The organism is Sphingomonas sp. 2SG (assembly GCF_005503285.1).
In the GTDB taxonomy this organism is placed as follows: domain Bacteria; phylum Pseudomonadota; class Alphaproteobacteria; order Sphingomonadales; family Sphingomonadaceae; genus Sphingomonas; species Sphingomonas taxi.
Genome location: NZ_SCMZ01000021.1, coordinates 1 through 56262, shown reverse-complemented (window position 1 = coordinate 56262; position 56262 = coordinate 1). Strand labels below are relative to the sequence as shown.

The following is a 56262-nucleotide window of genomic DNA, read 5'->3' as shown; positions in this document are numbered from 1 at the left end:
AGGTTCGCCGAGAAATAGGCGCCGTCGACGAGGAAGAAGACCGCGAGCAGCGGCGCGGCGGCATAGATCGGCCAGTTCCACAGCCGGGTCAGCGCGACGCCGAGCAGGCAGGTGTCGATGAACATCGCCCCCGTCACCGCGATGCCATAGGCCGAGGTGAGGTTGGACGAGGTGCGGAAGAACAGCACCAGCAGGATCACCATCACCATCAGCATCCAGTTGACGATCGGGATGTAGATCTGGCCGGCGGTCGCCGCGCTGGTATGTTCGATGCGCAGCCGCGGCATGAAGCCGAGCTGGATCGCCTGTTGCGTGACCGAGAAGGCGCCCGAGATCACCGCCTGGCTGGCGATGATCGCCGCCATCGTCGCGAGCAGCACCAGCGGCAGCTGCAGGCTGTCCGGCGCCAGCATGTAGAAGGGGCTCTTCAACGCCTCCTGCCCGTCGCGGAACAGCAGCGCGCCCTGCCCCAGATAATTGCACATCAGCGCGGGCAGCACGAACACCAGCCACGACAGGCCGATTGGCTTGCGCCCGAAATGCCCCATATCGGCATAGAGCGCCTCGGCGCCGGTCACCGCCAGCACCACCGAGCCGAGCGCGAGAAAGGCGCGCACCGGATCGGCGATGAAGAAATGCACCGCATGATGCGGCGAGAAGGCCCAGAGCACCTCGGGCGTCTGGACGACGCTGATGATGCCGAGCACCGCGATCACCGCGAAATAGACGAGCATGATCGGTCCGAAGACGAGGCCGATCCGCGCGGTGCCGCTCTTCTGCACCCAGAACAACGCGATCAGGATGGCGATGACGATCGGCAGCACGAGCCCGGCGAAGGCCGGCGCGGCGATCGCCAGACCTTCCACCGCGCCGAGCACGGTCACCGCCGGGGTGATCATCGAATCGCCGTAGAACAGCGACGTCGCGAAGACGCCGAGCAGGATGATCCCCGCCGACCAGCGCCGGCTCTTGGTCCGTCCCGAGACGAGCGCGAGCAATGCGAGACTGCCCCCCTCGCCCTTGTTGTCGGCGCGCATGATGATCGCGACATATTTGATCGTCACCACGATCATCATCGACCAGAACATCAGGCTGAGCACGCCCATGATGTGCAGCGGATCGAGCGTCAGTTGATGATGCCCGGCGAAGGTCTCGCGAAAGGCGTAGAGCGGGCTGGTGCCGATATCGCCGAAGACGATGCCGATCGCCCCGACCGCCAGCTTGAGCAGGCCGTCGTGATGGCCATGATCGCCCGAATCGTCCCGCGCACTCGGGACGGCGGCCGGTACGGGGCCACTCACGAGCGGTACGACCGATCCGACGCGCTGCGGAGACCGGCGCTGTTCCCAACCTGTTCCATAGACGCGCGCCTTAGCATGGGCTGAACGATGCGGGCAACGGCGTCGCGGCGGCGCCGTATCGATCAGGGACGTCTAAACACCTCGCGAATCACGAAATGCGACGCGAGCCGGGTGACGCCGGGCAACCGCGCCAGCGTCTCGCGATGGATGCGCTCGAACGTGTCGTCGCGCCGCACCTCGACGTGGAGCATATAGTCGGCCTCGCCGCTCATCAGGAAACAGTCGCGGATTTCGGGAACGTCGCCGATCTCGCGCTCAAACGCCGCCATCGTCTCCTCGCGCTGGTCGCGCAGCGTGACGTTGACGAGGACAACGCTGGGGTTGCCACGCGCCGCCTTGCTGAGCACCGCGCGAAAGCCGGCGATATAGCCGCGCTCCTTGAGCGAACCGACGCGGCGATGCGCCGCGCTCGGCGACAGGCCGACCGCCTCGCCGAGTTCGGCGCTGGTCAGGTCGGAATTGGCGAGCAGATGGGACAGGATTTTGCGGTCGAGGGCGTCGATCATGGATCTCCCGCTACACCGCCATTTTGCGCAAGAAAATCCCGCCAGCCGTGTCGCTGTCGCAAAACATTGCGACCTTCTCCCGCCCGGTCGCGGCTATGGGTAGATCAGAAGAGGAGAACACAGATGCGCATCGGCGTCCCAAAGGAAATCAAGAATCACGAATATCGCGTCGGCCTGACCCCGCCGTCGGTCGCCGAGCTGGTCGCCGCGGGCCATGAGGTCGTCGTCGAGACCAAGGCCGGCACCGGCATCGATTTCGAGGATCAGGATTATATCGACGCGGGCGCGACCATCCTGCCCGATCCCGCCGCGGTGTTCGCCGCCGCCGACATGATCGTGAAGGTCAAGGAGCCGCAGGCGAGCGAGATCGCGCTGCTCGAACCGCGCCACCTGCTCTTCACCTATCTCCACCTCGCCGCCGACAAGCCGCAGGCCGAGGGGCTGATCAGGTCGGGCGCGACCTGCATCGCCTATGAGACGGTGACCGCGGCGCGCGGCGGCCTGCCGCTGCTCAAGCCGATGTCGGAAGTCGCGGGCCGCATGTCGGTGCAGGTCGGCGCGCATTATCTCGAGAAGGAACAGGGCGGCCGCGGTGTGCTGCTCGGCGGCGTGCCGGGCGTCGCGCCGGCGAAGGTCGCGATCCTCGGCGGCGGCGTCTCGGGCGTCAATGCCGCGCAGATGGCGGTCGGCATGCGCGCCGACGTGACGATCTACGACATCTCGAACGATCGCCTCGCCGAGCTCGACATGTTCTTCTCCAGCCAGATCAAGACCGCGTACGCCAGCAAGGCGGCGATCGCCGCGGCGGTGAAGAGCGCGCATCTCGTCATCGGCGCGGTGCTGGTGCCGGGCGCGGCCGCACCCAAGCTGGTGACGCGCGAGATGGTCAAGACGATGAAGCGCGGCGCGGTGATGGTCGATATCGCGATTGATCAGGGCGGCTGTTTCGAAACCAGCCATGCGACGACGCACGAGGACCCGGTGTTCGAGGTCGACGGCGTCACCCATTATTGCGTCGCCAACATGCCGGGCGCGGTCGCGCGCACCTCGGCCTTCGCGCTCAACAATGCGACGCTGCCGTTCGCGCTCAAGCTCGCCAACCTCGGTGCCGAGGCGGCGATGGCGGCCGATCCGCATCTCGCCAACGGCCTCAACGTCTCGGGCGGCAAGATCCGCCATCAGGCGGTCGCCGACGCGCTCGACCTGCCGTTCGAGGCGTGGAACGGCTAAGCGGAACGAACGTGGAACAGGGTGGTTGAAGCCTCCGATACCAAGAGAGGCTTCAACCATGTCCGAGATCGAGAACCCCAAGACCCACCCGACCTCGAACGCCGAAAAGGATCCAAGCGACTGGACCACCGGCGACGAGACGATGACCGGCGCGCAGGCGAGCTACCTCAAGACGCTGTCCGAGGAAGCCGGCGAGGAATTCGACGATTCGCTGACCAAGGCGGATGCATCGAAGCGCATCGACGAATTGCAGGGCAAGACCGGCCGCGGCAAATAATCACGCCGCTGGCGGAAGACGGGCTTCGGCGCTCAGGCACGAACGGACGTTCGCCTGACGCCGGGGCCCGTTTCGCATGAGCCTGCCCGGCGCCGCAGACGGGACGCGCACCCGGTAGGATCGCATGTGTCTCAAGCGACTGCATCCGCAGCGCGAATACGCCGCGCTGTCCTACGCCACACGCAAGATGCTAGGGATCGCCGTCATTTGGCGTTCTTTCTCATTGTGGTCGATCAGTGCACAACTGGAAACGATGAGGCCGGATCGTTTCCGTTCAGGTGTCCATCTTGTCCATGTTGCCACGATTTCGCCGCAATTACTGCGGGCCTTGCGTCGCCAGCAAACGGTCGAGCAAGTCGAGCCGGACCGCGATGTCGCGGCGATAGGATGCCCCCTCGGGACACAAGGCCAGCGCCTTTGCCCATGCCTGCCGCGCCGCCGGATAGTCGTTGGCGCGGACATAGGCGAGGCCCAGAAAGAACAGCGGCGCCGGATGCTCGGGTGCGATCCGGATCGCCTGACGGAAGGCGAACAGCGCCGGCGGCGACAGCATATTGCCGTCATGCGTCGCCAGCGCGGTGCCGAGCCCGGTCCACAGCATCAGGCTGCGCGGATAGCGGTTGAGCCCGCCGAGGATCGCCCGCACCGCCGACCGTCGGTCCCCCGACCGCGCCATCGCATCCGACGCGATCAGATAGGCCGCGTCGGCGGTGAACCGCCCGAGCATCCGCTCGCGCAGGTCGACCAGCGACGGATCGTCGGCAACGCGCAAGGCCTCGGGCCGTGCCGGATTGGCCGGCAGCGTCGGCGAGCCCTGCCACGCATAGCCGGCCGCGCCGAGCATCAGTGCCGCGCCGATCATCGACCACAACAGCCTGTCGACCCGCAGCAGCACGAGCGCGGCCATTGCCGCCGCCGCGATCAGAATGAGCATCAGCCAGCCCATCAGCGCCTCCGCCGCCGAAAACTCGACCGCGCGATCACGGCACCGAGCACCAGCAAGGCGATCGGCGCGAGCCACAAGGGCCAAGTCGCGGCGCTGAGCGGCGGATCGTAGCTGACGTAATCGCCGTAGCGTTCGATCAGCCACGCGCGGACCGAATCGGGCGTCTCGCCCGCGGCGATGCGGCCGCGCACGAGCGCGCGCATGTCGCCGGCCATGCTCGCGTCGCTGTCGGCGATCGACTGGCCCTGGCAGACGAGGCAGCGCAGCGTCGCCATCAGGTCGCGCGCCTTCGCCTCCTGTGCGGGGTCGCGCAATTGCGTGTTGGCGAGCGCTGCGGGCGGCGTCGACGGATCGGCCGCGACCGGCGCCGCGACCGGCGCCGCGATCAGCGCCAGCAGGAGCAGGGCATGCTTCATCGCGCGCTCCGGACCGCGGCGGCGATGGCGTCAACGTCCTCGGCGCGGATATCGCCGATATGCTGGAGGACGATCCGCCCCTTGCCGTCGATCACGAAGCTCTCCGGCACGCCCGACGATCCCAGCGCGAGTTGCACCGCGCTCTGCGCGTCGGCGCCGATCCGCTCATAGGGGTCGCCATAGCGCGCGAGGAAGTCGCGCAGCGCCGGCGCGGTATCGCGGATCGCGATCGCGTCGACCGGGACCCCCATCGCCTCCAGCCGCAGCAGCTGCGGCGATTCGGCGGCGCAGGGGATGCACCAGCTCGCGAAGACGTTGAGCAAACGGGGCTTGCCCCGTCGGAAGTCGGCGGTGGACAGGCCGGGCTTGCCCGCGACGATCGGCGGCAGCGCGAAGTCCGGGAGCGGCTTGCCGATCAGCGCGGACCGCACGGCGCGATCGGCGGGAGCGAACAGGCCGCTCGCCACCACCACGACGATCGCGGCGAACACCGCAAAGGGTAACCAGAGCAGCCACCGCCTCATGCATAGGCCTCGCGCGCCGCCGCCCGGCGCTCGCGGCGCCAGCGACCGACCAGCGACAGCGCGCCGCCCAGCGCGATCAGCGCACCGCCGAACCAGATCAAAGTGACGAACGGCTTCCACCACAAGCGCAATTGCCAGCGCCCCTGCCCGTCCGGCTGACCGAGCACGGTGTAGAGCTGGCCGTCCCATTCGGTGGCGATCGCACTCTCGCTGGTGATCGTCACCGGATCGGAGAAGAAGCGCGATTGCGGGCGCAGCAGGATCCGTTCGCCGTCGCGGGTGGCGCTGAGCCGCGCTTCGAGCGCCGACCAGTTTTCGCCCACCACCGGTTTGATGCCGTCGAGCCGGACCACATAGGGCCCGACGCGCACCGGCTGGCCGACGCGCGCGGCGATGAGCGTCTCGGCGGTATAGGCGCTGTCGCACGCCATGCCGGCGAGGCTGACCGCGATGCCGAGATGCGCGACGACCATCCCCCAGGTAAACAGGGGCGTGCGCCACGGATTGCGGCCGATCAGCGGCAGCACGCTCGCCACCGCCAGCCCGGCGGCGAGCGACAGACCGAGCAACGGCATCACCCCGGGCGGCGCCAGCGCGACCAGCCCCGCGCCGGTGAAGCCCGCGGCGGCGATCGGCCAGATCAGTCGGTCGAGCAGCGCAGCAGCGTCGTCACGGCGCCAGCGCAGCAGCGGGCCGACCGCCATCGCCACGACCAGCGCGAGCGCGATCGGGCCCGCCGCGGCGTTGAAGAAGGGTGGGCCGACCGAGAGCTGGACGCCGAAGCTCGCAGCGACGAGCGGATAGAGCGTGCCGATCAGCACGACGCCGAGGATCACCGACAGCAGCAGGTTGTTGATGACCAGCCCGCCCTCGCGGCTGACGAATTCGAAGGTCGTGCCGGCGCGCACGGTGCCGATCCGCGCCGCGAACAGCGCCAGCGCGCCGCCGATATAGAGCGCGAGCAGCACGAGGATGAAGGCGCCGCGCTCGGGATCGACCGCGAAGGCGTGGACGCTGGTCAGGATACCCGAGCGGACGAGGAAGGTGCCGATCATCGACATCGAGAAGGCGACCACCGCGAGCATCACCGTCCAGGCGCGCAGGCCGTCGCGGGTGGCGAGGACGGTCACCGAATGGAGCAGCGCGGTCGCCGCGAGCCACGGCATCAGCGAGGCATTCTCAACCGGATCCCAGAACCACCAGCCGCCCCAGCCGAGCTCGTAATAGGCCCAATAGCTGCCCGCGGTGATACCGAGCGTCAGGAAGATCCACGCGCCGAGCACCCAGGGGCGCATCGCCTTGGCGAAGACCGGGCCGACGTCGCGGGTGACGAGCGCGCCGACCGCAAAGGAGAAGGCGACCGAGATGCCGACGTAGCCGATGTAGAGCGTCGGCGGGTGGAAGGCCAAACCCGGGTCCTGCAACAGGGGGTTGAGGCCGAGGCCGTCACGCGCCGCCGGGCTGATCCGCGCGAAGGGGTTGGAGGCGAAGAGCAGGAAGGCGTAGAAGCCGAGTGCGATTCCCGCCTGCGCTGCCAGCGTCGCGATCAGCGTGCGTTCGGGCAGGCGCCGTTCGAGGATCGCCACCGCGCCGCCGGCAAGACCGAGGATCGTCACCCAGAGCAGCATCGACCCTTCGTGATTGCCCCAGGCGCCGGCGAATTTGTAGAGCCACGGCTTTGCGGAATGGCTGTTCTCGACGACCAGCTTCACCGACATGTCCGAGCCGAGGAACAGCGCGATCAGCGCCGCCATGGCGATCGCAGCGAGCCCACCCTGGACGATCGCGATCGGCCGTACCGCGGCGACCAATGCCGGTTGGCCGCGCGTCAACCCGAGCGCCGCCATTGCCAGTTGCAGCGCGGCGAGCGCGGCGGCGAGCCACAAAGCGGCGAGACCGGTCTCGGCGATCACGGCTTGAGCGTCCGCGTCTCGTGCATCTTGCCGGCGAGTTCGGGGGGCATGTATTTTTCGTCGTGCTTTGCGAGCAAATTGGTGGCGGTGAAACTGCCATCGGCGTTGAACTGCCCCTCGGCGACGACGCCCGAGCGTTCGCGGAACAGATCGGGGGTGATGCCGGCGAAGGTGACGGGCGTGGTGGCGATGCCGTCGCCGACGACGAAATGGACGGTGACGCCGTCCGGTGCGCGCTTGATCGAGCCTGCCTGTACCATCCCGCCGAGCCGTACCGCCCGGCCGAGCGGCAAGCCCTGCCGCGCGACGTCTGAGGGCGCGTAGAAGAAGGACGCTTGATCCTTGAGCGCAGACATCGCCAAAAGCGCCGCGGCGACCACCGCCGCGAGCGCCAGCAGCGCCAGCGTCAGCCGTTGATGCTTTGCCTTCACTTCTCGAGGCGCTTCATCGCCAGCCAGCTCGCCAGCGTGAGGGCGGCGGCGGCGCCGAGCGCAACCGCATAGGCCGCGAAGACGAACGGCCAGGCGTTCACGGCCGGGCCATCCGCCGCAGCCGCGCTTCAGCCTTGAGCCGCGCGAGCGTGGCGCGCATCCGCATCAGCACGATCGCCGCGAACAACAAGGTGAAGCCCGCCATGGTGAAGCCCAAAGGCCAGAGGATGCTGCCGGCGATGCTCGACCGGGTGAGGCCGATCGACGGGCCCTGATGGAGCGTGTTCCACCACACCACCGAATAGCGGATGATGGGCAGCAGGACGGTGCCGGCGATACCGTAGAGCGCCGGGATACGGCCGTCGCCGCCGCGCTCGGCATCGGCGCGGGCGAGCGCCATATAGCCACAATAGACGAAGAATAGCAGCAACATCGAGGTCAGCCGCCCGTCCCATTGCCACCACGTCCCCCAGGTCGGCCGGCCCCAGATCGAGCCGGTGACGAGGCAGACCGCGGCGAATACCGCGCCGGGCATGGCCATCGCACGCGCCGCGACATCGGCGAGCGGATGACGCCAGACGAGGAAGGCGATGCTGCTGATCGCCAGCCCGCTCCAGCCGCCCATGCCGAGCCAGGCGGCGGGGACATGGATGTAGAGGATGCGAACGCTTTCGCCCTGGAGATAATCGGGTGGCGTCTGCGTCAGCCCGGCCCAGCAGCCGATCGCCAGCAGCACGATCCCAGCCCACAGCAGCACCGGCGTCGCCGGACGCGCGAGGGCGACGAAACGCGCAGGATTGGCAAGGGCATGGAGGGTCGGCACGGCTGTGCGAGCCATAGGAAACTTTGCGGGCGGCGTCACCATTTGTCGTCGGGTGTTGGACGACATGGACAACTTGGACAACTTAACGGAAACGATGGAGCCTGATCGTTTCCGAAATCGCACCGATCGTCACGATGAGAAAGAGCGTGATGTCGGTGATAGCGATATGGCGGGGTGTAGGACAGAGGCGGGGCGTTGGCGGCGTGACATATCGCGGCATCAGCGCGTGCGGAAACGCCCCCTCCACCACTCGCCTACGGCGACCGGTCCCCCTCCCCCGCTAAAGCGAGGGAGGACTTGATCTCATTCCTCCCCCGCCGTGGCAGGGCAATCGCATATGGACGCTCGTAGGCGTCTGTCGTCTTCCAAGACCACCCCGTCACCCCGGACTTGTTCCGGGGTCCACCCTGCGGCGAGGGGAGAGGCTCGATTCGACACCGCTTCCTTGCGGCCCGGTGGACCCCGGAACGAGTCCGGGGTGACGAACCTCATGAGGAAAGCAATCGATCCTCATCCCTGCAGCCATATGCAATTGCCCTCCACGCCAGGGGGAAGTGGCGCGGCGAAGCCGTGACGGAAGGGGGATACGCACCAACGCGCCTTTGCCCCCCGCGGTTTACCCCCGCCCGATCAGCCGTTGGGCAATCGTGTCCGCCACTTCCGCGGCGGGACGACCCATGCGCTCGCTTTCGTCCCAGACCTCGTCGAGGCGGGCGGGGATCTTGGCGATGCGTGCCATCACCTCGGCCTCGTCGCCCTGACCGAGATATTCGAGGCCGACGTTGATGATGCCGCCGGCGTTGATGACGTAATCGGGCGCGTAGAGGATGCCGCGATCGTGGAGGCGATCGTAATCCTCGCGCGTCGCAAGCTGGTTGTTGGCGCCGCCGGCGACGACCTTGGCGACCAGCGTCGGGATCGTCGCTTCGGTGAGGATCGCACCCAGTGCATTGGGGCTGAAGATGTCCGCCTCGACGCCGAGGATCGCGCCGGCCGCCACCGTTTCGGCACCCAGTTCGGCGGCGAGCGCCTTGGCGCGCTTGGCATCGACATCGGCGAGCGTCAGGCGCGCGCCGTCCTTCGCGAGCAATTTGGCAAGTCCGCCGCCGACCGAGCCGACGCCCTGGATCGCGACGTGGACGCCCTTCATGTTGTCGGTGCCGAGGCCGCGCTTCGCCGCCGCCTTGACGCCGAGATAGACGCCGTGTGCGGTGTACGGGCCGGGGTCGCCGCCCGCTGCGCCGCTCGCCACCGGCAGGCCGCTGACGAACTTCGTCTCGCCGGCGATGACCTTCATCCGCGCCTCGGACATGCCGACGTCTTCGGCGGTCACGTACTTGCCGCCGAGCGATTCGACCGCGCGGCCGAACGCCTTGAGCCGGTCTTCACTGATGACCGCACCGGGTGCATCGGCGAGGATGACGCCCTTGCCGCCGCCGAGCGCGAGGCCGGCCATGGCGTTCTTGAAGCTCATGCCGCGCGACAGGCGCAGCGCGTCGGTCACCGCCTGGTCGCCCGAGGCATAATGCCAGAAGCGCGCGCCGCCCGCCGCCGGCCCGAGATGGGTGGAGTGGACCGCGATAATGGCGCGAAGACCGGACTCCCGATCGGTGAAGGCGTGGACGCCTTCATGCGAATCGAAATCGGGAAAGTCCCACACCGAGGTCATAGCTCACTCCGCTGCCAGAAATTGCCCCGCCAGAAAATTGCGGAAGGCCGTAATATTATTTCTCGACGCGCTTGGCTAGTCAGGATTTGACCGGATACCGACAGGGCGGAGAATGGGGCGACCGACGGGACTTGAACCCGCAACTTCCGGCATCACAAGCCGACGCTCTAACCAATTGAACTACGGTCGCCGCGAACGCATGCGCCCCTAGCGGGGGGGAACGCCCCGCGTCAAGGCCGTCAGAAGCTTCCTTCGACGGAAAGTCGATATCCCCCCTGCCCGCCGACGAATCCGGCGGCGGCGAGACGCTGTGCCGCCGCGGGGTCGCCGGGGGCGATGCGCAGCGCCGCAGTGTAGCGGCCGGCACCGGTGATGCGCAGCTCGATACTCTCGGTGCCGGCCTGGCTGGCGAGCGGCAGCAGCAGCGCGCCGGCGTCGCAGCGCGCGACGCCCGACACTTCGCTCGGCAGCGGCACACCCGCCGCCTCGCCGATCAGCCGGGCGCGGACGCGGCCCTCTGCCTTGTCGCAGACGGTATCGGTGAAATGGACGGTGACGCCCTCCAACGACAATTGATTGACCGGCAAGGGCGCGAACGCGCCGCCGGTGGGCAGCGTCGCGGTCATGTCGTCGATGCCCTGGCCGTGACGGCTGAGCGTGATCGCGCCGTGGATCAGACCGGGGGCGCCGTCGACGGCGACGCGGGCGCGACCGAGCAGCAGGGCGAAGGGCGAGAGGCTGGCGTCGAGCGAACCGAGCGCGAGATCGCCGAACCGCGCCTCGTTGAGGCGGCCGTCCCAGACGCTGCCGGTGACGGTGCGCGCGGAAAAACCCTGTTCGCCGAGGCCGACCGCGCCGAGCACCAGCCGCAGCGGCAGGAAGACGAGCAGCGCGAGCAGCAGCAGCGCGCCGAACAGCGCGACCGGGCCGGTGCGGAGCCGGATGCGCCTCATGCCGCGCGCGCCCGGACGACGAGGTCGGCGGCGACGCTGCCGTCCTGATTGTCGCGCCACACCGCCGATTCGACGAGGATGCCGTTCGCCTCGAGCCCGCCGAGCCAGCGGCCGAGCGCGGCAGGCTTGGCCGCCTGGATCGTCGCGTGGACACGGCCGCCGCCGGTGTCGTCGACGGTAGCGAGCGCGAGGCCGGCGGCGTCGGCGCGCAGCCGCAGCGTGTCGGCGAGCGAGCCGTTGAGCGGCACGCGCCGGCCGGCGGAGCGGAGCAGGTCGACCTCGTCCTGCGTCGCCGCGAAGCGGACGACCGCATCGGCATAGCGTTCGCGGGCCCCCGACAGGCCGTCGCGGACGGGCAGGATGATCCCGCCCCAGACGATCGTCACGACGAGCAAAGCGAGCATGACGAGGATCATCCGCCGTTCGCGCAAGGAGCGGCCCGCGAACCAGTTGCGCAAGGACCTCATCGCCGGCTCACCGTCATCTCGCCCGTCACCCTTCCATTGGCGGACTGGAACGTCCCCGCCTCGACGGTGAAGCCGGCCGCCTCGAGCGTCCGCTTGAGATCGGTCGGCAGCGATTCGCGCGCCGCGCCGACGCCGATACGGACGCTGCCGTTCGACTGGAAATCGAGCGATGTCAGCTCGGTACCGGGTGTCGCTCGCACCGCGTCGTAGATCGCCGCGACCGTCGTGGTGAAACCGAGGCCGGGGCCGCGCACCGCCGACAGGCGTTCGGCGAGTTGGCGGTCGACGTCGGTCACCGTTTCGCCGCGGGCGAGGCCGGTGCGGCCGAGCGCCTCGGCGCGGCTTTCCAGCGCGTCGGCGCCGAAGCTGTATTTGGCGATGCGGACGAGATCGATGGCGAGCGTCACCAGTAGGATGGCGGCGCCGAGCACCGCCAGCCGGCGGACCAGCGCCCAGTCGATGCCGATGCGGCGACGACGGCGGGCGAAGGCCCCCTGACGCAGGTCGAGCACCGGTGCGGCGAGCGCAGCGACGAGCGTGGCATTGATCGCGTCCCGGTCCAGCGTATGTTGCGGCGTATCGCCGATGACCAGATCGGCGAGCGGCGCCTCGTCGGCGAAGGCGGTAGTGCGGCTTCGTACCAGCGCCGCGCCGGCGATCGTCGCGCGGACATAGCCTTCGTCGGGGCGCGGCAGCAGCAGCGGTGCGGGCAGGATCGCCAGCGGGTCGATGCCATGCGCGGTGAGGTCGGTGAGCCATTGCGCCATCTGCGCGAGCGCGACGACGGCGATCGGGCGTTCGCCCTCGCCTTCGTCGCCGACCGCGACGTGGAGTTCGGTGAGCGGGGTGGCGCTCGCCTCGGCGACGAGCAGGCGCGCGGCGGCGACCGCCTGCGCGGGCGAACGGACGGGCAGTTCGGCCCAGTGCAACGCGACCGATTCGGCAGGCGCGATCGCGATGACGGGATCGTCGCTTGCCGGCGGCACGCCGTCGCTTTCGCGGATCGCGCCATCGGCAAGTCGGAGCCAGCGATAGCCGCGGTCGCCGGACGGGAGGAACAGGAGCGTCGTCATGATTCGTCGCCCCATTGCCGCGCAACGAGCCGCGCGGGAAGCCGGCTTGCGTCGATCAGCGCCCTTTCCTGCAATTGCACGCCGCCGGTACTGACGTCGATCGCGAGCGCGAACCAGGTCGAGGTGACGGCGAGGCCGCCGCTGCCGCTGTCGGGCGTGGCACCGTTGCCGGCGAGGTTGAGGAAGGTGCTGGCGTCCTTGAACCCCTGCGGCGGGCGGCGGAGCAGCATGCCGCGGATCGCATCGGCCGACAGATTGCCGGGGAAGAGCATCGCGACCAGTGGCGCCTGTTCGGGGGTGAGCGTGTTGATGTTGATCGCCGCCGGCTTGGCATCGGGCAAGGTGCAGATCCACGGGCGAAGCTGCGCGTAGATGTCGGGCGTGACGCCGTCGACCGCGCGCAGCTCGCTGGGGTCGGCCATCAGCGTGCCGGCGGTACGATACGGGGTGGCGCGGGCGAGATAGACCGGGTCCTCGGCGCCATTGCCTTGCTGGTCCTGATCGCTGTCGATCCAGTCGGCGGTGGCGGCGGCAATCCGTTCGGCGGATTGCGTGGGGACGTTGATCGCGCGCATCAACCGGACGAACTGGATGCGCGACGCGATCGCCTGTGTCGAAGTGTAGACACCGGGGCCGAGCTTCGTGACGAGGCCGTTGAGGTTGAAGCAATTGCCGCCGTCGCGCACCCGCGCCACCGCGAGGCCGCCGCCGGGCAGTGGCAGACCGAACGGGCGGTTGCTCCAGCCGCCGGCGAGCGTGACGCGGTCGCGGCTGGAGCCGAGCATATCGGTGACCTTGGTGGTGGCGAGCGCCTCGGCGGCGCGGGCATAGCCGCGCGCCTGTTCGCCGGCGAGCGCGTTGCCGGCGAGCCGCGTCGTCAGCCGCAGCCGTTCGAGCGCGGTGCCGGCGAGCACGGCGATCATCGCGACGAGCAGCAGTACGGTGAGCAGCGCGGCGCCGCGCTCGCGGTCAGCCACCCGACGTCGCCGTCGGATTGGGGGTCGGCGATGCACCCGGGAGCGGGCTCGCGCTGCTGCCCGCGCCGACGAGTAGCATCAGGCGGAAGGCGGTGCCGTCGGTGCGGCGGACGGTGATCTCGGCTGCCTGCGGCAGCGCGGCGCCCTGCGTGCCGTCCCAGCGGTCGCTCCACGCGCCCCTGTAGCGATAGCGGGCGGCGACGCCGGCGACCTTGTCGAGCAGCGTCACCGCGGGCAGCGGCACGGCACCGTCGAGCATCGGATAGGCGACGCGCAACAGGGTGTTGCCGTCGAGTTGGTACACGACCTTCTGCGCGCTGGCGCGGGGGGCGGCGTCGACGTTCGCCCAGCCGGTACGGACGAAGCGGATGCGGCCGTCGCTTTCGCCGGTGAAGGCGGGAAGCAACGTCCCGCCCTCGTCGCGTGCGGGCCGGTCGATCGCCTGGCCGAGGTCGCCGGCGAGCAGCGACGCGGTGCGGTTGAGCGCGGCGATATCGTCGAAGCGCTTGCCGGTGGCGGTCTGCGCGCGGACGCTGAAGGTGAGGATCGCGACGCCGGCGGCGGCGATCAGGCCGAAGATCATCAGCGCGATCATCACCTCGACGAGGGTGAAGCCGGCTTGCGTGGTCGGGCGGGACGGCGGCATTGCGATCACGACGGCTGGTCCGGCGGGCGGATCGCGGTGGTGCGGCCGACGATCTGGCCGGCGCGGTTGGTCACCGCGACGTCGATGCGGACGATCGCGGCATTGCCGGTGCCGCGCACCTGCCGCACCCAGTTCCAGGTGCGGCCGCCGTTGACCTCGCTCCCCGTCGTGCGGCCGGCGACGGGCGGCTGCGCCTCGGTGACCGCGTCGTTGGCGACGTTGCGCGCGACGAGGCCGGCGACGAGGCTCTCGTCGAGCGTGCGCGCGCCGCGGATCGTCGCGGTCTCGAGCCGCAGCAGCGCGAGCACCGCGAGGCTGAACACCGCGAGCGCGACCATGATCTCGATGAGCGTGAAGCCGCGCGTCCGCATCAGCTCGCCACCCGGACCGAACCGTCGGCGGCGAGGTCGATCACCGCGCGCGCGCCGCTGCGGGTCAGCGTGATCTGCGCGGGGCGGTCGGCGAGGCCGGTGGGGTCGAAGATGATGCGCAAGCGGCCGCTCGCCTCGCCGGTGGCGGCGACGGTGCCCTCGGTCCAGCGTTCGACGCGCAGCGGCTTCTCCGCCATCGCCACCCACTGGCCGGCACCGCGCCGGTCGAAGCCGTAGCCGCCGGCGGTGATCCAGATGCTGACCGGCCGGGCATCGACGATCGCGGCATCGTGCGCGGCGCGGGCGCGCAGGGCGAAGCGCGCCGCCTCGTCCGCCACCCGGCCGCGCGGATCGGGCATGTTCCACACCGCGACGGCCGCCGCCAGGCCGATGATGGTCACCACCACCATCAGCTCGACGAGCGTGAAACCGTTGCGGCGCGGGGCCATGGCTATTGCCAGCTGGTGATGTCGGCGTTGACGCCCTCGCCGCCGTCCTTGCCGTCGGCGCCGAGGCTCCAGACGTCGGCCTCGCCGTGCTGGCCGGGCGAGGCGTAGAGATAGGGGCGGCCCCAGGGATCGGGCGGCAGCTTCTTGATATAGCCGCCGCGCTGATATTCGGCGGCGTTGACGCCCGCGGGCGCGGTGACCAGCGCCTGCAGGCCCTGCGACGTGGTCGGATAATTGTTCATCTGGAGCCGGTACATTTCCAGCGCGCCCTCGATCGTGCTGATGTCCGATTTGGCCTTGGTGATCTTGCCCTTGTCGCCGGCGGGCAGGACGTTGAACGTCACGATCGCGGCGAGCAGGCCGATGATGACGATGACGACCATCAGCTCGACGAGGGTAAAGCCCTCTTCGCGGCGGTGCGGCTTCTTCTTGGGTGTACGCATGACTTGCCTCATTGTCCTGCCAGCGTGTTGAGCTGGAGGATGGGGAGCAGGATGGATAGCACGATCGTCGCGACGACGCCGCCCATCACGACGATGATCGCCGGTTCGAGCAGCGACAAGGCGGTGGCGGTGAAGCGATCGAACTCGCGCTCCAGATAGTCGGCGGCGCGCTCGAGCATCTCGTCGAGCCGCCCCGCCGCTTCGCCCGACGCCGCCAGATAGGTCAGCAGCGGCGGGAAGACGTTGGCGCGGCGCATCGCTGCCGACAGGCTGCCGCCGCCGCGGATGGCGTCGACGATCTCGTCGGAGGCGGCGCGCAGGCGGCGGTTGTGGATCGTCGAGGCGGTGAGCGCGAGCCCTTCGAGCAGCGGCAGGCGGCTGGCGATCATCGTGCTCAGCGTGCGCGACATGCGCGCGGCGTGGAGGTCGCGGAACAGCCGGCCGAGCAGCGGCAGGCGCAGCAAAGCGGTGTCGAAGGCGAGGCGCAATGCGGGGTCGCGCAGCGCGTACCAGCTGCCTAACGCCACTAACGCCACGCATAGAGCGATCAGCCACCAATAGCCGACGAGGAAGTCCGACAGGCCGATGACGATCCGGGTGAGCAGCGGCAATTGCTGTCCAACCGTATCGAATTGCTCGACAACTTGCGGGACGACGAACATCATCAGCGCGGTGACGACACCCATCGCCACGACCGCGAGGATGGTCGGATAGGCGAGCGCGGTGATCAGCTTGCCGCGGATCTCCGCCTGGCGTTCGAGCAGGGCGGCGAGCCGGTCGAGGATCGTCGGCAGGCTGCCCGAGCTTTCGCCCGCCGAGACCATCGCGCGATAGAGCGGCGGAAAGCTCTTGCCCTCGCGCGCCATCGAATCGGCGAGGCGGCGGCCCTCGACGACGCCGGCGTGGACGTGGGAGACGATCGTGCGGACGCTGTCCTGCTCGGTCTGGCGGGTGATGGTGCGGAGCGATTCCTCGAGCGGCGAGACGCGGTTGAGCGTCGCGAGCTGGCGGGTGAAGAGGGTGAGCTGCTTGACGCTCATCTTCCTCGCGCCGAATTTGATGCCGAACAGCGGGCGGCTGGTCGCCGCGGGCGGCGCGCCGGGGTCGAGGCGGACGACGTAGAGCTTGCGCCGGTCGAGCTGCGCGCGCGCGGCGTCGAGCGACGGTGCGGCGACGTGGCCGCGCTGCTCCTGCCCGCGGGTGTCGATGGCGAGATAGTCGAAGTCAGCCATGCCATTTACGCCCGCGAGGAGAGAGCGATGGCTTATGGCGCGTGTTTGCGCGGGACATGTCCTCAATTCCATCGTCACCCCGGACTTGTTCCGGGGTCCACCGGGCCGCAGGGGTGCGGCAGGCTCCTCCAGCCGTTCTCCTCGCCGCGGGGTGGACCCCGGAACAAGTCCGGGGTGACGGAATATTGTGGACGAAGCGATCGAGCCTCATGGGCGCCGCCATAGCCAATGGCGATGCCCTGCCGGGAACGATGGTCGCGCAGTTACGCATCGTCCACCACCACGACATCGGTCGCGTCCCTGCGCGACACGCGCACCGCCTCTTCCGGCGTGGTCAGGCCGCGGCGGACCAGCGCCTCGGCCGCCTGGGCGAGGCTCGGCGTGCGGGCGAAGGCGTGGGCGGCGATCGCGGTCTCGTCGGTGCCGTCGTTGATCATGCGGCGGATCGTGTCGTCCACCCGCACCGCCTCGAACACGCCGATCCGGCCCTTGAAGCCGGTGTGGTTGCATTCGGGGCAGCCGACCGATTCGTAGACGGTCGCGTCGGGCTCGATGCCGAGCAGGCCGGCGACGCCATGCGATCCGGGTACCGCATGGCGGCAGACCGGGCAGAGCCGGCGCACCAGCCGCTGCGCGATCACCGCGCGCAGGGTCGATGCAAGCAGGAACGGTTCGACCTTCATGTCGCGCATGCGGGTGATCGCACCGATCGCGTCGTTGGTATGGACGGTCGACAGCACGAGATGGCCGGTCAGCGACGCCTGCACCGCGATTTCGGCGGTCTCGCGGTCGCGGATTTCGCCGACCATGACGACGTCGGGGTCCTGGCGCAGGATCGCGCGCAGGCCCGCGGCGAAGGTCAGCCCGACCTTGGGATTGACCTGCGTCTGGCCGACGCCCTCGACGGCATATTCGACCGGGTCCTCGACGGTGAGGATATTGCGGCTGCCGTCGTTGAGCAGGCGCAGCGCGCCGTAGAGCGTCGTCGTCTTGCCCGAGCCGGTCGGGCCGGTGACGAGGATGATGCCATTGGGTTCGGCGAGCGCACCGCGGAGCAGCGCGTACATCGCTGGATCGAGGCCCAGCGCCTCGAGATCGATGCCGGCATTGTCCTTGTCGAGGATACGCAGCACGACGCGTTCGCCGGCGCGGCTCGGCAAGGTCGACACGCGGACGTCGAGCAGCTTGCCGCCGAGGGTGAGGCCCATGCGGCCGTCCTGCGGCACGCGCCGCTCGGCGATGTCGAGCCGGGCCATGACCTTGATGCGGCTGACGACGACGGGGGCGACGTGCGGCGGCATGCGCAGCGTCTCGCGCAGCACGCCGTCGATGCGCATGCGGACGATCAGGCCGGTCTCATAGGGCTCGATATGGATGTCGGACACGCCGTTGCGCGCGGCGTCAGCGATGATGCCGTTGATGAGGCGGATCGCGGGAGCGTCGTCGGCGGTGTCGAGCAGGTCCTCGGCGGTCGGCAGCCCCTCGGCGAGGCTGTCGAGCTCGTCGCCCATGCCGACCGCGGCGAGCGCATTGGCCTGACCGTCCATCGCGTAATTGTCGGAAAGCAAGCGGTCGAACTGCGGCGCCTCGACGATCGATACGTCGAACGGGCGGGCGAGATAGCGGCGGATCTCGATCAGCGCCTTGGGATTGGCGCCGGCGCGCAGCGCGACGGTGAGATGCGCGTCGGTGTCGGGCGCGTCGAGGGCGTCGCCGGTGCGGATGATCATTGCTGGTGCCTAACCGGGTTCGTCATTTCCGTGGTGGAGTCGATGTCCCTGACGGCCGCCGCCTCCCCTTCGTCATCCCCGCGCAGGCGGGGATCCAGACGCGCAGGTGCCGCGATGGCGCCGCGAGGTCCGCGGGTATGGATCCCCGCCTGCGCGGGGATGACGGTGTTGGGGGTGAGAGGTGCGCCCTCCCCGTTCGTCATCCCGGCGGAGGCCGGGACCCATGGGTGCGGGACGCCGGTGGCGTGCGCCGACGCCGGTTGCGCCGTGTCCATGGGTCCCGGCTTTCGCCGGGATGACGATGGGGGGAGCGTCCTCCCCGATAGTCCCGTGGCGGTGGGGAGAATCGCGACGGGCGCCTCCCCCTTTTCGTCATGCCCGCGGAGGCGGGGATCCAGACGCGCAGGTGTTGCGATAGCACCGCGAGGTCCGCGCGTATGGATCCCCGCCTCCGCGGGGATGACAGCTTTTGTGGATAGGTAATCACCCTCCCCGTTCGTCATCCCGGCGGAGGCCGGGACCCATGGGTGCGGGTCGTTGATGGCGCGCGCCGACGCCGGTTGCGCCGTGTCCATGGGTCCCGGCGTTCGCCGGGATGACGATGGGAGGAGCTTTCTCCCCGATACTCCCGTGGCGGTAGGGAGGATCGCGACGGGCGCCTCCCCCTTTTCGTCATCCCCGCGTAGGCGGGGATCCAGACGCGCAGGTGTTGCGATAGCACCGCGAGGTCCGCGCGTATGGATCCCCGCCTGCGCGGGGATGACGGTCTTGGGGGTGAGAGATGCGCCCTCTTCCTTCGTCATCCCGGCGAAGGCCGGGAGCCATGGGTGCGGGACGCCGGTGGCGCGCGCCGACGCCGACCGCGCCGCGTCCATGGGTCCCGGCTGTCGCCGGGATGACGATGGGGGGGTATGCGCGGCGGGCGTGGTCCTCATCGGTCCCTCGGGCGGATGACCTTCGTCGTATTGTGCTGGATCGGCACCGCGATGCGCGGGTCCTCGATGTTGCCGGGGATCGGTGCCGAGGGGATCGGCGGTGCGGCGCCGAGATAGTCGCGGACCAGCTGGTCGATCGACGGCTCCTCGTTGGGCGATTGCAGCCCCTGTTGCAGGCGGATGTAGCCGTAGCGCTGCTCGGCGACCCGGCGGCTGTCGGCGGCGCTGCGCAGGATCGTCGGCCGGATGAAGATCATGAGGTTGGTCTTGTTGCGCGACTTGGCCTTCGACTTGAACAGGTTGCCGAGCACCGGAATGTCGCCGAGCAGCGGGATCTTCTCGATCGTGCGGCGCTCCTCGTCGCTGAGCAGCCCGCCCATCACCGCGATCTGGCCCTCGTCGACGGTCAGCGTCGTCTCGATCTCGCGCTTGTTAAGGATGAGGTCGCTGTTGTCGCTCGACACCGGGCCGGCGATCGAGCTGACCTCGAGGCGCAGGTTGAGCTTGACCGTGCCGCTCGAATTGACCTGCGGCCGCGCGGTCAGCTCGATACCGACATTCTCGCGCTGCGTGGTGCGGAAGGTGTTGTCGAAATTGTTCGACAGCGCCTGGCCGGTGGTGATCGGAATCTCCTGGCCGACGAGGCTGTGCGCTTCCTGATTGTCGACCGTCACCAGATGCGGGACCTGCAACAGGTTCGACGTCGTATCGCTCTTCACCGCGTTGATGATCGCGCCGAACAGGACGTCGCCGATCTTGCCGCCGAAGCCGCCGAAACCGCCGGTCGAGCTGAGGATCGAATTGAGCGCCGACTGGGTGAGCGTATCGGACGCGGTATTGTTGGTCACGGTGGTGACAACGCCATTCGCGACCGTCGTCGTGGTGTTGTTCGACAGTTCGCGCGCGCCGATCGCGCCGGCGATCTGGAGGATGTTGGGCGCGCTGTTCGAGAAGGTAGAGGCCGCGAAGGCGCCGCCCGACGGGTTGGCGAGGACGAATTGCGCGCCGAGCTTGTTGACCGTCGAATCGGAGACTTCGGCGACGATCCCCTCGATCAGCACCTGTTCGCGGCGGGTGTCGAGCTGGCGGACGACGTCAGCCAATTGCCGCTGGATATCGGCGGGCGCGGCGATGACGATCGCGTTCGCGCCCTGGAACCGGGTGACGACCGCGGCGGTACGGCCGCCCTGAGTGGTGATCGCAGGCTGGTTGGGGCCGTTGGCGCTGCCGCCGCCGCTTGGCTGCTGGACCGGTGCCTGCGTCACCTGACGCTGCTGGCTCTGCCCGCCGCTGCCGCCGGTGCTGCTGCCGAAGCCGGTCTGCGTGCGCGAGAGCTGCGTCTCCTGCACCGCATCGGGAGTCTGGCCGACGAGCTGCTGGAGCACGGGGAGCAATTGCGCGGCGTCGGCATTCTCAAGGAAGACGACGCGGATCTCGGTGCCGTTCTTCGCTTTCTGGTCGAGGTCCTGCGCGACCTGGACGAGGCGCGCGACGCTGTTGGCGTCGCCGCGGATGATGACCGAATTGCTGCTGTCGACCGCGGTGACGCTGGTGCCGACGCCGCCCTGCGCACCGCCGCCGCCCTGCCCGCCGGGCGCGCCGGTGGCGAGGCCCTGCAGGGCGGCGGCGATCTCCTTCGCGCTGGCGTTCTTGAGCGCGACGACGCGGGTCGAGGCATTGTCGGCATCGACGCGGCGCAGCACCTCGCGGATGCGGCGGATGTTGTCGCCGAAATCGACGACGACGAGGCTGTTCGAGCCGCGATTGGCGCTGACCGACCCTTGCGCGCTGACCAGCGGGCGCACCGTCTCGATCGCCTGCGTCGCGTCGATCGAGCGGAGGCGGACGATCTCGGTGACGAAGCTGTTGCGGTTGGCGCCGGCCGACCCGATGCGGCTCGGCTGCGAGGCGGCATTGTCGATCGGCTGGATGCGGAAGGCACCGTTGCCGGTCGGCACCGCGACGAGTCCGTTGGCGCGCAGCGTCGACAGGAAGGTCTCGAAATATTCGGAGCGGCTGAGCGGCCGGTCGGTGACCACCGTCACCTTGCCGTTGACGCGTGCGTCGATGATGAAGGTGCGGCCCGTCACCTTGGCGGCGTCGGCGATGAAGGCGCGGATGTCGGCGTCGCGGACGTTGAGCGTGGTCTGGGCCAGCGCCGTCGTCGGCAGCGCGAGCGCGGCGGTGGACAGCAGCAGGGCGTAGGCGAGCGTCTTCATGGGAACCGTCTTCATCAATTGGGCGCGATCGTGATGGCGAGCGCAAGCGTCTGCGACCCACGTTCGACGGTGATGGGGATGTTGCCGCCGCCGGCGAAATCGGCGGTGACGCGGTCGAGGTCCTGCGGGCCGCTGACCGGCCGGCCGCCGATCGCGGTGACGACGTCGCCGTCGCGCAGGCCGGCGTTGCGGAACAGCGCGCCCGACCCCTGCGAGCGGACGACGAGACCGGAGATGCGGCCCGAATCGATGCGCGGGATGAAGCCGATCTCGTTGCGGATCTGGTTGGCGCGGATCGCCGCGGGTGCGCCGGTGCCGGGCGACGGCGGCGCGGGCGGCGTGCCGGGGGCGCCGAGCGCGGCAGGCTGGGCGCCGGCGGGCGCGTCGGACTGGACGAGGAACAGATCCTCGGCCGTGCCGCCGCGATCGATGGTGATATGGTCGAAGGCGACCGCCTTCAATCGGACGCCGGGCTGGATCTCCTCGCCGACCGCGACGCTCTTCTGGACGTTGTCGGGACCGGCGAGGATCGCCGAGCCGCGGCCCGACGCCTCGTCGACGCGGATGCCGAACAGCGTCAGCTGGAGCGAGGTGACGGTCGCCGGCCCCTGTTGCGGCCCGCCGAGGCGGAAGAAGGGATCGAAGCCGGCGAGCACGTCATAGGGGCGGCCGGGCACGGTGACCGCCGCCGGGCGCCAGTCGCCGAGCGGCGACACCGGCGTGACGAGCGTCCACACCAGTCGCGCGCTCTGCGTCGCCAGTCCTGCGATCAGGATCAGCTCGGCCAGCGAATAGACGTTCACGACGGGCAAGCGGCGCAAAAGGCGCCGCGTGCGCGCGTCGAGTTTCAAGCGCATGAAGTCATCCCGTCCCGCAGCGTCCGCCTACGCATGGCATGTTACGCTTTTGCGGCAAAGAGGGATCATACGGTGACGATGCGGGTGCCGAGCCGTTCGGCTTCCTCGGGATCGTGGGTGACCATCAGGATCGGCAGGCCGGCCTCGTCGCGGACGCGGAGCAGCGCGTCCATGATCTCGCCGCGGCGCGATCGGTCGAGCGACGACAAGGGCTCGTCGAGCAGCAGGAAGGCGGGGTCGCTGAGCAGCGCGCGGCCGATCGCGACGCGGCGCGCCTCGCCGCCCGACAGGGTGCGCGGCCAGCGGTCGAGCAGATGGCCGATGCCGAGCATCGCGACGGTGGCGGCGAGGCCGCTGTCGTCGGCGGCGCCGTAGCGGAGGTTGGCGCGGACGCGGCGATGCGGGAACAGCCGCGGGTCCTGGAAGACGTAGCCGGCACGGCGGTGCTCGGGGGCGACGTCGACCGCTCCCGCCGAATCGAACAGCGTGCGGCCGGCGACGACGATGCGGCCGGCATCGGGGCGGAGCAGGCCGGCGACCATGTTGAGCACGCTCGTCTTGCCGATCCCCGACGGGCCGAAGAGGACGGTGAGCCCCTCGCCCGCATGCAGGTCGAGCGCGACCGAGGCCTCGCCGAGCCGCTTCTCGACGCGGACCTCAAAGGACATGCAGGCCCCGGCGGATGCGGCGGGTGAGCAGTTCGGAGATCAGCAGCGCGGCGAGGCTGAGCGCGACCGACATGGCGGACAGGCGCCAGACGGTCGCCTCGGCCCCGGGCTGCTGGAGCGCGGAATAGATGGCGAGCGGCAGCGTCTGCGTCTCCCCCGGCACGTTGGAGACGAAGGTGATCGTCGCGCCGAATTCGCCGATCGAGCGCGCGAAGCCGAGCACCGCGCCGGCGAGGATGCCGGGCAGGCTGAGCGGCAGGGTCAGCGTCCAGAACACCCGCCACGGCCCGGCGCCGAGCGTGCGCGCGGCGCTTTCGAGGCGGCGGTCGACCGCCTCGATCGACAGCCGCATCGCGCGGACCATCAGCGGCAGCGCCATGATCGCCGCAGCGATCGCCGCGCCGGTCCAGCGGAACAGGACGGTCACGCCGAACCAGCGTTCGAGCAGGCTGCCCAGCGGACCATTGGGACCGAAGGCGAGCAGCAGCAGCCAGCCGGTCACCACCGGCGGCACCACGAGCGGCAGATGGACGAGCGCGTCGAGCAGCAGCTTGCCGGGAAAGCGCCCGCGCGCGAGCAGCCACGCCAGCGCGAAGGCGAGCGGCAGCACCGCCGCCATCGCGACGCCGCCGACCTTGAGCGATAGCGCGACGATCGTCCATTCCGCCGGCGACAGCATCAGCGCGGGGTGAATCCGTAGCCGGCGAAGATCGCCTTGCCGGGGCGGCTGATCAGGAAGCGGCGGAAGCCCTCCCCTTCGGGATTGCGCGAGGCGGCGAGGCGCGCGACCGGATAGGTGATCGGCGGATGGCTGCGCGCCGGGAAGACGCCGGCGATACGCACATTGGACGAGGCCCTCGCGTCGGTGGCGTAGACGATGCCGAGCGGCGCGGCGCCGCGCTCGACCAGCGTCAGGGCGGCGCGGACGCTGTCGCCGCGCACGATTTTGGGGGCGACCGCGCTCCATACGCCGAGGCTGCGCAGCGCCGCCTCGGCGTAGCGGCCGGCGGGGACCGGCGCGTCGGCCATCGCCAGCGGCCCGGCGGCGAGCACCCGTGCCAGCGCGGCGGGCGGGCGGACGGGGATACGGACCGGATTGCCCTTCGCCGCGACGACGACCAGGCGGTTGCCGAGGAAGGTGACGCGGCTGCTCGCAACGATCAGCCGCTTGGCGGCGAGCGCATCCATCCACTCCTGATCGGCGGAGACGAACAGATCGGCGGCACCGCCCGCCTCGACCTGCCGCGCCAGCGCCGAGGAGGCGGCGAAGGACACGACGGGGCGCGGATGGCCCTGTTTCGCCCAGGCGTCGGCGGCGGCGTTCATCGATTCCTGAAGGCTGGCGGCGGCGAGCACCAGCGGCGGCTTGCGCTGCGCCGCGGCGGGCGCGGCGATCGCGAGCGACAGGAGCAACAGGGGACGGATCATCACGGCACCTCGAATCAACGAATATATACCGCCGTATACAAGGGTTGCGTCCGGCGCGACCGACGTTTTCAACGCACTTCGTCGAGGCTCATCGTCTCGTATCGATAGGCGGCGAGCCGCGCGCCGAGGCAGGCCACCATCGGCGCGACGCGGTCGCCGGCCGAGGACGCGCCTAGCGGCAGAACGAATTGCGCCGACGGCAATGCGGACTGACGGTCGTGGCCGATCGTCCCGCTGACCGCATGACATGCGCGGGCGATGGCTTTCGCCGCCGACGCGGTCAGGACCGGCTTCTCGCCGCGCGTCGTCGTGCACGCAGCGAGTGCGACGACGCCGAGCGCCGCGACGGTGATGCGCTTCGCAGTCATTCGCTACCCCTTCCCCACAGTCATCCGTGACCTCCGACGTGTTCGAAACCGTTGCGGGAGCCCACCAGTGCTCCTGCGAAAGCAGGAGCCCAGGAGTCCGGAACACTATAGGTTATTGTTCTGCTTGGCCCTGGGTTCCGGCTTTCGCCGGAACACTGTACTACATCGGAAGGCGAGTGGACTTTCGCGGAGGATTCGAACACGTCGGGGTGGCATAGCCACAAGATAACCATTTCCCCGCGGTCGCATCACGTCGCGCTCACCCGGCCGGTGCGCTGGAGCTTGCCCCAGCCGACCATCGGGCCGCGCAGCGCCTGCGCTATCGCCTTGAGCACGACGTAATACATGATCTGGCGATAGCCGATCCGCTGCGGGATCAGCAGCCAGAGCAGGCGCCATTTCTCGCGGCGTTCGAGCGCGAAGGCGATCGTCGCGGCGAGCAGGTCGATCGCGGTGAACACCAGCCAGAAGCCGAGCATCGTATAGACGTCGTGGCTGGTCTGCGCCCAGCCGTGCGCCTGGATGTCGAGATAGGTGACGAAGAAGCTGACGAGCAACGCCAGATCGATGATCGGGCTGATCGCGGCGAGCAGGATCTGGAAGACGATCGCCTGCGGCAGGCCGACCCAGCCGAGCCCGCGCGGGGCACTGCGGCCGATCGCCGAGCGATGCTTCCACAGGCATTGCAGCGTGCCGAACGCCCAGCGGAACCGCTGTTTGGCGAGCGCGCGGAACGTCTCGGGCGCCTCGGTCCAGGCGATCGCATATTGGTCGTATTGCACGCGCCAGCCGGCGCGCTGGATCGCGATGGTGAGGTCCTGATCCTCCGCCAGCGTGTCGTGCGGATAGCCGCCCACCGCACGGATCGCCGCCAGCCGCCACGCGCCGACCGCACCCGGCACGACGGTGATCGCGTTCAGGCGGGCGAAGGCGCGGCGTTCGAGGTTCTGCGCGGTGATATATTCGAGCGCCTGCCATTTGGTGACGAGGTTGACCCGGTTGCCGACCTTGGCGTTGCCGGCGACCGCGCCGAGCTGCGGATCGTCGAACCAGCGCGCGAGGCGGGCGATCGTCGTCGGCTCGAACTGGGTGTCGGCGTCGAGCGCGATGACGATCTCGCCCTTGGCCAGCTCAAGTCCGGTGTTGAGCGCGCGCGCCTTGCCGCCATTCTCCAGCGTCAGCAGGCGCACGCGGGGATCGTCGGCGAAGGTGGCGGCGACGATCGCGGAGGTCGCATCCTTCGAGCCGTCGTCGATCACGATCACCTCGATCCGGACGTCGGTGGAGGCGAGCACGCCGCGCACCGCGCGTTCGATGACGCGCTCCTCGTTATAGGCGGGGATGAGCACGGTGACGAAGCGGTCGGGGTCGATGCGCGGGAAGACGGTGCGCCCCTCGCGCCGCGCCTGGATCAGCGCCAGCGCGGAGAGCGCCAGCGCGCGCAGGATGCCGATCGCGATCGCGATCGCGAACAGCCAGCGCAGGCCGATCGCCATCGCGCCGAGCATGGTGAACAGGCCGAGATCGACATTGGCGGCGAGCTGGTCGCTGGCGCTGATCGGCGGCATCGCGGCATGGCGCGACAGGCCAGCGAGCGTCGACACCGGCACGAACTGATAGCCGAGCGCGCGCAGCCGATCGATGATCACCGGCAACGCCGCGACCGTCTCGGCGCGATTGCCGCCGGCGTCGTGAAGCAGGATGACGTTGCGGCTGCAATCCGCATCCGAATCCTCGTCGCAATGGTCGGGGCCGCTGGTCACCCGGGCGATGGTGGCGTCGATGATCTGCTGGACGCCAGGCCGCTTCCAGTCGCCCGGATCGACGTGCAGGCCGACCGAGACGTAGCCGCGTTCCTGCGCCTGCAGGGCCGGCTCGATCTCGTCGGCGGTGGAGGGTTCGGCGTCGCCGAAATAGGGCGCGCGGAAGAAGCGTAGCGAATGGCCGGTGAACGCCTGGAACAGGCGCTGCGTCGCGTTGAGCTCGAACCACACCTGCCCCGGCGAGACGGTGGCGAGGTTCGGGTGGGTATAGGTGTGGCTGCCGATCTCATGCCCCTCGGCGACCATCCGCTGGAGCAGCGAACGCTGAGTCAGCGCATTCTCGCCGACGATGAAGAAGGTGGCGGCGACGTGCTTCTGCTTGAGCACGTCGAGGATCTGCGGCGTCCAGGTGCGATCGGGACCGTCGTCGAAGGTCAGCGCGAGCTGGGTCTTGCGATAGCCGGTGCGATCGACCTCATAGGCCTTGGGCAGGCGATCGAAGCGGACGTCGGTGATCGCGCCACCCGGCCCCGCCACCGCATGGCGCGCGCCGGGCACGGGGGTGGCGGCGATCTTAAGGATCTCGCCCGCGCCCTCGATGTCGACGTTGGTGCCGGCGGGGATGGCGTCGATCGCCGACGGCGGCGGCAAGGTGCGGTGATCGCGGCCGAACAGCGACCACAGGCCCGGGTCCTCCGAACCCAGCCGCCACAAAGCGACGCTGCCGACGCCGGCGCGGTGCAGCATCTCGATCTGGTTATAGGCGGAGGCGGCGTCGAGCAGCCAGACGACGTGGCGGGTGCCGCCCTCGCTATAGGCGAAGCTGCTGTTGCCGCTGGCGCGGTCGAAGGCGGGCATCGTCCCCGAATCGCGCGCCGCCTGCCACGCCTCCTCGACGCCGAGCGGGTCGCCGCTGCCGTCGTGCCAGTCATAGGCGTAGGAGCCGATCGCGACGACGAGCTTGGCGGCGGGGATGCCGCGCGCTGCATTGGCGACGGTCTCGGCGAACCAATGCTGCGAGGCGATCGGACCGGCAGGGCCGCTCGTCTCGTGCTCGTCATAGGCCATCAGGAAGATCTTGTCGGTGACCCGGGCGTAGGCGGGCAGGTTCCAGTCGGGATTGGCGACCGGCGCGGCGATCGACACGCTCCAGCCACGCGGCGCGAAGCGGCGCTGCGCCTCGCCGAGGAAGGTGCGATAGTTCGCCTGCGCGCTCGCCGGCAGGTCCTCGAGATCGAAGAAGGCGCCGCCGGCGCCGTTCGCCGCCAGCCACGGGATCAGCCGGTCGAGAAAGGCCGCGCGCGCCCTGGGGTCGGCGAGCAGCGCGGCGGTGCCGGCGCCGTCCCAGGTGCCGTTGGTCGCATTCTGGATCATCGGGATGACGACCGGGCGATGCACCGCGCGGTTGAGGATGGCGCGGCCGGCGGTGTCGCGGAACACGGTGAGGTGATGATCGGCGCCGGTGACCGAGACCCAGCCGGGGATTACCCAGTCGAGCTGTTCGACATGGCGTTCGAGGCTGGCGGCGCTCGACGGGTCCCAGGGGGTGTGGAAGGCGATGGCGAGGTTGGGGTTGGCCGCCGCATCCTTGCCCCGGCCGGTGCCGAGCAGCTCGCCGGCGTAATAATTGAGGCCGCGCTTGGCGCGACGGATGACGCCGTGCGGGGGGGCGAGCCGGCGCAGCACCGGGCGCTCGACGTCCACCGGCAGCAGCGGCGCCGCGGGAACGGCGCCGATCGACACCGCGAACACCGCGACCGCGAGGATGACCAGCGCGACGAACGCGACGACGCCGAGCGTGAAGCGCCGCTTGCGCCGCCCGCTGGCGTCATAGAACACGGGATGTTGAGACATGATACGGCACTTCCCCCCCGCCCCACATGCGCCAGACCGGGTGCCGCTATCAAGACGCGCCGATGACAAAGCCGTCACGGGCGGCGATCAGGCGCGGTGCTGGGTCGACGTTCGGTCACTCCTCCCCTCCGGCGGGCAGGGCTATTGCATGTGGCTATGTTGATGGGGCTCGATCGGTTTCCGCATGAGATTCGTCACTCCGGACTGGTTCCGGGGTCCACCGGGCCGAAAGGGAATGTCGTCGAATACAGCCTTTCTCCTCGCCGCAGGGTGGACCCCGGAACCAGTCCGGGGTGACGGGGTGGGTTTGGAAAACGGGGGGCTCACACGAACCTTTATATGTGAGCGTCTTACCCCGCCGAGGGGAGCAATTCCGCTCGGATCCCCCTCGTCGATGCGGCCTAACCCTGCGGCACGACCAGCACCGTGCTGCCGTGCGTGTCGCCGGCTTCGAGCGCGCGATGCGCCTCGGCGGCCTGTTCGAGCGCGTAGCGCTGGCCGATGTGCGGGCGGATCGCGCCACGGCGCAGCATTGCGAAGACGCGGTCGACGCCGGCGCGGCGCTCCTCGGCGGTGACGTAATAGTCGAACAGCGTCGGGCGGGTGACGAACAGCGAGCCCTTGGCGGCGAGCGTGCCGAGCGCGACGTCGGTGACCGGGCCGCCCGCATTGCCGTAACTGACGATCAGCCCGCGCCGTGCGGTGGCGGCGAGCGTCGCGTCCCACGTCGCCTTGCCGACGCCGTCGAAGACGACCGCGACGCCATCGCCATCGGTCAGCGCGCGGACCCGCGCGGCGACATCCTCGTCGCGGTGGAGGATGACGCGGTCGGCGCCGGCGGCACGCGCGTGCTCGGCCTTGTCGGCACTGCCCGCGGTGCCGATCACCGTCGCGCCGATCGCCTTCAGCCAGCCGACCAGCAGCTGGCCGACGCCGCCCGCCGCCGCCCAGACCAGCACCGTCTGCCCGGGCTGCACCCGCGCGCAGCGATCGGCCAGGCATTCGGTGGTGCAGCCCTTGAGCAGCAACGCCGCCGCGGTCTCGTCGTCGACGTCGTCGGGGAGGTGGAGAAGCTGCTGCGCGGCGACGTTGCGCGCAGTGGCGTACGCGCCGCGTGCCGGGCCGAAGGTGCCGACGCGATCGCCGACCGCAAAGCCCTCGACGCCGTCGCCGACCGCCTCGACCACGCCCGCCGCCTCGCTGCCGAGGCCGGCGGGCAGCTCGACCGGATAGACGCCGCTGCGGTGATAGGTGTCGATATAGTTGAGGCCGACCGCGTGGTGGCGCATCCGCACCTCGCCGGGGGCGGGCGGCGGCAGGTCGGCGTCGACCCATTCGATCACCTCGGGCCCGCCGGTGCGGGTGATGCGTGCTACGCGTTCGCTCATCTCATCCTCCTTCGTCCACGCCTTCCGAACCGTCCGGCCGGCGCGGGGTTGCACGGTCAGCGCGGCACGGCGAACCAGATCGTGTGCATCGCGCCCTTGCCGTTGCTGCGCGCGCGGACGGTGACCTCGTCGACGGCGAAGCCGCCCTCGCGCAGGCGGCGGGCGAAGGCGGCGTCCTTTGCGGCGGACCATATGGCGAGCACCCCGCCGGGGGTCAGCGCCGCGCGCGCCGCGGCGAGGCCGCGTGCCGCATACAGCCGGTCGTTGGCAGCGCGGACCAGCCCGTCGGGGCCGTTGTCGACGTCGAGCAGGATCGCGTCATAGGTCCGCGGCGTCGCGGCGATCACCTCGGCGACATCGGCGAAGGTGACCGCGACGCGCGGATCGTCGAGGCAACCGGCGGTCAGCGCCGCCATCGGCCCGCGCGCCCAATCGACGATCTGCGGCACCAGTTCGGCGACGGTCACCCGCGCCTGCGGGCCGAGCGCGGCGAGCGCGGCGCGCAGCGTGAAGCCCATGCCATAGCCGCCGACGAGCAGATGCGGCGCGGCACGGCCGGTGAGCCGGTCGATCGTCATCGTCGCCAGCGCCTCTTCGGAGCCGCTCATCCGGCTGTTCATCAGCTCGTTGCGGTCGAGCACGATCATATAGTCGCCGCCGCGGCGGAACAGACGCAGCGGCTCGCCGCCGGGGACCGGGGCGGTGTCGATCAATTCGCGTGGCGTCATGCCGGCTCGCTCCTGCTGCGCACAAAGCGCGCCTCTACCGCGACGATCGCCGCGCCGCGATGGGCGTTTTTGCAGAATCGGGCGTTTTGCTTTAACGGGCGTCGCCGAGACGGCGTGCCTGCTGCGCGTCGTCCATATCGAATCGACAGGATCATCACGCCCCACATGTCAGCCTACAAGCCCCAGACGTTCCAAGAGCGCGCCGCGCTGTCCGCCCAAGCCAAGCAGGCGGCGTTGGAGAAGCTGCGCGCCAAGCCGCCGCTCGACCCGGCCGTGGTGGCCGCCCGCGTCGCCGCCGCCGAAGCCAAGGAAGCCGCGCTCGCCAAGGCGCGCGCCGACAAGCAGGCCGCGCGCGAACAGGCGATCGCGGAGAAGAAGGCCGCCGCCGAAGCCGCCGCGCTCGCAGCCGCCGAGGCCGCCGCGAAGGCCAAGCCCAAGATGCCGACCGAAGCCGAGATGAAGGCAGCGCGCGACGCCCGCTACGCCGCCCGCAAGCAGCGCGCGGGGAAGAAGTAAGGTCGCTTCGACAACCAGCGCGTTCGAGATACGAAAGGGGCCGGCGGAAAACCGCCGGCCCCTTTTTGCATATTATCGAGACATCGTCTCCGACGAGTGACCGACCACTACGGTCCTAGAATTTCACGTTCGCCGCGGCGCGGAAATAGCGGCCGAGAATGCCCGTGAAGTACGTGGTTGTCCCACCGCCAGCCGGTGACGGATAGGGCGGCGCGCGGTCGAAGACGTTGTCGACGATGAAGCGCAGACCAAACTGCTGGTTCACCTTCACACCCACCGTCGTATTGAATACCGTCCAGGCCCCGACGCCGCGAATGTCGCGGGAATTTGCCGCCTCGTCGATATCGAAGGCACCCTTGCCGATATATCGGCCCTGGAAGAGCAGATTGAAATTATCGCTGTCGTAGGTGAGGTTCGCCGTACCCGAGTGACGCGGATAGCCGACTTCGCCAGCGGTGTGATCGATGTCGCCGGTGCCGACCTGCGTCTCAAGCTTGTCGCGGTAGAAATAATTGGTCGACAGGCCGACGACGCCGCCGTTCGTCAGACCGATGCGCTCAAGCGGCAGGCGATAGGCTGCGGTCACGGTCAGGCCGGCCATCTTGTAGGACGCCGCATTGTAATAGCCTTCCCGGATCGTCGTCAGCTGGCCGTCAGCGTCACGATCGAACGTGCCGCAAAATTCGTTCGGATAGCCCGGCGAATCATAGCAGGCGTTGAGCAGTGACGCACCGTCGAGCGAGGTGATTGCGTTCTTCAGCTTGATGTCCACCCAATCGACCGCGAGCGAGAAGCCACGGACGAACTGCGGCTGGAAGATCGCACCGACGGTCCAACTATCGGCGGTCTCGTTTTGCAACGCCGGATTGCCCGCGATCGTCACCGGTATGGTGAAGTTGCTGAAATTGGAGTCGAACGTCGCGGTGTTGATCCCGGCCGCAGCGCAATTGGCGGCGCGTACGGACGGATTGGGGCCGCTACCGACATAGCGGGCATCGCAAGGATCGTTGCCCACATCGAATGCGCGTGACGTCGGATTGAACACCTCGGTGATCGCCGGCGAGCGGATCGACCGGGTGAAATTGCCCCGGAAGGTCAGATCGCGGAAGAAGCCGAGGCGGCCGCCCGCGGTCCAGGTGAGATCACCACCCGACAACGAGTTGTCGACGTACCGTGCCGCGCCGTCGAACTCGAGCGTCTTGAGCCACGTCAGGGCATTCTTGCTCGAGACGAAGGGCACGACCAATTCGCCGAAGACCTCGTCGGTATTGTATTTGCCGGCGATCGGATCGATCGGGATCGTCCGGCCGAACTGCTGTTTGGTACCGTCGGCGAGCGTCTCGCCGGCGTAATAGGTACCCGGATCGAACCGCGTCTTCTCTTCGCGATGCTCGTAGCCCGCCGAGATGCTGACGTCGTTGCCGAACAACGTGAACACCGGGCCATTGATGTTGGCGTTGAACACATATTGTTCGTTGACCGAACGCGGCGTCGCGATCGCGAAGATATAGTCGCGTGCCGCCTGGCTCGCCTGCCCGACACCGAAGATGTTCAGCGGCGCGCAGGTGCTGTTGAGCGTCGCGATGTTGGCGTTCACGGCGCCGGGGCGACAGGTGATATTACCCGAGGCGTCACGCACCGCGTCGATCGCATTGGCGAAATTCTGCTGAACGAGCTCATAGTTGCGGCCGGTGGTCTGCGAACGGCCGTAGACGCCCGACACTTCCCACTTGAAATCGTGACCGCCAACGTCGAGTGCGCCGTCGAAGCCGGCGACGAACCGATAGGTTTCGACCGTCGCCTGCGACCGTCCGGTGGTCAGATCCGAGAGCGCGCGACCCACGTAGAATTGCTGTTGGCCGGGCGCGAGATTGGCGGCGATCGTCGCGCGATCGGCCGTCGACAGATACGGGTTGTTGATGTTGACGAGCAAATTGCCGTCGGGGGTACCGGCGTCGTCGAACAGCGCCGTATTATAATTGGGCTGGTCGATCAGGTTGACGCCCTTTGCGTGGACATACCAACCCTCGCCGAAGAAGCGGATGTTGTCCGTCAGCTGATAGCTCGCCTGCACGCTGCCGATATAGCGTTCGGAGTTGGTGAGCAGATTCGACTGTGCGGGCAAATCGTAGCCGTTGCCGCCGCTGCTGATATAGCCCTGACGGAGCACGGTTCCGAGATCGAGCGGCACCAGCGTGCCATTCGGCCCGAACTGCTGGAGCTGGCCCGCAGCATTTCGGATGCCCGAGCGTGACGCGAGATAATCGTCCTCACTGAATGGGACGCCGCCGCTGGTGAAGGCGCTGTAACGCTGCGACGGATAGAGCAGGCGGGCGAATTGCGAATTGGCGGAGGCGGGGGGCGTGCCGAAGAAATTGCCGGCGGCGGTAATCGCGCGATCGCTGGCAGTCAGGCCGGTGACTTTGTTATACTCGCCCGAGATCGTGATATTGCCGCGTCCTCCTGCGAAGTTCTTGCCGGCGAGCAGGCTTAGGCGGTTGTCAGGGGCATCGTCGTGATCGGACAGGCCGGTCTGCGCCTCGAGGTTCAGGCCTTCGAAATTGCGCTTGAGGATGATGTTGACGGTGCCGGCGATCGCGTCGGACCCGTAGATCGGTGCGCCGCCGATCGCGACCGTCTCGATCCGCTCGACCAAGGTCGAGGGGATGTTGTTGAGGTCGACCTGCGTACCGGCGGATACTGGACCAAAAATGCTGGCGGTGTTCGACGAGACGAAACGGCGGCCATTGACCAGCACCAGCGTACGCTGCGTACCGAGACCGAAGAAGTCGACGAAGGTCTGCGCCGGGCCGAAGGACGATTGCGCGCCGACTCCGCTGTTGCCCGGTGGGCCGAAGGCGGGAAGCTCGGTCAGTGCCTGACCGACGTTGGTATAGCCGCGGTTCTGGATCTGCGCCGCGCCGATCACCTGCGTCGGCTGCAACGTGTCGAATTCGGGCCGCGCAATGCGCGAGCCGGTGACGACGATATCAGCGCCTCCGGCCTGATCCGGCGCTGCCGGCGCCCCCGTCGTCTGGGCGACGCCAGTCTGATCCTGGCCAGGGTCCTGCGCGGCGACGTCGGCGGGTTGGGTCGGCGCTGGCGTAACCGTCTGCGCGGCAGCCGGGCTGGCCAATCCTACGAGAGCGAGCACGCTCGCGCCCAACAGAGCACGCGACCGGGAAGCACGGAAGATCATCTAACAGCCCCTGAACAAAGAATTTTTTAGCTCAACGCTGTTGTTAGGTTCAGGACTCGCGATGGGTCAATCTGGCTGACCAACATAACTCAAAATGTTTCCGAATGTTGCGCAAATGCTACAGTTCGATGAACAACCCGAGGCTGAGCGAGCAGGGCCGCTCCCGCAACGAGCTCAATAATCCTTCGACACGCGGACGTTGGCGCTCTGTCGGCCGAGCGTCGAGATGCTCGACAGCAGCGATAGCCAGCGGGTCACCTGGAATTCGACCTGCGTCGCCGAATAGCCCTGACCGTCGGTGACGATCTCTGCATAGAGGCGCCGGGTCACGTATTTGCCGGCGGCGATCGAGGTGCCCTGGCCGGTCTGCGGATCGGCGGGGAGGATGCGCAGCCGGTCGAGGCCGGCGGCGCGGCGTACCGCGTTGATCGGGTTGAGGCCATTGCCGCCGTTCTGCAACGCCGCCACCGCCGCGGCGAGCTGCAACGCCTCCGGCGCGGACAATCGCGTGATCGAGGTGCCGAACAGCAGCCGCGAGAGCAGTTCGTCCTCGGGGAGCGCCGGGGTGCTGGTGAAGCCGATCTCGGGCTTGAGCGCGGTGCCGGTGACGCGAATCGTCGCGTTGAGGCCGGTGCTGTCGGCATTCGCCTCGATGTCGAGCACCGGATTGGCGGGCACCTCGCCGGCGAAGCGGATGACGCCGCGCGACAGCTGGAACTTGCGGCCGGCGAATTCATAGTCGCCGCGGATCATGTTCGCCTGGCCGGTGATCGCGGGGTTGCCGGGCTGGCCGGCGATGCCGAGGTCGGCGGACCATTCGCTCGACAGGCCGAGGCCGCTGACGATGACCTTGTCGGGCGCCTTCGCCTTGATCGCCAGCGTCCACGGCGCGGGCGGCGCCTCGTCCTCCTCGCCGCCCTCGGGCAGATTGATCTCGCGGATCTTGAGCTGCGGCAATGCGCTGGCGGCGCTCGCCTGGCCGAGCCGGTAGCGGCTGCGGTCGAGGACGACGTCACCCGCGATCGTGCCGCCGGCGCCGTCGGAAGTGAAGGTGAGCGGCCCGGTGACGGTCGCGCCGATGTCGTCGCGGTTGATCATCACCGCGTGATCGGCGCGCAGCTTGAGGTCGAGGCCGATGCCGTGCGCCGCGGCGAAGTCGAAGCCGCCGCTGCCGGTGACGCGGCCGCCCTTGCCGGCGTCGGCGGCGAACCGGTCGATCTGCAGGCGCGAGCCGCCGAAACGGCCGGTCGCCTGGACGTTGGTGAGGACGGTGCCGGTATTGGCGCTCTCGATGCGTGCGCCATTGGCCTGGAGCACGCCGCGGATCACCGGCGCGCCGATCCGGCCGCTGACGTCGGCGCCGATCGCGACCGGGCCGGACAGGTCGAACAGTTCGAGGCCGGTCAGCCGCCAGACGGTGTCCGCCGGACCCTGGTAGCGCAATTGCGCGAACAGCGACGCGGCGGCGATGCGGCTGGCGAGATCGCCCTCCCCCAACGGCCGCAGCAGCGCCTGCGCGCGGCCGATCGTCCTGCCGCCCGAGGCCATCACCGCGCGCACGCCGAGCCGGTCGGCGGACAATACGGCGGCGAGGCCGAGGTCGATCGGTCGCGACGCCAGCACCAGCCCGGCGCGGCTGAGCCCGCGTACGGTGAGATCGGCCTTGCCGGTCGGCGCGGCGCCGGCGGCGGTCGCGTAGCTGACGCTGCCCGAGGCGGTGCCGCTGAGGCCGAGGCGCGGGTAGCCGATGTCGAGGATCGCCAGCGGCATGCGGGTGAGCGAGGCGTCGACCGCCAAAGCGGTGTCGCTGAACCGGCCGCCGACCTGCGCCTCGCCGCCGGCGAAGCTGAGGCGGGTCGGCGCGAGTGTCCAGCCGTCGCCGTCGCGGGTGATCCCGGCGGGCGAGAGCAGGCGCAGCGGACGGCGATCGAGCGTACCCTGCGCGGCGACCGAGAACCGACCAGGGGCGACCTGCGTCACCGTCTGGATGTCGAAGGCGCGGCCGCGCGAGCCGGCGATCGAGGCGCGCACCTCGCCGACGCCGCCGCGCAGTTTCGCATTGGCGGCGAAGCGGGCGAGGCTGAGCCGGCCCTGACGGACGCCGGCGCCGGTCGCGGTGAGGTCGAGCGCGGTGCCGGCGGGGTCGAGCAGCAGCGCGGCATCGACGTGGCCGCGGCGCAGGGTGGCGGCGCCGAGCCGCGCGTTGGTGGCGTCGAGATGCGTTTCGATACGCTGCACGGTGCCGACCGGGCGGAACAGCAGCTCCCCCGCCAGTCCGCCGCCGGTGACGGCGAGCCGGCCGGTGAAGCCGCCATGGCCCATCGCCAGCCGCCCGGCGGCGGTAGTGCCGCTGACCGCGATGCGATCGACGACGAGGATGTCGTCGACGCCGGGCGGCAGCAGCAGGATCGATCCCGCCGCGGTGAACGGCCCGAGCCGCGACCCGCCCTCGCCGCGCCAGGTGAAGCCGGTCGGGGTGGGATCGAGATGCGCGCGCACCTGCGACAGGCCGAGTGCGTCATTCGGGGCGGCGAACTGGAGATCGAGCGTCGGGCGATCGATCTTGCCGTCGAGGCGCAGCGTCACCGGACCGTAGGTGCCGTGGCGGCCGCTGGCCTCGATATGGAAGGTGTCGTCGACGCGGCGATAGCCATTGCCGCGCAGCGTGAGCAGCGGCGAGGTCAGCACCATGTTCGAGAAATGAAGCAGGCCGTCGGCGCTGCGTTCGAGGTTGGTGACGATCCGCGGCAGGCCGCCGGTGAGGCCGCGCAGGAAGCCGTTGTCGAGCCGCACCACCTGCGCGGTGCCGCGACCGACGATGCGCGTGCCCCGGCCGCCCGGACCCGGCACGACGCGCAGATCGGAACGCAGATCGACGACGCCGAGCCCCTTGATGAACAGGCGGTTGAGCGTGCCGTTGAGCCCGACCTCGTAGCGGCCGGTGGCGAGGTCGAGCGCGACCATCAGCCGGCCGGCCAGCTTGTCGGAGCGCAGCCGCAGCGCGTCGCCGGTCAGCAGCGACCCGTTGAGCACGAGCGGCCCGTCGAGGCTGAAGTTGCGCAGGATACCGCCGGCGACGGTGCCGATGCCGGTGACCTGCGCCGCGGTGAAGCGGGTCGGCAGCGTCAGCTTGCCCGGCCCGAGCCGGCCGCTGCCGGCGAGGCGGACGGTGTCGAGCCCGGTACGGTCGATCGCGAGCCGGTCCGCCTTCAGGCGATAATCGAAACGGGCGGTGCGGAAGCCGCCGTCGAGCACGGCACGCAGCTCGACACCGCTGCCGGACATCGCCGGGATCACCGCCGCCGGGCGGAGCAGCCGCGCGCGCAGTCGCACGTTGCGCCAGGCGTTGGCGCCGAGATCGACCAGCCCGACCGCATCCAGCGCGAGCGCCGGGCTGCGCAGGTCGAGCCGGCCGTCGAGGCGGCGGTCGGCGAAGGTCGCGTCGCCGCGGACGCGCATCCGCGGGCCGGCGACGCGCAGCGCGGCGCCGGTGACGATGCCGGCGGGGGCGATCTCGCCGGACAGCGTGTACCGGCCGTCGGTCGCCGCCAGCGCGAGGTCGAGCGCGCGCGCGGCACCGACGCGGCCGGTCGCCCTGCCCCGCCAGCGCGACCAGCGGCCGTCGCCGTCGATGTCGAGCGCGACGCTGCGCTTCAGTCCGAGGCTGCGCGCGAGCACGCCGCCGGCGGCGCCCGCGGCGCGGACGTCGACGTCGAAGCGGTCGCGGTCAGGCTCGGCGTCGAGGCGCAGGGCGAGCCGGTCGGAGCCGGCGATGCGCGCGTCGAGCCGGACCAGCGCGCGACCGTGGCGGATGTCGGCGCGGCCGGCGACGCGGCCGACCCGCTCGCTGCCGAGCACGCGGCGGGCGAGCACCAGCCGATCGACGCCCAGCGCACCGATGCGGATATCGAAATCCGGCAGGATCGGCCCCGAGCGCGCCGACGGCCGGGTATGGGGAACGTGAAACAGCGTCGCCTGCGCGATCGCGAGCCGCTTGATGACGAGCTGGTGCCGCGCCCAGCGCCACGGCGCCCAGTCGAGGTCGACCGCGGGCGCCTGGACGAGCAGACCGTCGAGATCGTAGACGCGCACGTCCTTGAGCCGCGACCGGCCGTAGAGCGAACCGTCGATCCGGCCGATGGTGAAGCGCAGCCCGTTGGCGGTGCGGATCGCGCCGATCCGTTGCGCCACCCAGCGATGACCGACGTCGGTGTCGACGATCAGCAGCGCCAGCGCGGCGATCGCGGCGAGCGCGGCCAGCGCAGTCGCGATGCGCCGCAGCCAGCGCCTCAAAACGCCTGCCCCAGCGACACGTAGACGGCGATGCGGCTGTCGCCCGGCTGCGGATTGAGCGGCGTGCCGACGTCGAAGCGGATCGGGCCGAAGTTGGAATAATAGCGGACGCCGACGCCGGCGCCGTATTGGAAGTCGCCGAGCTTCGGGATCGCGCTGGTGTAGATCGTGCCGCCGTCGAGGAAGGGGACGATGCCGAAATTGCCGAAGGTCTTGACCCGCGCCTCGATCGAGAATTCGGCGAGGCTGCGGCCGCCGATGGGATCGTTGTTGACGTCGCGCGGGCCGATCGCCTGATAGCCGTAGCCGCGTACCGAGGCGCCGCCGCCGGCATAGAAGCGCCGCGACGGCGCGATGCTGTCACGCGATGCGCCGAGGATCGAGCCGAGCCGGATACGCTCGGCCAGCACGACGCCGCGGTGCGCCGGCTGGTAGGCGCTGGCGTCGATCTGCACGCGCGCATAGCCGAAGGCGTCGTTCTCGAGCGAGAATTCCGGGCTGAACCGGCCACCGAGGCGGAAGCCGCGGGTCGGGTTGAGCAGATCGTCCGAGCCGTCGTAATTGAGGCTGGTCGGCGCGGCGGCGATGTAGAAGGTGCGGCGGCGCGGCTCGCCGGTCGCGGCGATGACGTCGCGTTCGTCGGAGCTGAGCACCTCGCCGCCGATCGACCAGGTCCAGGTCTTCTGGAAGAAGATCGTCGTCTGCCGCTCGATATTGGCGGCGACGGTATAGGTCTTGGCCTCATAGGCGTCGCGCTGGACGTGGCTGGCGGAGATCTGCGCGGTGAAGACGCGATCGCGGTCGCCGAAATTGTTGCGGCGGAAGACGACGCTGCCGAGCTGTTCGCGGGTGCCGAGCACGCTGCGCAGCGTCAGCGCGCCTTCCGGCGGGAACAGGTTGCGATGCGTCCAGCTCAATTCGGCGCGGGCGCCCTCGCCGGTGCCATAGCCCAGCTCGCCGGCGATGGTGTGCGGCGGCGCGGCGGCGAGCTTGACGCCGATGTCGACGGTGCCGGATGCGTCGCCAGGGATCGGCTTGACCTCGACCGAGGAGACGAGCCCGGTCTGGATCAGCGCGCGACGCAGATCGTCGAGCGTCGTCGCGTCGAATGTATCGCCGGGGGACAGGCGGGCGATCTCCTGCACGTGTCCGGCGTCGAACACGCGGTTGCCGGGCAGCGCGACGAACTTGCCGAAGCGGCTTTCGGCGCCGGGCGCGACCTGGAGGTCGAGCGTCGCGCTCTTGCTGGCGTGGTCGACGACGACCTGCGGTTCGCCGACGTCGGCGAAGGGGAAACCGGACTGGCCGATCTTCGCGGTGAGGCGCGCGGTGCCGGCGACGATCGCATCGGCATTGACCGGATCCTGCGGCTTTACCCCGAACGCCTCGCGCAGCGGCTGTGCCTTGGTGCCCGCTGCGGCGATGCCGCCGAGCGTCACGTCCTTCAGCCGATAGAGCGTGCCGGGCTCGGCGGCGAGCACGACGAGCGGCTTGGCGCCGGCCTCGACCCGCGTCGTCACGCGCGCGTCGTAATAGCCCTCGCCGCGCAGCAGCGTCTGGAGCAGGTCGGCGTCCTCGCGCGCCCGGCGGTCAAGCTGCGCGGCATTGGCCACGCTGCCGTCGTTGGCATCGAGCGTCGAGAGTTCCTCGAAGCGCTTGCGCAGCAGCGGCGTCGCGGCGGTGTCGATACCGTCGATCCGCCAGCTATAGCGCCGTTCGGCGGCCCCGTCGGTCGCCGCCGCGGCCGCCGCGCCGGCGGGGTCGGCGCCCAGCTCGGGCCAGGCGACACCGATGTCGGGCAGCGGCGCGAGCGGTGCATTGGGATCGAGCGGCGTCGCCTCCGCCGGCATGGTCTGCGCCGCGGTTTGTCCGGGAAGAAGGAGCACGGCAGTCGCGCCAAGCCCGAACCACCCCAAACGCAACAGCATAGCGCCGTCCTAGCGTGCGTCCGTGACTCGCAACAGTCCCATTTCCGACGCTTTTGCGCTCGAACGAGCGTGCATATCGCCCGGCCGGGCGCGGTATGGCCGCGACGGCGAGCTAGACCAAGGTTGCGGTTGCGCCGTCGCACCCGGCGCGGGCATGCGAGCGAACGTTCGCCGATGAAAGGAACGCCATGAAGGCCCTGCCCCTGCTCGCCGCGCTGGCCGTGTCGCTCGTCCCCGCCGCCGCGGTGGCGGAGGACCAGTTCAAGCTGCTCGTGATCGCCGCGCCGAGCACCTATCATTATGAATACATCCCCGTCGCGCGGGAGAATCTGGAGCGGCTGGCGCGGCTGCACGGCTTCGCAGTGACCTGGACGAGCGACGGTACGGCATTCGACGGCGATCTCGGCCAATATGCCGCGGTGATGTTCCTCAACACGCCCGCCGAAACGCTGAGCGAACCGAGACGGCGGCGGTTCGAGGCCTATATGCGCGGCGGCGGCAATGCGATGGTGGTGCATCGCGCCGCGATCATCCCGCCGGCGGCGTGGCCGTGGTACGAGCAACTGGTCGGCCGCTCCTTCGTCAACCATCCGATGCTGCAGACCGGCGTGGTGACGGTGACCGACAAAAGCTTCCCGGCGACCTTCGGCCTGCCCGATCGCTGGATCTGGAGCGACGAATATTACGTCACCGCCAACCCCTATAAGGTGACGATCCATCCGGTGCTGAACGCCGACGAGACGAGCTACGATCCGACGCGGATCTGGCCGGGGCAGATCGGCCGGCGGATGGGCAAGGACCATCCCGAGGCCTGGTATCATTCCTATGAGAAGGGGCGCGTCTTCGTCACCCTGCTCGGCCACAATGTCGAGATGTACCGCGACGACCGTTACCTGCAACACCTGCTGGGAGGCATCTACTGGACCGCGACCGGGCGCGGGCAAGGGTGAGAGGCAGGGATCGGGTTACCGGGTCATCGCCGGCCGCCCCGGCGCGGGCGTGGAGGGCGATCTGGCGTCTCGCGGCGGGACGTGGCAGGACCGCGGCATGGCCGAAACTCCTCCTTCCGCCGCCGGCGGCATTCTCGTGGCGATCTGCTCGATCGGCGGCGCGGTCGTCGGCCTGATCCAGGGTCAGGTGACGATCGGTTTCCTCGCTGGGCTGGCGATCGGCGCGGCAGGTGCGGTCGCGGTGTGGCTGCGCGACAGCCGCCGCTGATCAGCGCGGCTCGCGCATCAGCCAGACGACGCGGCCGATCACCTCCACTTTGCCGTCCGGCACCGGCGGCGCGGCGGGATTGTCGCTGGCGATCGTCAGCCTCTCACGGCGCCGCGCGATACGCTTGACCATGACGGCGTCGTCGATGCGGATGACGAAGACCCGCCCCTGCGCATCGGGGGTGCGACGCGCCTGATCGACGACGATCAGGTCGCCGTCGACCAGCCCCGGCTCCATCGGATCGCCGCGCACGCGGACGATCGCCGCCATCCCCTCGCGCAGCCCCAGCCGCGTCGCCAGCGCCGGATCGATCGCCGCCGCGCCAAGCGTCACCTCGCCGTCGACGAACGCGCCCGGGCCAGCCGAAGCGGCGACGTCGAGTCGCGGCAGCGTGAACGGCCGGCGGCCGGGGTCCCCTCCGAGCTCGACCTCATCGACACCGAAATAATCGGCGAGCCGGCGGCGATCGTCGGGCGCGAGCCGGCGCGGCGAGCCGCGTGCGACGAATTGCTGGAGATAGGCGGCGTTGCGGCCGAGCATCGCCGACAGCGCCGCGAGGCTGTCGCCCCGCGCCGCCGCCAATGCCTTCAGCCGCAGCCCTGCCTCGCCTTGTGCCATGCCGACGGATGTAGCGTAGGAAATTTTCCTAGACAAGTTGGATCGACCGGAACAGATCAAGAACATCACCCCAGGGATTCGGGAGGGAACGATGTCACTGCTGCTCAAGATCGACCGCTATCTGCGGCGGACCAACATGTCGCGGACGCAGTTCGGCCGGCTCGCGGTCAACGATCCGAGGCTGGTCACCGACATGGTGCGCGGTCGCGTGATCGGCCCGGCGGTCGCGGCACGAATCACGCGGTTCATGGACGGGACGGAGGCATGATCCGCCGTTCCGACGGACAGACCCGGCTGCATCGCGCGCTGGCGGCGAGTGCCGCCTGTCATGGGCTGACCGTGCACCCCGTCACGGTGCACGAGCGGCCGTGGTCGAGCGCCACCTTCACTGGCTGGCGGCTGACGCTCGACCTGGCGATAGGCGGTGGCGATCCCGGCGACTGGCTGGCGGCGCTGCCCGAGGAGGATCTGCCGGTGCCCGGCCGGCTGGTTGCCGACCTGGTGGTGATGCACGCCGCCGGCGCGCGCGCGACGCTGGCGGTGCTGCTGCTGGAGAGCGGTGATGGCTTCGGCTAAGCTGCTGCAATGACGATCACTTATCGCAGCTATCTGCGCCTGCCGGAATTGCTCGACCTGCAAACGCCGCTGAGCGGCGTGCATGACGAATTGCTGTTCGTGACGATCCATCAGGCGTCGGAGCTGTGGATGAAGCTCTGCCTGCACGAACTCGGCGAAGCGCGGCGGCGGATCGCGGCGGACGATCTGCCGCCGGCGCTCAAGATGATGGCGCGGGTCAGCCGCATCCAGACGCAGCTCATCCAGTCGTGGGAGGTGCTGGCGACGATGACCCCGGCGGATTATGCCGCGATGCGTGGCAGCCTGGGGCAGAGTTCGGGCTTCCAGTCCGACCAATATCGCTGCCTCGAGTTCATCATGGGCAATCGCAATGCGGCGATGCTCGCGCTGTTCGAGGAAGAGGCCGTTCGCGCGCGCCTGACGGCGGAGCTCGCGGTGCCGAGCCTGTACGACGAGGCGCTGCGGCTGCTCGCGCGCCGCGGCCTGCCGGTGCCCGCGGGACGGATCGAGCGCGACTTCGCGCAGATCGCGCCGCCGTCGCGCGAGGTCGAGGCTTGCTGGGCGATCGTCTACGGCCAGCCGCACGATCATTGGGATCTCTATGAGCTCGCCGAGAAGCTGGTCGATCTGGAATATCACGTCCAGCTCTGGCGGTTCGGGCATCTCAAGACGGTCGAGCGGGTGATCGGCTTCAAGACCGGCACCGGCGGCACCGCCGGCGTACCCTATCTCGCCAAGGTGGTGGAACAGCGTTTCTTTCCCGAATTGCTCGACGTGCGCACGAGTTTGTAGCGCGACGAAGCGAGAGATCGACACGACGAACCGCGAGCGAATGCGCTTGGATATAATGTAACATGTCGCCTAGATGCTTCGCACCTGCACAATCGCGGGTTCTCTATCGTGCACCGCGGAGTTTCGATGCTGAAGTTTTCCCTGCTGGCCGGCGCTGCCCTGATCGCTGCCCCCGCCCTCGCCCAGACCGATCCGGCCGCCACCCCGGCGCCGCAGAGCCGCGACATCATCGTCACCGCGGCGGTGCCGCAGAGCGAGCGCGACGTGTTGCAGGGCACTTCGGTGATCTCTGGCGAGGAACTGACCCGCAACCTGCGCCCGACGATCGGCGAGACGCTGGCGCGCCAGCCCGGCGTGTCGGCGACCTCGTTCGGACCGAGCGCGTCGCGGCCGATCCTGCGCGGCTTCCAGGGCGATCGCATCCGGGTGCTGACCGACGGCATCGGCTCGATCGACGTGTCGAACACCAGCGTCGATCATGCCGTCATCATCGATCCGCTGCTCGCCGAGCGGATCGAGGTGCTGCGCGGCCCCTCCGCGCTGCTGTTCGGCTCGTCGGCGGTCGGCGGCGTGGTCAACGTCATCGATACGCGCATCCCGCGGACGGTGCCCGAGAACGGCTATCGCCTGAACGGCATCGCCAATTACGGCTCGGCAGCGAACGAGCGGTCGGGCGGCGCGGCGGGCGACGTCGCGGTCGGCGAGCATCTCGTGCTGCATGCCGATGGCTCGTACCTCAAGGCGGACGATCTGCGCACCGGCCGCGGCTATCTGCTGTCGCCGAGCGCGCGGGCCGCGGCGCTGAGCCAGGTCGGCCTGCCGCAGGATACCGACGAGCCGATCGACTTCGCCGCCTCCGCCGGCCTGCGCAACCGCCTGCCCAATTCAGCGGCGACGACGTGGACCGCGGGTGCGGGCGCGTCGATCATCACCGACACCGGCAATCTCGGCGTGTCGTACAGCCATTACGACAGCCTCTACGGCGTGCCGATCCGCTATGCGACCGCGGTCGGGCAGGAGCAGGAGGCGCCACGGCTGTCGGTCGTGCAGAACCGCGTCGACCTGCGCGGCGAGGTCAACACCGGCGGCGAGTGGCTCGACAAGATCCGCATCCGCGCCGGCCAGGCGAGCTATCGCCATTTCGAGCTGGAGGAGGACGGCAGCGTCGGCACCGCCTTCTACAACAAGGGGCTCGAGGGGCGGCTCGAGATCGTCCAGGCGAACCGCGGCGGCTGGCAGGGCGCGAGCGGCGTCCAGTATTTCAACCGCATCTTCAACGTCGTCGGCGACGAGGCCTTCCTGCCCAAGAACGAGACCAACCAGACCGGCTTCTTCACGCTGCAACAATATAGCGCGGGGCCGTTCCGCGCCGAGGGCGGGCTGCGCTACGAACTGACCGACGTCGCCGGCCGCGTGCCCTATGGCGAGGACCGGTTCTTCGGCGGCACGCGCCATTTCGAGGCGCTGTCGGGCTCGATCGGCGCCTCCTATGCGATCGGCGACGGCATCCGCATCGGCCTCAACGGCTCGCGGACCGAGCGGGCGCCGTCGGCGGAGGAACTGCTCGCCAACGGGCCGCATGCCGGCACGCAGGCCTATGAGCTGGGCAGCCCCGACTTCCGGCTGGAGAAATCCTGGGGGCTGGAAGCGACGCTGCACGCGCATGGCGACGGCTACAGCTTCGACGCGTCGGCTTATTACAACTGGTTCACCAACTATATTTCGGAGAACCGGGTCGATCCCTCGGTCTGCCTGACGCGCACCGACGAACTCGATGGCCTGCCCTGCTTCCAGTACCAGCAGGGCGACGCGCGCTATTACGGGTTCGAGGCGGATGCCTCGGTGCGGCTGGCGCGGATCGGCGATTACACGATCAACGCCGACCTGCTCGGCGATTACGTCCACGCCAATATCGTCGACCTCGGACCGGCGCCGCGCATCCCGCCGGCGCGCGTGCTCGGTGGCATCGAGGCGCAGGGCGAGCGGCTCGGCGGGCGCGTCGAGGTGGAGCATGTCTTCGAACAGAACCGCATCGCCGCGTTCGAGACGCCGACCAGCGACTATACGATGGTCAACGCCTCCGCCTCGATCAGCCCGTTCGGCAAGGACAGCAAGACGAGCCTGCTGCTGTCGGCGAACAATCTGTTCGACGTCGTCGCGCGGCGCCATTCGAGCTTCCTGAAGGATTTCGCGCCGCTCGCCGGGCGCGACATCCGCGTGACGCTGCGCTTCGGGTTGTAGGGCGTTCGTATTCCTCCCCCTGGCGGGGGAGGACTTTCTCGGGCCTTGCCCTCCTGCCCCATCCCCCGTACCGCACCTTCAAAAGGAGACGATGCGATGGCCGGCATGGGCAAGTTCGACTGGGCCGATCCCTTCCTGCTCGACGATCAGTTGAGCGAGGACGAGCGGATGATCCGCGATACCGCGCGCGGCTATGCGCAGGACAAGCTTGCGCCGCGGATCGTCGAGGCGTTCCGCACCGAGCACACCGATCCCGCGATCTTCCGCGAAATGGGCGAGCTCGGCCTGCTCGGGCCGACGCTGCCCGAGGAATATGGCGGCGTCGGCGCGGGTTACGTCGCCTACGGACTGGTGGCGCGCGAGGTCGAGCGGATCGACTCGGGCTATCGCTCGATGATGAGCGTGCAGTCGAGCCTCGTGATGTATCCGATCTTCGCCTACGGCTCGGAGGATCAGAAGCGCGCCTTCCTGCCCAAGCTGGCGAGCGGCGAATATATCGGTTGCTTCGGGCTGACCGAGCCCGATGCCGGTTCCGATCCCGGCGGGATGACGACGCGGGCGCGCAAGGTCGATGGCGGCTACGTCCTCTCCGGCGCCAAGACCTGGATTTCGAACAGTCCGATCGCCGACGTCTTCGTCGTCTGGGCCAAGTCGGACGCGCATGATGGCGCGATCCGCGGCTTCGTGCTCACCAAGGACATGAAGGGGCTGTCCGCGCCGAAGATCGAGGGCAAGCTGTCGCTGCGCGCCTCGATCACCGGCGGCATCGTGATGGAGGATGTCGAGGTCGGCGAGGATGCGCTGCTCCCCGGCGTCGAGGGATTGAAGGGGCCGTTCGGCTGCCTCAATCGCGCGCGTTACGGGATCAGCTGGGGCGCGCTCGGCGCGGCGGAATTCTGCTTCCATGCGGCGCGCCAATATGGCCTCGACCGCAAGCAGTTCGGCACGCCGCTCGCCGGACGGCAGCTCTACCAGAAGAAGCTCGCCGATATGGAGACCGAGATCGCGCTCGGGTTGCAGGCGTCGCTGCGCGTCGGGCGGCTGATGGACGAAGGCCGGTTCGCGCCGGAGATGGTCAGCCTCGTCAAGCGCAACAACGTCGGCAAGGCGCTGGAGATCGCGCGGATGAGCCGCGACATGCACGGCGGCAACGGCATCTCGGGCGAGTATCAGGTGATGCGCCATATGATGAACCTCGAGACGGTGAACACCTATGAGGGCGCGCACGACGTCCATGCGCTGATCCTCGGCCGCGCGATCACCGGGATCGCGGCGTTTTGAACCTGCGGCTGGCGCAGGAGGCGCGCGGTGGCTGATCAGCCGCTGGCCGGGCTCAAGGTGCTCGAACTCGCGCGTATCCTCGCCGGCCCGTGGGCGGGACAGGTGCTTGCCGATCTCGGCGCCGAGGTCACCAAGATCGAGAGCCCCGCCGGCGACGACACGCGGACGTGGGGGCCGCCGTTCGTCGACTATGACGACGGCACGCGCGACGCCGCCTATTTCCACGCCTGCAACCGCGGCAAGACGAGCCACGTCATCGACTTCACCACCGCCGAAGGGCAGCAGCGGGTCCGCGCCCTCGCCGCCGACGCCGATGTGCTGATCGAGAATTTCAAGGTCGGTGGGCTAGTCAAATACGGGCTCGATTATGCCAGCCTGTCGGCGCTCACCCCGCGCCTCGTCTATTGTTCGATCACCGGCTTCGGTCAGGACGGCCCCTATGCGCCGCGCGCGGGCTATGATTTCATCGTCCAGGGGATGAGCGGGATGATGGACCTGACCGGCGAACCCGACGGTGCGCCGCAGAAAATCGGCGTCGCGATGGCCGATATCACCACCGGCCTGTATGCGGTGATCGCGATCCAGGCGGCGCTGGCGATGCGCGAGCGGACCGGGCGCGGCCAGTGGATCGACATGGCGCTGCTCGACACGATGACCGGGGTGCTCGCCAATCAGGCGGCGAATTACTTCGCCAGCGGCGTCACGCCGGCACGCGTCGGCAACGCGCATCTCAACGTCTGCCCCTATGCGGTGTTCGAGACCGCGGACGGCTGGTTCATCCTCGCGGTCGGCAACGACGGCCAGTTCCGGCGCTTCTGCGCCGTCGTCGGCCTGAACGCCGACGATCCGCGCTATGCGACCAACGCGTTGCGGCTGGAACATAAGGCGCCGCTGTTCGCCGCGATCACCGCGGCGACGCGGACCTTCGCGCGCGATGACCTGCTCGGCGGGCTGGAGGCGGCGGGCGTGCCGGCGGGGCCGATCAACACCGTCGAACAGGCGCTCACCGATCCGCAGGTGCTGGCGCGGGGCATGGTGCTCGACCAGCCGCCGATCCGCGGGCTGCGGACGCCGATCCGCTTTTCCGACGCCGCGCTCGCGACCGACCGGCCGGCGCCGCGGCTGGGCGCGGGCGACCGCGCCGATGCGGCTCAGCCGAAGCGATAGGCCGACACAGCCCAGCCGAGCACGACGTCGCGATAGTCGCATACCGCCGCCGCCTCGCCGCCTGCACCGAGCGCGACCATCAGCGGCAGCAGATGCTCGGCCTCGGGGTGGGCGAAGCGGGCGTGCGGCAGGCTTTCCCAGTCGATCACCCGCGCCGCGCGGCGGGCGGAATCGGGATCGGTGACCGCGTCGGTGAGCGCCGCGTCCCATGCGGCGGCGACCGGCGTCACCTGCGACCCGCGGGCACGCAGATTGTGGAAGCTCATCCTCGATCCGACGATCAGCACGCCTTCGTCGCGGAGCGGTGCGAGCGCCCGCCCGATCGCGACATGCGCCGCCGGGTCGAGGTCGGCGCGCAGCGACAGTTGCGCCAGCGGGATGGTGGCGGCGGGGTCGGCGACCATCATCGGGTCGTGCGACAATCATCTGGATCGAACCGCGGCGTTTCGCCTTGACCGAATCAACATTCAAGGTCGTCGATGGAAATTCGTCCCCCGCCATGGCAGGGCTATCGCATATAGCTGCGGTGATGAGGCTCGATCGGTTTCCTCATCAGGTCCGTCACCCCGGACTCGTTCCGGGGTCCACCGGGCCGCAAGGGAATGGTGTCGAATCCGGCCTTTCTCCTCGCCGCAGGGTGGACCCCGGAACGAGTCCGGGGTGACGGGGTGGGTTTGGAAGACGACAGACTCGCACGAGCCTCCATATGCGATTGCCCTCCCCCGCCAAGGGAAGGAATTTGATTGAATGTCGATCCGCTCTAAGAGGCGCCATGTCGCGCCTCACGGTCAACAACCAGCCGGTCGAATACCGGCTCGATCCCGCCACGCCCCTGCTGTGGGCGTTGCGCGACGCATCGAACCTGACCGGGACGAAATATGGCTGTGGCACCGGCGATTGCGGCGCGTGCACGGTGGATGTCGACGGGCGCGCGGTGCTGTCGTGCCGGGTCGCGATCGGATCGGTCGAGGGCAGCTACGTCACCACGATCGAGGGCCTGTCGCGCGAGCGCAACCACCCGCTGCAACTCGCCTTCATTGCCGCCAACGTGCCGCAATGCGGCTTCTGCATCCCCGGCATCCTCATGGCCGCCGCAGTGCTGCTCAAGCGCAGTCCCGATCCCAGCGAGGCCGATATCCGCGGCGCGATCCGCAACCTGTGCCGCTGCGGCATCTATCCGCGGCTGATCGAGGCGATCCAGCGTGCCGGTCGCGCCGCCCGCGGCGAGGAGACGATCCCCGCCGGCGCGCGACCCGGTATCGATCCCGCCGACGCGGCGCGCGTCGTTCCGGCGCTCGTGCCCCCGCCGCCCGACGCCGCGCGCGGCAAGCTGTCGGAACGCTGACGATCCAATTCAGCTTTGTCACATCGCGTCGTCGCTAGAAGGAGTCATCATCGGAGTCGGCTCGTGCGCCGGCGGGTTGAGGACGAACAGGATGAAGACCGTGATCAAGGCGTTGCTGGCGGCATCGATGCTGATGCCGGTGGCCGCGCAGGCGCAGGACGGACGCGGCGGCTGGGACCAGCGCGGGCCGGGGCCGGACCGCGGCCCACGCCCGGATGCCGGGCCGCGGCCGGAGCCCTCGGGCGATCGCGGCTGGGAGGGCCAGGGTCGCGCCGAGCGGCCGCAGCCGGGCGACTTCGGTCCGGATCGTGGTCCGCCGCCGCCGCGCGAGCGCCGCGACGACGGTCCGGGGCGCGGCCCCGGCGATGGGGGAGCGGGCTTTCGCGACGACCGTCCCGATCGCGGGCCGCGGCCGGATCGCGACGACCCGCGCCCCGACCGCGGCCCCAACGTCGGCTGGGGCAATGTCGGCCGCGGCAACGTCGGCCGTGCCGACGACGGCCGCGGCTGGGACGAGCGCCGTTTCGACGATCGCGGCCCGGCGGCGCGCGACTGGCGCGCGGGGCAGCGGGGCGGCGCCTGGGACCGGCGCTGGCGCGACGACGACCGGTATGACTGGAACCGCTATCGCGCGGTGAACCGCGGCGCCTATCGCCTGCCGCGCTATTACGCGCCGTCGGGCTGGGGCCGCGGCTATCGCCGGTTCGGGGTCGGCGTGCCGCTGTCGCCGGTGTTGTTCAGCCGCGCCTATTGGATCGGCGATCCTTATGCCTATCGCCTGCCCGAGGCCTATGGTCCGTATCGCTGGGTACGCTATTACGACGATGCGCTGCTGGTCGACCTGCGCAGCGGGCTGGTGATCGATACGGTGTACGGCATCTTCTATTGATCGGGCGGGGCGTTAGCCTGCTTTGACGGTTGTCTTTGCGGCGCGGCGACGGCATTTTCCCGCCATGTTCGCCCGTCGCAAAGCGCCCGCCCCTTCCCCGCTGCGCCAGCAGGCCGGTGCCCGCGTCGCGCAGCGGCTCGACGCCAATCCCGCCGTCGTCCGTGCCGAGGTGCCGGCGATCCAGATCTATTATCAACTCGATTTCCTCGATGCGGCGCAATGCGCGACGCTGATCGCGATGATCGACGCCAATCGCCGGCCATCGTCGCTGCTGTCGGATCGCGCCGACCCCGGCTTCCGCACCAGCGAGAGCTGCGACATGAACCGCTATGCGCCCGAGGTGCAGCCGATCGACGAGGCGATCGCGGCGCTGCTCGGCCTGCCCGCCGACCATGGCGAGACGCTGCAGGGCCAGCGCTATGCCGCCGGACAGCAGTTCCGCGCGCATCACGACTATTTCCACGAGACGGAGAGTTATTGGAAGCAGATGCAGGCGTCCGGCGGGCAGCGGACGTGGACGACGATGATCTATCTCAACGACGTCGCCGAGGGGGGCGCGACCTGGTTTCCGCAGGCCGGGTTCAAGATCGCACCGCGGCAAGGGCTGCTGCTCGCCTGGAACAACATGAACCCCGACGGCACGCCCAATACGGCGACGCTGCACGAGGGGACGGCGGTGGTGGAGGGGACGAAATATATCGTCACCAAGTGGTTCCGCGAGCGTTCCTGGCTCAAGCGGTCCAATTGACCCGATGCCATAGGGTGGGAGCCGGGACGACCCGCGGCGAAATCGTTGCGGCTGCTTCCTTCCGGACCTGACCGGGTTGGCGACGACCACGTCCGCCCGACTCCCGCGCAAGCCTATGCCGACCTCGGGCCGCGGGATCAAGGGGTGAGTTGGATCAACGCCCTGCCCGATTCAACGCGACGAGCTTTTCGAACACGTCGAGATCGAGCGCCTGTTTGAAGCGGCAGCCGGCCGCGAAATCCTCGGCCCAGCGGACCTCGGCGGCGATCGGCGCTTCGCCGGGCAGCGTCAGCCAGATCATGCTGTGGCGGGTCAGCGGACAATAGGTCTGGAGGCGTGCGCCGTGGATCGAGATGTCCACGACCTTGCACAAGGCGCGGTTGGCCTTGCCGATATCGCCATCGAACGAAACCGGCGTGCGCGAGGCGCGACGCCGGCCGTAGGTCAGTGCAGGTTCGAACTCTGCCGCGAACATAGCCACGGTCTATCCAGACCATGGTTATGTTCGCGTTAACGCGCAGATCAGCTCTTGCGGAGGGTAAGACCGCCGCCGAAGCGCTTGTTGAAGCGGGCGACCTGGCCGCCGGCGTCGAGCATCGTGCCGCGACCACCGGTCCACGCCGGGTGCGCCAGCGGATCGATGTCGAGCTGCATCGTGTCGCCTTCCTTGCCCCAGGTGGAGCGGGTCTCGAACACGGTACCGTCGGTCATCTGGACCTTGATCATGTGGTAGTCGGGATGGGTATCTTTCTTCACGTCACGATGCTCCGGATTCGGCTGGTTCCGACCAGCCTGGAAGGGAAGCGGCGCCCGTAGAGGAGCGCCGCGGGAAAGTCAAAATGTGATGCCTTCCCCCGTTCGTGCTGAGCCTGTCGAAGCACAGGTGGGTCTCACCTGCCCTTCGACAGGCTCAGGGCAAACGGAGGGGGCCGGTCCGCTGCTCAGGCCTTGGGCGGGTCGGCGATCATCGCGGTGAAATTGGCCTCGGCGACGACCTGGCCGTCGATCTTCGCGACGCCAGCGAACTTGCACACCGAGCTGCGCTTCTGGACGAAGGTCGCCTCCAGCCGCAACAGCACGCCCGGCTCGACCGGCTTGCGGAACTTGGCGCCGTCGATCGCCATGAAATAGACGAGCTTGCCCGAGCCGGCGAGGCCCAGGCTCTCGACCGCGAGGATGCCGGCGGCCTGCGCCAGCGCCTCGACGATCAGCACGCCCGGCATGATCGGCCGACCGGGAAAATGCCCCTGGAAGAAGCCTTCGTTGATCGTCACCGCCTTGATCGCCGCGATCGACCGGTCGAGGATGATCTCCTCGACCCGGTCGACCAGCAGCATCGGGTAGCGATGCGGCAGGGCCGCCATGACCCGCCCGATATCGAGCGGCCCCATGGTCGTGCCCTGCTGCTGGGGTGCGTCGTCGCTCACCCGTGCAGCCTTAGCGGCCCTGCGGCGTGGCGCGCGGCGCGGCGCCGGCGGCCGGTGCCGGGGTGCCGGCGGCGGGAGCGGGCGCACCGGCCTGCTGACGACGGGCGGCGTTCGCATAGACGAGCTGGCGATATTGCTGCAGCAGCTCGACGGTCTGCTGCTGCGGCTGCCAGTTCGCCGGCGGGGTGATCGAGACGGTCGGCGTCGAGCGGTCGAGCTCGGCGATGATGTCGCGCGTCACGTCGGTCGCCGGCGGCGCGTACTGGATCGCATTGGGCGCGAGCACGACGGTGATCTTCTTCGCGGCGACGACGGCGCGCAGCGCCGGATCGTATTTGGCGGTGATCTGCTCGAGCGCATAGGCCTGCGCCTTGATCGCCGGACCCTGCAGCGATTCGATGTTCGGCTGCGCCTTCTGCTGCGCGGCACGGACCTGGTTGCCGATCGCGCTGTTCTGCGCCTCGGCGGCGGCGGCTTCGGCCTGGCTGACCTGGCCGTCCTTGTTGGTGTCGAGCAGCGTGCGCAGCTGCGTGTTCAGCGCGGTCTGCGCCGCAGCGGCCTGATCGAGCTGGGTCTTGTAGGTGGTCGAGATCTGCTGGTTGGCAGCGTCGAACGCCTTGGCGCTGAAGATCGCCGCATCGGCTTGCGCCGTGGCGATACCGGCCGTCTGCGCGGTCGCGGCGCCGGCCGCCAGCGCGATCGAGGCGCCGGCGAGTGCCGCCAGCGAGGTCTTGGTGATCGTCTTCATTAGAACTGAGTCCCCACGTTGAAGGTAATAAGCTTGGGATCGTCACCCTTCTGCGTGACGAGCGCCTTGGCAAGGTCGATCCGCAACGGACCGAATGGCGAAGTCCAGTTGACGCCGACGCCGATGCTGACGCGCGGCGTCGCACTGCTGGCGTAATAGGTTTCCTTGAACGGCGAAATCGGCGACTGATAGCCGATCGCGTTGGTCGAGCTGCCGGCGCAGACGCCGCCCAGCGTTTCCGAATAGCCGATCGCGCAGGTCGTGAAAGCACCCGCCCCCGTCGCCGCGCCGGTCGGCACCTGATACAGCTGTCGCCCCGACGAATCGAGCAGCAGGCGCTGGATCGGCAGTACGGTGACGTTGCCTGCGGCGTCGGTGATCGTCGGGAAGTTCGCGGTCGGCAGCGGCCGGGTCAGGCCGAACAGGCTGCCCGCCTGGACGTAGATCGACGGACGCAGGCCGAGTTCGCGCGCACCGGCGCCCAAGGGGATCTCCAGCTCGGCGCGGGCGAGATAATAAGCGCGACCGCCGAGCGCGTCGTCGACGAGCTGATCGCGATCGGTGACGAGGATCTGCTTACCCGTCGTGGTATCGACCGTATATTGCTGGCGCTGGACGCGCGGACCGACGCCGCGGATGTCGAAGCCGCGGAACTGCGGTTCGCCGAGATAGAAGCGATCGGTGATGCGGATGCGGTCGACGCCCTCGCCGCGGCTGCCTTCGAGCGACTTGATATAGCCCGCCTCGCCGACCAGCGAGCCGATGAAGCCCGAACCGACGTTGACGAACTTCGAGCCTTCCAGCCGGGTGCGGATGTACTTCACGTCGCCGCCGAGGCCGGCGAAATCCTGGCTGAAGCTGAGCCGCTGACCCGCGGTCGGGCGCAGGCGGCTGTTGAGGCTGTCGTAGATCAGCGAATAGCCGACCGACGAAGTCCAGCGGTTGCCGATCGCCTCGCAGAGATAGCGGCCGGCCTTGAGCGGGTCGCAGGCGCCGTCGGTGAAATAGGTCGACTGGTCGAGCCCGACCTCGTCGTAGGACAGGCCGTAGCGGCCGGCGAGCGACCAATATTCGGTCAGCGGCACGCCCATGCGAACCTGGAAGCCGGTCGACACCTGCGAATAGGTCGTCTGGCGCTGCGTGCCGATATAGTTGAACGAATTATAGTCGCGGCGGAACACGTCGACGCCGACCGCGACGTTCTTGTCGAACAGATAGGGCTCGGTGAAGCCCAGCTCGACCGACTTCGAATAGGTCGAGTAATTGACACCGGCACGCAGCACCTGACCCTTGCCGCGGAAGTTGTTCTGCGTGATGTTGGCCTGGATGATGAAGCGTTCGAGGCTGGAATAGCCGACCGAGAGCTGGAGCTCGCCGGTGCTCTTCTCTTCGAGCGTGGTATCGAGGATGATGCGATCGGGAGTCGAGCCGGGGGTCTGCTTGATCTCCATCTTGTCCTGGAAGAAGCCCAGCGAGTTGATGCGATCTTGCGAGCGCTTGACCTGGAAGCTGTTGAACGCGTCGCCCTCGGCGAGACGGATCTCGCGACGGACGACCTTGTCCTGCGTCTGCGTGTTGCCGTTGATGTCGATCCGCTCGACATAGGTGCGCTGCGCCTGCGCGATGTGGAAGTTCAGCCCCATCGTCAGCGTGTCGGCGTCACGCGCATAATCGGGCTGCACGTCGGTGAAGGCGTAGCCGAACAGGCCGGCCGCCTCGCTCAACTGGTCGATCGACGTCTCGACCAGCTTGGCGTTGTACCAGTCGCCCTTCTTGACCGGCAGCGACGCCGCCAGCTTCTTGTTGTCGAAGTCGCGGATCTCGCTGTCGACGGTGACGTCGCCGAATTTGTAGCGCTTACCCTCTTCGACCACATAGGTGATGATGAAGTCGCGCTTGTCGGGAGTCAGCTCGGCGACCGCCGAGGTGACGCGGAAATCGGCATAGCCCTCGGTCAAATAGAATTGCCGCAGCTTCTGCTGGTCGTAATTCAGGCGATCCTGATCGTAGGAGGTGTTGGACGAGAGCAGGCGGAACCAGCGCGATTCCTTGGTGACCATCTCGCCGCGCAGCTTGCCGTCGTTGAAGATCTCGTTGCCGATGATGTTGATCTGGCGGACCTTGGACTTCGGCCCTTCGGTGATCTCGAACACCACGTCGACGCGATTCTGGTCGAGGCTGACCATCTTCGGGCTGATCACCGCCGCGAACCGGCCCTGGCGGCGATACAGTTCGATGATCCGCGACACGTCCTGGCGGACCGCGGTGCGGGTGAAGATCTGCCGCGGCGCGAGCTTGATCTCCTTGGTGATCTTGTCGCTCTTGAGCGCCTTGTTGCCCTCGAGGATCACACGGTTGATGATCGGATTCTCGCGGATGCGCAGCACGATGTCGCCGGTCTCGACGCCCGAGATCGAGAAGTCGACGAACAGGTCCGACGCCTGCAGATCCTTCAACGCCTGATCGAGCGTCTCGGCGGTATAGGGGATGCCGACGCGCAGCTTGGTATAGGACAGCACCGTCTCGGGCTCGATGCGCTGCGAACCCTCGACGCGCAGCGTCTTGATCGTGCGTGCCACGGCCGGAGTCGCAGCCTGCGCCGTCGCCGGGGCAGCCGGTGCGGCGGGCGTG

General features: G+C 69.0%; 51 protein-coding genes, 1 tRNA gene, 1 other RNA gene and 1 pseudogene (1 of these 54 only partly in view). 14 read left to right on the top strand and 40 right to left on the bottom strand.

Annotation, left to right across the window (positions count from 1 at the left end):
- Both FFS23_RS10600 and FFS23_RS10595 read right to left on the bottom strand, forming a co-directional pair.
- Positions 1 to 1301, bottom strand: partial view of a potassium transporter Kup gene (locus FFS23_RS10600; protein ID WP_038659746.1) — the 5' portion only. It extends 619 nt beyond the left edge of the window; the window shows 1301 of its 1920 coding nt (coding positions 1-1301); the start codon lies at positions 1299 to 1301; its stop codon lies off the left edge, out of view.
- Positions 1302 to 1423: 122 nt separating this feature from the next.
- Entirely contained in the window at positions 1424 to 1867 is a 444-nt protein-coding gene (locus tag FFS23_RS10595) for an Lrp/AsnC family transcriptional regulator (protein ID WP_137898596.1), read from the bottom strand.
- A 123-nt stretch (positions 1868 to 1990) separates the two neighbouring features.
- Here FFS23_RS10595 and ald point away from each other — a divergent pair, with 123 nt between their 5' ends.
- The gene (ald, locus tag FFS23_RS10590) at positions 1991 to 3097 is read left to right on the top strand and encodes an alanine dehydrogenase (protein ID WP_137898595.1); all 1107 of its coding nucleotides are present in this window, start codon (positions 1991 to 1993) and stop codon (positions 3095 to 3097) included.
- A gap of 58 nt (positions 3098 to 3155) precedes the next feature.
- On the top strand, positions 3156 to 3374 hold the full coding sequence (locus FFS23_RS10585; RefSeq protein WP_137898594.1) for a DUF3072 domain-containing protein: 219 nt from the start codon (positions 3156 to 3158) through the stop codon (positions 3372 to 3374).
- Positions 3375 to 3690: 316 nt separating this feature from the next.
- On the opposite strand, the gene FFS23_RS10580 is transcribed toward FFS23_RS10585, so the two are convergent.
- The 27 genes from FFS23_RS10580 to FFS23_RS10445 form a co-directional block, all read right to left on the bottom strand.
- The gene (locus FFS23_RS10580) at positions 3691 to 4308 is read right to left on the bottom strand and encodes a tetratricopeptide repeat protein (RefSeq protein ID WP_249340629.1); all 618 of its coding nucleotides are present in this window, start codon (positions 4306 to 4308) and stop codon (positions 3691 to 3693) included.
- An 11-nt stretch (positions 4309 to 4319) separates the two neighbouring features.
- Positions 4320 to 4736 (bottom strand): cytochrome c-type biogenesis protein, encoded by a 417-nt coding sequence (locus FFS23_RS10575; protein WP_137898592.1) that lies wholly within the window; start codon positions 4734 to 4736, stop codon positions 4320 to 4322.
- Entirely contained in the window at positions 4733 to 5260 is a 528-nt protein-coding gene (locus FFS23_RS10570; protein ID WP_038659761.1) for a redoxin family protein, read from the bottom strand. The genes FFS23_RS10575 and FFS23_RS10570 overlap by 4 nt, the downstream gene beginning before the upstream one ends.
- Complete coding sequence (locus tag FFS23_RS10565; protein ID WP_137898591.1) at positions 5257 to 7173, bottom strand: heme lyase CcmF/NrfE family subunit; 1917 nt, start codon at positions 7171 to 7173, stop codon at positions 5257 to 5259. The genes FFS23_RS10570 and FFS23_RS10565 overlap by 4 nt, the downstream gene beginning before the upstream one ends.
- Positions 7170 to 7604: a cytochrome c maturation protein CcmE gene (gene ccmE / locus FFS23_RS10560; RefSeq protein ID WP_137898590.1), complete on the bottom strand. Its 435-nt coding sequence runs from the start codon at positions 7602 to 7604 to the stop codon at positions 7170 to 7172. The genes FFS23_RS10565 and ccmE overlap by 4 nt, the downstream gene beginning before the upstream one ends.
- A gap of 97 nt (positions 7605 to 7701) precedes the next feature.
- Entirely contained in the window at positions 7702 to 8442 is a 741-nt protein-coding gene (gene ccmC / locus FFS23_RS10555) for a heme ABC transporter permease CcmC (RefSeq protein ID WP_249340628.1), read from the bottom strand.
- A gap of 601 nt (positions 8443 to 9043) precedes the next feature.
- Positions 9044 to 10096: a Glu/Leu/Phe/Val dehydrogenase family protein gene (locus tag FFS23_RS10550; protein ID WP_137898589.1), complete on the bottom strand. Its 1053-nt coding sequence runs from the start codon at positions 10094 to 10096 to the stop codon at positions 9044 to 9046.
- A 113-nt stretch (positions 10097 to 10209) separates the two neighbouring features.
- Positions 10210 to 10286, bottom strand: a tRNA-His gene (locus FFS23_RS10545).
- Between the two features lie 49 nt (positions 10287 to 10335).
- Positions 10336 to 11049 carry a type II secretion system protein N gene (gspN, locus tag FFS23_RS10540; protein ID WP_137898588.1) on the bottom strand — a complete coding sequence of 238 codons (714 nt, stop codon included), beginning with the start codon at positions 11047 to 11049 and terminating at the stop codon, positions 10336 to 10338.
- Positions 11046 to 11516 carry a type II secretion system protein M gene (locus tag FFS23_RS10535; RefSeq protein ID WP_137898587.1) on the bottom strand — a complete coding sequence of 157 codons (471 nt, stop codon included), beginning with the start codon at positions 11514 to 11516 and terminating at the stop codon, positions 11046 to 11048. Before FFS23_RS10535 ends, gspN begins: the two co-directional genes overlap by 4 nt.
- Positions 11513 to 12589, bottom strand: a complete 1077-nt coding sequence (gene gspL / locus FFS23_RS10530) for a type II secretion system protein GspL (RefSeq protein ID WP_137898586.1) — start codon at positions 12587 to 12589, stop codon at positions 11513 to 11515. Before gspL ends, FFS23_RS10535 begins: the two co-directional genes overlap by 4 nt.
- Entirely contained in the window at positions 12586 to 13566 is a 981-nt protein-coding gene (gene gspK / locus FFS23_RS10525) for a type II secretion system minor pseudopilin GspK (protein WP_283214453.1), read from the bottom strand. Before gspK ends, gspL begins: the two co-directional genes overlap by 4 nt.
- Entirely contained in the window at positions 13559 to 14212 is a 654-nt protein-coding gene (gspJ, locus tag FFS23_RS10520; protein WP_137898609.1) for a type II secretion system minor pseudopilin GspJ, read from the bottom strand. The genes gspK and gspJ overlap by 8 nt, the downstream gene beginning before the upstream one ends.
- A 5-nt stretch (positions 14213 to 14217) precedes the next feature.
- Positions 14218 to 14583, bottom strand: coding sequence for a type II secretion system minor pseudopilin GspI (gene gspI, locus FFS23_RS10515; RefSeq protein ID WP_137898585.1), 366 nt, complete (start codon positions 14581 to 14583; stop codon positions 14218 to 14220).
- Entirely contained in the window at positions 14583 to 15032 is a 450-nt protein-coding gene (locus FFS23_RS10510) for a GspH/FimT family pseudopilin (protein ID WP_137898584.1), read from the bottom strand. The genes gspI and FFS23_RS10510 overlap by 1 nt, the downstream gene beginning before the upstream one ends.
- A gap of 2 nt (positions 15033 to 15034) precedes the next feature.
- A complete protein-coding gene (gene gspG / locus FFS23_RS10505) occupies positions 15035 to 15475 on the bottom strand; it encodes a type II secretion system major pseudopilin GspG (RefSeq protein WP_137898583.1) in 441 nt (146 codons plus the stop codon).
- 8 nt (positions 15476 to 15483) lie between these two features.
- Complete coding sequence (gspF, locus tag FFS23_RS10500) at positions 15484 to 16707, bottom strand: type II secretion system inner membrane protein GspF (protein ID WP_137898582.1); 1224 nt, start codon at positions 16705 to 16707, stop codon at positions 15484 to 15486.
- A gap of 263 nt (positions 16708 to 16970) precedes the next feature.
- Positions 16971 to 18437 (bottom strand): GspE/PulE family protein, encoded by a 1467-nt coding sequence (locus tag FFS23_RS10495; RefSeq protein WP_137898581.1) that lies wholly within the window; start codon positions 18435 to 18437, stop codon positions 16971 to 16973.
- 931 nt (positions 18438 to 19368) lie between these two features.
- Positions 19369 to 21606, bottom strand: a complete 2238-nt coding sequence (gspD, locus tag FFS23_RS10485; protein WP_249340627.1) for a type II secretion system secretin GspD — start codon at positions 21604 to 21606, stop codon at positions 19369 to 19371.
- On the bottom strand, positions 21606 to 22448 hold the full coding sequence (locus FFS23_RS10480; protein ID WP_038659802.1) for a type II secretion system protein N: 843 nt from the start codon (positions 22446 to 22448) through the stop codon (positions 21606 to 21608). Before FFS23_RS10480 ends, gspD begins: the two co-directional genes overlap by 1 nt.
- Before the next feature lie 65 nt (positions 22449 to 22513).
- Entirely contained in the window at positions 22514 to 23116 is a 603-nt protein-coding gene (locus FFS23_RS10475; protein WP_137898579.1) for an ATP-binding cassette domain-containing protein, read from the bottom strand.
- Positions 23106 to 23795, bottom strand: a complete 690-nt coding sequence (gene modB, locus FFS23_RS10470) for a molybdate ABC transporter permease subunit (protein ID WP_137898578.1) — start codon at positions 23793 to 23795, stop codon at positions 23106 to 23108. Before modB ends, FFS23_RS10475 begins: the two co-directional genes overlap by 11 nt.
- Positions 23795 to 24544 (bottom strand): molybdate ABC transporter substrate-binding protein, encoded by a 750-nt coding sequence (gene modA / locus FFS23_RS10465; protein ID WP_137898577.1) that lies wholly within the window; start codon positions 24542 to 24544, stop codon positions 23795 to 23797. The genes modB and modA overlap by 1 nt, the downstream gene beginning before the upstream one ends.
- 68 nt (positions 24545 to 24612) lie before the next feature.
- Entirely contained in the window at positions 24613 to 24912 is a 300-nt protein-coding gene (locus tag FFS23_RS10460; RefSeq protein WP_137898576.1) for a hypothetical protein, read from the bottom strand.
- A 248-nt stretch (positions 24913 to 25160) separates the two neighbouring features.
- On the bottom strand, positions 25161 to 28529 hold the full coding sequence (locus FFS23_RS10455) for a glycosyltransferase (RefSeq protein ID WP_137898575.1): 3369 nt from the start codon (positions 28527 to 28529) through the stop codon (positions 25161 to 25163).
- A gap of 401 nt (positions 28530 to 28930) precedes the next feature.
- Positions 28931 to 29917: a quinone oxidoreductase family protein gene (locus FFS23_RS10450; protein ID WP_137898574.1), complete on the bottom strand. Its 987-nt coding sequence runs from the start codon at positions 29915 to 29917 to the stop codon at positions 28931 to 28933.
- Positions 29918 to 29973: 56 nt separating this feature from the next.
- Positions 29974 to 30645: a spermine/spermidine synthase domain-containing protein gene (locus FFS23_RS10445; protein ID WP_137898573.1), complete on the bottom strand. Its 672-nt coding sequence runs from the start codon at positions 30643 to 30645 to the stop codon at positions 29974 to 29976.
- 165 nt (positions 30646 to 30810) lie between these two features.
- Between FFS23_RS10445 and FFS23_RS10440 the strand changes: the two genes are divergently transcribed.
- Entirely contained in the window at positions 30811 to 31161 is a 351-nt protein-coding gene (locus FFS23_RS10440) for a DUF6481 family protein (RefSeq protein ID WP_038659824.1), read from the top strand.
- A 115-nt stretch (positions 31162 to 31276) separates the two neighbouring features.
- On the opposite strand, the gene FFS23_RS10435 is transcribed toward FFS23_RS10440, so the two are convergent.
- The 3 genes from FFS23_RS10435 to FFS23_RS10425 form a co-directional block, all read right to left on the bottom strand.
- Positions 31277 to 34315 carry a TonB-dependent receptor domain-containing protein gene (locus FFS23_RS10435; protein WP_249340626.1) on the bottom strand — a complete coding sequence of 1013 codons (3039 nt, stop codon included), beginning with the start codon at positions 34313 to 34315 and terminating at the stop codon, positions 31277 to 31279.
- A gap of 219 nt (positions 34316 to 34534) precedes the next feature.
- The gene (locus tag FFS23_RS10430; RefSeq protein ID WP_171009452.1) at positions 34535 to 38653 is read right to left on the bottom strand and encodes a translocation/assembly module TamB domain-containing protein; all 4119 of its coding nucleotides are present in this window, start codon (positions 38651 to 38653) and stop codon (positions 34535 to 34537) included.
- The gene (locus tag FFS23_RS10425) at positions 38650 to 40581 is read right to left on the bottom strand and encodes an autotransporter assembly complex protein TamA (RefSeq protein WP_137898571.1); all 1932 of its coding nucleotides are present in this window, start codon (positions 40579 to 40581) and stop codon (positions 38650 to 38652) included. Before FFS23_RS10425 ends, FFS23_RS10430 begins: the two co-directional genes overlap by 4 nt.
- 188 nt (positions 40582 to 40769) lie before the next feature.
- Between FFS23_RS10425 and FFS23_RS10420 the strand changes: the two genes are divergently transcribed.
- Together FFS23_RS10420 and FFS23_RS20090 are read left to right on the top strand one after the other, a co-directional pair.
- Positions 40770 to 41531, top strand: a complete 762-nt coding sequence (locus tag FFS23_RS10420) for a ThuA domain-containing protein (protein WP_137898570.1) — start codon at positions 40770 to 40772, stop codon at positions 41529 to 41531.
- 97 nt (positions 41532 to 41628) lie between these two features.
- Positions 41629 to 41799: a hypothetical protein gene (locus FFS23_RS20090; RefSeq protein ID WP_171009451.1), complete on the top strand. Its 171-nt coding sequence runs from the start codon at positions 41629 to 41631 to the stop codon at positions 41797 to 41799.
- On the opposite strand, the gene FFS23_RS10415 is transcribed toward FFS23_RS20090, so the two are convergent.
- Positions 41800 to 42417 carry a LexA family transcriptional regulator gene (locus FFS23_RS10415; protein WP_137898569.1) on the bottom strand — a complete coding sequence of 206 codons (618 nt, stop codon included), beginning with the start codon at positions 42415 to 42417 and terminating at the stop codon, positions 41800 to 41802.
- Between the two features lie 91 nt (positions 42418 to 42508).
- Between FFS23_RS10415 and FFS23_RS20085 the strand changes: the two genes are divergently transcribed.
- The 6 genes from FFS23_RS20085 (at position 42509) to FFS23_RS10390 (ending at position 48474) form a co-directional block, all read left to right on the top strand.
- A complete protein-coding gene (locus FFS23_RS20085) occupies positions 42509 to 42685 on the top strand; it encodes a hypothetical protein (RefSeq protein WP_171009450.1) in 177 nt (58 codons plus the stop codon).
- Positions 42682 to 42993 (top strand): hypothetical protein, encoded by a 312-nt coding sequence (locus FFS23_RS10410; protein ID WP_212742944.1) that lies wholly within the window; start codon positions 42682 to 42684, stop codon positions 42991 to 42993. Before FFS23_RS20085 ends, FFS23_RS10410 begins: the two co-directional genes overlap by 4 nt.
- A gap of 9 nt (positions 42994 to 43002) precedes the next feature.
- A complete protein-coding gene (locus tag FFS23_RS10405; protein ID WP_137898568.1) occupies positions 43003 to 43785 on the top strand; it encodes a tryptophan 2,3-dioxygenase in 783 nt (260 codons plus the stop codon).
- Between the two features lie 126 nt (positions 43786 to 43911).
- On the top strand, positions 43912 to 46026 hold the full coding sequence (locus tag FFS23_RS10400) for a TonB-dependent receptor (RefSeq protein WP_171009449.1): 2115 nt from the start codon (positions 43912 to 43914) through the stop codon (positions 46024 to 46026).
- Between the two features lie 96 nt (positions 46027 to 46122).
- Positions 46123 to 47307: an acyl-CoA dehydrogenase gene (locus FFS23_RS10395; protein WP_137898567.1), complete on the top strand. Its 1185-nt coding sequence runs from the start codon at positions 46123 to 46125 to the stop codon at positions 47305 to 47307.
- Between the two features lie 27 nt (positions 47308 to 47334).
- Positions 47335 to 48474: a CaiB/BaiF CoA transferase family protein gene (locus FFS23_RS10390; RefSeq protein ID WP_137898566.1), complete on the top strand. Its 1140-nt coding sequence runs from the start codon at positions 47335 to 47337 to the stop codon at positions 48472 to 48474.
- Here FFS23_RS10390 and FFS23_RS10385 read toward each other — a convergent pair.
- Positions 48459 to 48884 (bottom strand): annotated as a pseudogene (locus FFS23_RS10385) (DODA-type extradiol aromatic ring-opening family dioxygenase); the annotation flags it as partial. The gene FFS23_RS10390 and the pseudogene FFS23_RS10385 overlap by 16 nt on opposite strands.
- Positions 48885 to 49246: 362 nt before the next feature.
- On the opposite strand from FFS23_RS10385, the gene FFS23_RS10380 reads away from it, so the two are divergent.
- The 3 genes from FFS23_RS10380 to FFS23_RS10370 all read left to right on the top strand — a co-directional run bounded on the left by FFS23_RS10380 (position 49247) and on the right by FFS23_RS10370 (position 51456).
- Complete coding sequence (locus FFS23_RS10380; protein WP_137898565.1) at positions 49247 to 49819, top strand: (2Fe-2S)-binding protein; 573 nt, start codon at positions 49247 to 49249, stop codon at positions 49817 to 49819.
- Positions 49820 to 49910: 91 nt separating this feature from the next.
- A complete protein-coding gene (locus FFS23_RS10375; protein WP_137898564.1) occupies positions 49911 to 50708 on the top strand; it encodes an RcnB family protein in 798 nt (265 codons plus the stop codon).
- A 64-nt stretch (positions 50709 to 50772) separates the two neighbouring features.
- Entirely contained in the window at positions 50773 to 51456 is a 684-nt protein-coding gene (locus FFS23_RS10370) for a 2OG-Fe(II) oxygenase (RefSeq protein ID WP_137898563.1), read from the top strand.
- Between the two features lie 10 nt (positions 51457 to 51466).
- Here the strand turns inward: FFS23_RS10370 and ffs are convergent.
- The 6 genes from ffs to bamA form a co-directional block, all read right to left on the bottom strand.
- Positions 51467 to 51564, bottom strand: an RNA gene (gene ffs / locus FFS23_RS10365) — signal recognition particle sRNA small type.
- Positions 51565 to 51610: 46 nt separating this feature from the next.
- Entirely contained in the window at positions 51611 to 51931 is a 321-nt protein-coding gene (locus tag FFS23_RS10360) for a PilZ domain-containing protein (RefSeq protein ID WP_038659864.1), read from the bottom strand.
- 47 nt (positions 51932 to 51978) lie between these two features.
- A complete protein-coding gene (gene rpmE / locus FFS23_RS10355) occupies positions 51979 to 52212 on the bottom strand; it encodes a 50S ribosomal protein L31 (RefSeq protein ID WP_037535430.1) in 234 nt (77 codons plus the stop codon).
- Between the two features lie 185 nt (positions 52213 to 52397).
- Positions 52398 to 52847 carry a 3-hydroxyacyl-ACP dehydratase FabZ gene (gene fabZ, locus FFS23_RS10350; protein WP_038659868.1) on the bottom strand — a complete coding sequence of 150 codons (450 nt, stop codon included), beginning with the start codon at positions 52845 to 52847 and terminating at the stop codon, positions 52398 to 52400.
- A gap of 46 nt (positions 52848 to 52893) precedes the next feature.
- The gene (locus tag FFS23_RS10345) at positions 52894 to 53631 is read right to left on the bottom strand and encodes an OmpH family outer membrane protein (protein WP_038659872.1); all 738 of its coding nucleotides are present in this window, start codon (positions 53629 to 53631) and stop codon (positions 52894 to 52896) included.
- Positions 53631 to 56262, bottom strand: a 2632-nt coding sequence (bamA, locus tag FFS23_RS10340) for an outer membrane protein assembly factor BamA (protein WP_249340625.1), incomplete at its 5' end; no start/stop codon positions are given. The genes FFS23_RS10345 and bamA, both read right to left, overlap by 1 nt.

Excerpts from the sequence above, each read along its gene's own strand:
- FFS23_RS10595 (WP_137898596.1), bottom strand. The coding sequence starts at position 1,867 with ATGATCGACGCCCTCGACCGCAAAATCCTGTCCCATCTGCTCGCCAAT.
- ald (WP_137898595.1), top strand. The coding sequence starts at position 1,991 with ATGCGCATCGGCGTCCCAAAGGAAATCAAGAATCACGAATATCGCGTC.
- FFS23_RS10585 (WP_137898594.1), top strand. The coding sequence starts at position 3,156 with ATGTCCGAGATCGAGAACCCCAAGACCCACCCGACCTCGAACGCCGAA.
- FFS23_RS10580 (WP_249340629.1), bottom strand. The coding sequence starts at position 4,308 with ATGCTCATTCTGATCGCGGCGGCGGCAATGGCCGCGCTCGTGCTGCTG.
- FFS23_RS10575 (WP_137898592.1), bottom strand. The coding sequence starts at position 4,736 with ATGAAGCATGCCCTGCTCCTGCTGGCGCTGATCGCGGCGCCGGTCGCG.
- FFS23_RS10570 (WP_038659761.1), bottom strand. The coding sequence starts at position 5,260 with ATGAGGCGGTGGCTGCTCTGGTTACCCTTTGCGGTGTTCGCCGCGATC.
- ccmC (WP_249340628.1), bottom strand. The coding sequence starts at position 8,442 with ATGGCTCGCACAGCCGTGCCGACCCTCCATGCCCTTGCCAATCCTGCG.
- FFS23_RS10550 (WP_137898589.1), bottom strand. The coding sequence starts at position 10,096 with ATGACCTCGGTGTGGGACTTTCCCGATTTCGATTCGCATGAAGGCGTC.
- gspN (WP_137898588.1), bottom strand. The coding sequence starts at position 11,049 with ATGAGGCGCATCCGGCTCCGCACCGGCCCGGTCGCGCTGTTCGGCGCG.
- FFS23_RS10535 (WP_137898587.1), bottom strand. The coding sequence starts at position 11,516 with ATGAGGTCCTTGCGCAACTGGTTCGCGGGCCGCTCCTTGCGCGAACGG.
- gspL (WP_137898586.1), bottom strand. The coding sequence starts at position 12,589 with ATGACGACGCTCCTGTTCCTCCCGTCCGGCGACCGCGGCTATCGCTGG.
- gspJ (WP_137898609.1), bottom strand. The coding sequence starts at position 14,212 with ATGCCGCCGTCCCGCCCGACCACGCAAGCCGGCTTCACCCTCGTCGAG.
- gspI (WP_137898585.1), bottom strand. The coding sequence starts at position 14,583 with ATGCGGACGCGCGGCTTCACGCTCATCGAGATCATGGTCGCGCTCGCG.
- FFS23_RS10510 (WP_137898584.1), bottom strand. The coding sequence starts at position 15,032 with ATGGCCCCGCGCCGCAACGGTTTCACGCTCGTCGAGCTGATGGTGGTG.
- gspG (WP_137898583.1), bottom strand. The coding sequence starts at position 15,475 with ATGCGTACACCCAAGAAGAAGCCGCACCGCCGCGAAGAGGGCTTTACC.
- gspF (WP_137898582.1), bottom strand. The coding sequence starts at position 16,707 with ATGGCTGACTTCGACTATCTCGCCATCGACACCCGCGGGCAGGAGCAG.
- FFS23_RS10495 (WP_137898581.1), bottom strand. The coding sequence starts at position 18,437 with ATGATCATCCGCACCGGCGACGCCCTCGACGCGCCCGACACCGACGCG.
- gspD (WP_249340627.1), bottom strand. The coding sequence starts at position 21,606 with ATGAAGACGGTTCCCATGAAGACGCTCGCCTACGCCCTGCTGCTGTCC.
- FFS23_RS10480 (WP_038659802.1), bottom strand. The coding sequence starts at position 22,448 with ATGCGCTTGAAACTCGACGCGCGCACGCGGCGCCTTTTGCGCCGCTTG.
- FFS23_RS10475 (WP_137898579.1), bottom strand. The coding sequence starts at position 23,116 with ATGTCCTTTGAGGTCCGCGTCGAGAAGCGGCTCGGCGAGGCCTCGGTC.
- modB (WP_137898578.1), bottom strand. The coding sequence starts at position 23,795 with ATGCTGTCGCCGGCGGAATGGACGATCGTCGCGCTATCGCTCAAGGTC.
- modA (WP_137898577.1), bottom strand. The coding sequence starts at position 24,544 with ATGATCCGTCCCCTGTTGCTCCTGTCGCTCGCGATCGCCGCGCCCGCC.
- FFS23_RS10460 (WP_137898576.1), bottom strand. The coding sequence starts at position 24,912 with ATGACTGCGAAGCGCATCACCGTCGCGGCGCTCGGCGTCGTCGCACTC.
- FFS23_RS10455 (WP_137898575.1), bottom strand. The coding sequence starts at position 28,529 with ATGTCTCAACATCCCGTGTTCTATGACGCCAGCGGGCGGCGCAAGCGG.
- FFS23_RS10450 (WP_137898574.1), bottom strand. The coding sequence starts at position 29,917 with ATGAGCGAACGCGTAGCACGCATCACCCGCACCGGCGGGCCCGAGGTG.
- FFS23_RS10445 (WP_137898573.1), bottom strand. The coding sequence starts at position 30,645 with ATGACGCCACGCGAATTGATCGACACCGCCCCGGTCCCCGGCGGCGAG.
- FFS23_RS10440 (WP_038659824.1), top strand. The coding sequence starts at position 30,811 with ATGTCAGCCTACAAGCCCCAGACGTTCCAAGAGCGCGCCGCGCTGTCC.
- FFS23_RS10425 (WP_137898571.1), bottom strand. The coding sequence starts at position 40,581 with ATGCTGTTGCGTTTGGGGTGGTTCGGGCTTGGCGCGACTGCCGTGCTC.
- FFS23_RS10420 (WP_137898570.1), top strand. The coding sequence starts at position 40,770 with ATGAAGGCCCTGCCCCTGCTCGCCGCGCTGGCCGTGTCGCTCGTCCCC.
- FFS23_RS20090 (WP_171009451.1), top strand. The coding sequence starts at position 41,629 with ATGGCCGAAACTCCTCCTTCCGCCGCCGGCGGCATTCTCGTGGCGATC.
- FFS23_RS10415 (WP_137898569.1), bottom strand. The coding sequence starts at position 42,417 with ATGGCACAAGGCGAGGCAGGGCTGCGGCTGAAGGCATTGGCGGCGGCG.
- FFS23_RS20085 (WP_171009450.1), top strand. The coding sequence starts at position 42,509 with ATGTCACTGCTGCTCAAGATCGACCGCTATCTGCGGCGGACCAACATG.
- FFS23_RS10410 (WP_212742944.1), top strand. The coding sequence starts at position 42,682 with ATGATCCGCCGTTCCGACGGACAGACCCGGCTGCATCGCGCGCTGGCG.
- FFS23_RS10405 (WP_137898568.1), top strand. The coding sequence starts at position 43,003 with ATGACGATCACTTATCGCAGCTATCTGCGCCTGCCGGAATTGCTCGAC.
- FFS23_RS10400 (WP_171009449.1), top strand. The coding sequence starts at position 43,912 with ATGCTGAAGTTTTCCCTGCTGGCCGGCGCTGCCCTGATCGCTGCCCCC.
- FFS23_RS10395 (WP_137898567.1), top strand. The coding sequence starts at position 46,123 with ATGGCCGGCATGGGCAAGTTCGACTGGGCCGATCCCTTCCTGCTCGAC.
- FFS23_RS10380 (WP_137898565.1), top strand. The coding sequence starts at position 49,247 with ATGTCGCGCCTCACGGTCAACAACCAGCCGGTCGAATACCGGCTCGAT.
- FFS23_RS10375 (WP_137898564.1), top strand. The coding sequence starts at position 49,911 with ATGAAGACCGTGATCAAGGCGTTGCTGGCGGCATCGATGCTGATGCCG.
- FFS23_RS10370 (WP_137898563.1), top strand. The coding sequence starts at position 50,773 with ATGTTCGCCCGTCGCAAAGCGCCCGCCCCTTCCCCGCTGCGCCAGCAG.
- FFS23_RS10360 (WP_038659864.1), bottom strand. The coding sequence starts at position 51,931 with ATGTTCGCGGCAGAGTTCGAACCTGCACTGACCTACGGCCGGCGTCGC.
- fabZ (WP_038659868.1), bottom strand. The coding sequence starts at position 52,847 with ATGGGGCCGCTCGATATCGGGCGGGTCATGGCGGCCCTGCCGCATCGC.
- FFS23_RS10345 (WP_038659872.1), bottom strand. The coding sequence starts at position 53,631 with ATGAAGACGATCACCAAGACCTCGCTGGCGGCACTCGCCGGCGCCTCG.